We start from the raw sequence: 54,975 nt of genomic DNA, 5'->3' as shown, positions 1-54,975 counted from the left end.
TCGTCGCGCAGGCTCTCGGCGCCGGCGTCACGCGCCGTCGGTTGCGGCATCCGTCCCTTGCGGCGCCGTTCTACGGTGTCCGTTCCCGTGAAGAGGCTCACGACGTCAGGGCGCTCGCCCTCGGCTATCTGCCCAAGCTGCGGGCCGGGGAGCATTTCTCGCACGCGACGGCGCTCGTCCTCGCGGGAGGGTGGGCTCCCGATCGACTCCGGTCCACCCTCGATGTGACCGCGATCCCACCGATCGTTCGGGCTCGCGGGGCGGGAGTGCGCGGGCACCGTTCCCAGGCGGCCCGCCTCCGGCTGATGGACGGGATGCCGGTGGTCGAGCCGGCGATCGCGTGGTGCCAGGCGGCATCCCTTCTCAGCGATCGTGAGCTCGTCGTCGCGGCGGATGCGCTGCTCCGTCGCCACCACCCTGTGCTCACCGTCGATGCGCTGGAGGCCGCGGTCGCCGAGCGGGACGGGTCGCGCGGCGTGCGGCGATTGCGACGTGCGCTCGAGCTCACAGAGCCGCAAACCGATTCCGTCGCGGAGACGCTCCTTCGTCTGGACGCGCGGGAGGCCGGGCTTCCGCCCTTCGAGGTGAATGCCGAGATCCGGGATGCGCACGGTCGGTTCCTCGCCTACGGCGATCTGGTCCACGCGCCGACGAAGGTACTGCTCGAATACGACGGGCAGCAGCATCGCCTCGACGACCGTCAGTACGCGCGCGACGTGGATCGGTTGGACGACCTCGCCGCGGCGGGGTGGCGGGTCATCCGGGTGAACCGTTCGCATCGCGGCGCCGCCCGCCGGTGGGCACTCGAGCGCACCCGCGCCGCCCTCCTCGAGCGGGGATGGCGCCCCGAGGCGTCGCAGATGGTCGCTGCGCGCCGGCGAAAGTGACCATCTGCGACGTCTCGGCGACGGGGCGCGCGGATGCCGGGGGTCAGGCGGGGTCGATGCGGAGGGTTCCGGGGCCCTCGCCGACGGTCAGGTCGTCGACCAATCGCAGCGAGCGGGCGAGGGCGTCGACGGCGGGGATGACGGTGCCGAACCGCTCGCGGTCGGAGATGACCGCGGTGAGTGTCACGAGGTGGGTGCCGGTGTCCCACGTGTACGACGCGAACGGGGTCTGACGCGGGTTCGGCGGCAGCGGCATCTCGAGCTTCTCGCCGACACCCAGGGGCGAGCCGGTGAACGTGACGGTGTCGTCGTACTCGATCGGCATGCTCGCCCGCATCGTGCGCAGCTGGGGCGTGAGCTCCTGCACCTGGGCCATCGCGACGAGCAGCTCGGGATCGTCCCTCCACACCCACGCGAGCAGCCGCCCGTCGGCGCGGCGCATGAGGGCGGGGATCGCCTGGCTCATCGCCCACGCCGCCACCTTGCTACCGGGCTGCTCGCGGCCGAACGCGGCGTTCGCCTGGGCGAGCAGCATCCCGATCGCCTTCTTGCGGGCGCGTCGTCCACGGAACCCGAAGGATCCCGTGATCGGGACCCATCGCGCGGGGTCCGCCTGGGCAGAGATTCGCGTCATGCCGACAAGCGTAGGTTGCTATCATCCGCCTATGCTGCGCGTCCCCCACGCTCGCAGCGCCGTCGCAGTGATCGTTGCGATCGCGCTCGCCCTCACCCTTCCCGCCTCGCCCGCGTTCGCCGCCTCCGTCCCTCCCAAGGCGGGCCTCGTGAACTACGTCGGCGCCTCGACGACCTCGCTGACGGTCGACTGGGCCGACATCCCGGGAGCGACGAGCTACTACGTCTACGCCGGCACGAGCCACGCGCAGGTCACGCGGCCCGAGCACCCCGTCAACCAGAAGACCACGACCTCCAAGGCGACGGTCACGGGGTTGAAGCCCGGGGTCGCGTACTTCATCCAGGTGCGCGGGGTGTCGTCGGCGGGCATGGGTCCGCGCTCGTCGCCGGTCGCGCACGAGACGATCACGGCGCAGGCGACCCTGCCGGCGTCGTGGCCGAGCTATCACGCGGTGAGCTGGAACGTCTGCTCCAACGTCTGCTCGGGCATCGCCTCGCGCAAGACCGTCATCGACAAGCGCATCGCCGAGCTCGCCCCCGACATCGTCGCCCTGCAGGAGGCGTCGAAGTACACCGCCGCCCCCTCGGGCTACCGGTTGGCCTACAACGGGCAGAACGACATCCTGATCCGCACCGGCCGGTTCGCCCCCGTCGCCGCGAAGTCCGGGGGCGCGACCTCCGGCGCGACGCTCTTCCCCTCGACCTACGCGTCGGCCGGCAAGGGGATGTCGTGGGCCGCCGTGCGGCACAGTTCCGGCGCCTATCTGCTCGTCGTCAACACGCACCTCGTGGTCGGCACCTCGGCATCCGTCGTCCGTCAGCGCGAGTACGAGGCCGGCAAGCTCGCCGACGCGATCTCGGCGACCCTGACCAGGCTGAACAAGACGCATCGGTCGCTCACCGACTGGACGAAGGCGCCGGTGATCGTCCTGGGCGACTTCAACACGCACAAGTCCCGCACCGGCGACAAGACCATGGCGGTGCTCGAGCAGCGCGGCTGGCACGACGCGTACGACCAGGCGCGTGTGCTCAGCCTGCAGCACTACAACACCGCGAACCCGACCATGTCGCTCACCCCGTTCGTCAGCGTCACGTGGGGCGACCACGTCGACAAGGTGCTCGTGCGGCCGTCGCGGTCGGTCGTGTTCCGGTGGGCGAACGCGGGCAAGACGGCGGGCGGAAAGTGGATCGGACCGCTCGGGTCGGACCACCACCCGCTCTCGGTGCGCCTCGGTCTGCGCTGATCCGGGGGCGGGGCGCGCCGGGCTCCCAGCGGAGGAGTTCCCGGCCCCCGGCTAGAATCGAGGCTCGGCGCCCCCGCATCCCTGCGCCCCACCGGTGGGACCCACCACTCCCGCCATCGACGCACAGATTGGCCCGTACCCCGTGACCATGACGCCCCCGGACCATCCCGCTTCTGAACGCGGACCCCTCACCATCGTGATCGCGGCCGACACGTTCGCGCCCGACGTGAACGGCGGCGCGCGCTTCACCGAACGCCTCGCCGCCGGGCTCGCCGAGCGCGGCCACCACGTGCACGTCGCGACGCCGAGCGTCGGGCACCGCAACCACGGCGTGTTCACCGAGGAGATCGAGGGGCAGAAGCTCACCGTCCACCGCCTGCCCGGCTGGCGGTACCGGCCCCACGACTGGCTGCGTTTCGTGCTGCCGTGGATGGGCAAGCACTACGCGCGGCAGATCCTCGACACGGTGGACGTCGACGTCGTGCACAGTCAGTCGCACATCGTCATCGGCCGTGCGTTGACACGCATCGCGAACCAGCGCGGCATCCCGGTCGTGGCGACGAACCACATCATGGCCGACAACATCCTCGACTTCACGCTGCTGCCGAAGTTCCTCTACGACATCTTCCTCAAGCTCGCGTGGGCCGATGCGGAGCGCACCTTCAAGATGTCGCGCGCCGTGACGACCCCCACCCGCAGGGCGGCGGAGTTCCTCGAGAGCACGATCGACATCCAGGGCGTCGTCCCGATCAGCTGCGGCATCCGCCAGAGCAACTACACACCGGACCTCGCGCCGCGCGAGAAGCGTCGGCGCGTCCTGTTCGTCGGACGCCTCACGACCGAGAAGCACGTCGAGGTCACTCTCGAGGCGATCGCGAAGCTGCCCGACCTCGACATCGAGTTCGAGATCGTCGGGGGCGGCGACCAGCGCAAGAACCTCGGACAGGTGACGCAGCGCCTCGGGCTCGAGGACCGCGTCACGTTCCGCGGACGGGTGTCGGAGGACGAGCTGCGCGCGGCGTACACCCGTGCCGACGTCTTCGTCATCGCCTCGGTCGCCGAGCTGCAGTCCATCGCCACGATGGAAGCCATGGCCTCGGGCCTGCCCGTCATCGCCGCGAACGCCGTCGCGCTGCCGCACCTCGTCCACGACGGCGAGAACGGCTACCTCTTCGAGCCCGGGAACGTCGACGAGCTCGCCGAGAAGATCCGCACCGTGCTCACCGCCGACCAGGCCGAATACTCGCGCATGCAGCACGCGTCGCTCGACGGCGTCGTCATCCACGACATCGAGCGCACCCTCGACACGTTCGAGAAGCTCTACCGCGGCGAACCGCTCGACGTCTGACATGCGTCTGTTCTTCGACGCGCGCTACATCCGCACGGACTTCCACGACGGCATCAGTCGCTACTCGGCCGAGCTCGCGCAGGCGGTGGCGGATGCCGCATCCGCCCACCGCACCGAGGTCACCTTCCTCATCCACGACGAACGGCAGCGGGCATTCCTGCCGAAGGGCGCGATCACGCTCACGATCCACTCGCCGACGTCGGCCAAGGAGCCGTTCGCGTCGCTGCTGCTGAACCGGCACCGACCCGACGTGCTGTTCTCGCCGATGCAGACGATCGGGTCGGCGGGGCGGCGGTTCCGCCTGATCCTCACGCTGCACGACACGATCTACTACCGGCACCGCACGCCCCCGCGGGCGCTGCCCTGGTACGTGCGGCTGGGGTGGCGGCTGTTCCACCTGTCGTACTGGCCGCAGCGCTGGACCCTCAACGCGGCCGACCTCGTCGCGACGGTGAGCGCGACGAGTGCCCGCCAGTTCGCCCGCGTGCGGCTGACGAAGCGGCCGGTCGTCGTGATCCCGAACGCCCCGCAGCGCCTCGCCGCGCTCCTGCCCGAGGGCACGGCGGTCGGCGCGGGTCCGGTGCGGAACCTCGTCTACATGGGCTCGTTCATGCCGTACAAGAACGTCGACACGCTGGTGACGGCGATGCGGCAGCTGCCCGAGCACACGCTGCACCTGCTCTCGCGCATCACTGCGGAGCGTCGCGCCGAACTGACCGCCCTCGCCGGCGGAGCCTCGGTCGTGTTCCACGACGGGGTGACGGATGCCGCCTACGCGGCGCTCCTCGCGGACGACGCCGCCCTCGTCACGACGAGCCTCGACGAGGGGTACGGGCTGCCGGTGGCCGAGGCGTTGGAGCTCGGCGTGCCCGCCGTCGTGACCGACATGGAGATCTTCCGCGAGGTCGCCGGCGACGGCGCGCTGTACGTCGACCCGCTCGACCCCGAAGCCGTCGTGAGCGCCGTGCGCTCGCTCGACGAGCCCGGGGTGCGCGAGCGGCTCGTCGCCGCGGGCACCGCCCACATCGGCGCGTTCGACTGGAAGCGGTCGGCGGAGATCCTGCTGTCGGCGGCGCGGGACCTCGTCAGGCGCTGATCAGACGGGGCCGCCGGGGTCAGTACAGCGCGGACGCGATGCTGGATGACGCGAAGCTGAGCACGGTGCCGACGAGCTGCGCCGCGGCGAGACCGATCGCGATCCCGCCCAGGAGGCGGTCCGCGCCATCCCGTCGCGCAGCGAGGATGCCGAGGACGAGCGCGACGACCGCGATGAGGCAGGTGAACAGTGCGAACGCGGCGTTGACGACTCCGGCGAGCGTGTAGTTCGACGACGTGTAGAGCTGGATGGAGATCGCGGGCCACAGTCCGCCGAGCAGGATCGGCACGGCGCCGACGATGACGGCGGCGACGGCCAGGCCGCGACCGCGAGCGGGCGGTCGCGGGCTGTAGGAGGGCGGGTACGGCGGGGGGACGGCGGTGCTCATGGGGGTTCCTCTCGCGAGGCCCCGAGTCTAGGGGAGGCGGGGAGCGCGCGGGCAGGTCGGCTGCCGGCGGTAGCCGTCGGTGGCGACGAGGTGGATCGTGCCGATGACGGCGACGACGACGAGGGACAACAGGATGAGGAGGAGTGCGGCGGTCATGGCAGGAACGCTATGCTTAGCGGCATCCTGCCACGAGTGGCCGTGAAGACACTGCCCGCAGGAATCCTGCCAACGCGTGACCGGAGGTCGCCCATGATCCGTACCGTCGCCTGCATCGTCCAGTCCGGGTTCGCTCCGTTCGAGTTCGGACTCGCGTGCGAGGCCTTCGGGCTCGACCGCCGCGACGACGGCATCCCGAACTTCGACTTCCGGATCGTCACGCCAGATCCCGGCGCCGTGCCGAGCAACCTGGCGTTCTCGATCAACGTCGGTGAGGACCTGGCCTTCGCCGATGAGGCGGACGTCGTGGTCGTGACACCCATCCCGCGCGAGGCGTGGGCGAGCGTCGACGCGCGCGTGCTGGAGGTCATCCGGCGTGCAGTTGACCGCGGCGCGTGGGTGCTGACGGTGTGCAGCGGGTCGTTCGCGGTCGCGGCCGCCGGCGTGCTCTCGGGGCGGCGCGCCACGACGCACTGGCGGTACGCCGACACGATGGCGAGCATGTACCCCGACATCGAGGTCGATCCGAACGTGCTCTACGTGCAGTCGGACCGCATCATCACGAGCGCGGGGACGGCGGCCGGGCTCGACGCGTGCCTGCACCTGCTGCGGATCGAGCTCGGCGCCGAGGCGGCGAACACGATCGCGCGGCGGATGGTCGTGCCGCCGCAGCGCGACGGCGGGCAGGCGCAGTTCATCGCGACGCCCCTGCCGGTGTCGACGTCGCTGTCGCTCACGCCGGTGACGGACTGGATGCTGGAGAACCTGCACCGGGACCTGTCGGTCGATCAGCTGGCGGCCAAGGCGCACATGTCGCCGCGGACGTTCGCGCGCCGCTTCAAGGCCGACTACGGCACGACGCCGGCGGCGTGGCTGGGGCGCCAGCGGATCCTGCACGCTCAGCGGCTGCTCGAGCAGACCGACCTGGGGCTCGACGCGATCGCCTACGAGTGCGGGTTCGGCTCGGCGGCGGTGCTGCGGCAGAACTTCTCGCGGGTGCTCGGCACGACGCCGACGGCGTACCGCGCGCGGTTCGCCTGCGCGGACGATCTCGTCGGAGCCGGTGAGATGGCGTCGTGATAAACTTGAGTCACTTAGGCTCAAGTTTGGACCGACCCTTCAGGAGCAGATGATGAACGCACAAGCCGCCCCCGGGCAGGACGATCAGGGCAGCGCCCTCGAACAGTTCGGCGTCAACCTCACCGACCGCGCCCGGCAGGGCAAACTCGACCCCGTCATCGGTCGCGACGGCGAGATCCGACGGGTCAGCCAGGTGCTCACGCGCCGCACGAAGAACAACCCCGTGCTCATCGGTGAGCCCGGCGTCGGCAAGACCGCCGTCGTCGAGGGGCTCGCGCAGCGCATCGTCGCGGGCGACGTCGCCGAGTCGCTGAAGGGCAAGGAGCTCATCGCGCTCGACATCTCGGCACTGGTCGCCGGCGCGATGTACCGCGGCCAGTTCGAGGAGCGGCTGAAGAGCGTTTTGAAGGAGATCACCGAGTCCGAGGGCCGGGTCATCACCTTCATCGACGAGCTGCACACGCTGATGGGTGCCGGCGGAGGCGAGGGGTCGGTCGCGGCATCCAACATGCTCAAGCCCATGCTCGCCCGCGGCGAGCTGCGCCTGATCGGGGCGACGACGCTCGACGAGTACCGCGAGTTCATCGAGAAGGATGCCGCGTTGGAGCGCCGCTTCCAGCAGGTGTACGTCGGCGAGCCGAGCGTCGAGGACACGATCGCGATCCTCCGCGGGCTCAAGGAGCGGTACGAGGCGCACCACAAGGTCGCGATCTCGGACGGTGCGCTGGTGGCCGCCGCGGCGCTGTCGAACCGGTACATCCCGGCGCGGCAGCTGCCCGACAAGGCGATCGACCTCATCGACGAGGCCGCGTCGCGCCTGCGCATGGAGATCGACTCGGCGCCGCTGGAGATCGACGAGCTGCGCCGGCACGCCGACCGGCTGAAGCTCGAGGAGCTTGCGCTGAAGAAGGAGAAGGACGACGCCTCGAAGGAGCGCCTCGCAGCGCTCCGCGACCAGCTCGTGAAGGTGCAGCAGGAGCTCGACGACCTGCAGGCGCGCTGGGAGCGCGAGCGGGCGTCGTTGAACGCCGTCGGCGACTACAAGACGCGGCTCGACGCGCTGCGGGTCGAGGCGGAGCGGGCGCAGCGCGAGGGCGACCTCGAGCGGGCGTCGCGGCTGCTCTACGCCGAGATCCCCGCGCTCGAGCGCAAGCTCACCGAGGCGGAGTTGGCCGAGGGTGCCGTCGGTGACGGAGCCGAGCGGATGGTGGGCGACCGGGTGACCGAAGAGGACATCGCGGAGGTCATCGCGGCGTGGACCGGCATCCCGGTCGGAAAACTGCTGCAGAGCGAGAGCGCTCGACTGGTGCACCTGGAGTCCGAGCTCGGCAAGCGGCTGATCGGGCAGAAGGCGGCCGTGAAGACGGTGTCGGATGCCGTGCGTCGCTCCCGCGCCGGGATCAGCGACCCGAACCGGCCGACCGGCTCGTTCCTGTTCCTCGGGCCGACGGGTGTGGGCAAGACCGAGCTCGCGAAGGCGCTGGCGGAGTTCCTGTTCGACGACGAGCGGGCGATGGTGCGCATCGACATGAGCGAGTACGGCGAGAAGCACGCCGTCGCGCGGCTCGTCGGTGCCCCACCCGGGTACGTCGGGTACGAGCAGGGCGGTCAACTCACCGAGGCGGTGCGGCGCCGGCCGTACTCCGTGGTGCTGCTCGACGAGGTCGAGAAAGCGCACCCCGAGGTGTTCGACGTGCTGCTGCAGGTGCTCGACGACGGACGGTTGACCGACGGCCAGGGGCGGACGGTGGACTTCACCAACACGATCCTCGTGCTGACGAGCAACATCGGGTCGCCGGTGCTCATCGATCCGACGCTGACGGACGAGACGAAGCGCGAGCAGGTGATGACGATGGTGCGGCAGGTGTTCCGCCCCGAGTTCCTGAACCGACTCGACGACGTCGTGATGTTCTCGCCGCTGAGCGAGTCCGATCTCGCGCAGATCGTCGAGCTCGCCGTGGATGCGTTGCAGCGCCGCCTGCGCGATCGTCGACTGACGCTCGCGGTGACGCCGGACGCGCGCGCCTGGCTCGCCGAACGCGGGTACGACCCGCTGTTCGGTGCGCGGCCGCTGCGGCGGCTGATCCAGTCGGAGATCCAGGACCGGCTTGCGATGGCGCTGCTGTCGGGCGGTGTGCACGACGGTGACGTGGTGCGCGTGGACGTCGCGGTCGACGGGTCGCAGCTGGTGCTCACGAGCAGCGGTCCAGCGTCGGCCGAACCAGGCGAGGATGACGTGATCGAGGCGGAGCTGCTCGACGGATGACCTCGCTCGGTGCCGGTGTGACGCTGCGGGAGCCGGCGGTGACGGATGCCGCGGCCCTCGCCGACGCGTACTGCCGGAACCGCGAGCGCCTCGCGCCGTGGGAGCCGGTGCGGGCGGAGTCGTTCTTCACGGAGGCGGGTCAACGGGCCGAGCTCGAGGCGGTGCTGCGGGACCGCGATGCCGGGGTCGCTGCGCCGTTCGTGCTGGTGGCGGGGGAGCGCATCGTCGGTCGGGTGAACCTGTCGAGCATCGTCCGCGGCGCGTTCCAGAGCGCCAACCTCGGGTACTGGATCGACGGCGAGTTCGCCGGGCGGGGCGTCATGACCGCGGCGGTGGATGCCGTGGTGCGAGCCGCGGCCGAGGAGTGGGGCCTGCATCGGGTGCAGGCCGGCACGTTGCTGCACAACGCGGCGTCGCGGGCGGTGCTGCGGCGGTGCGGCTTCACCGAGATCGGCGTCGCCCCGGGGTACCTGAAGATCGCGGGGCGCTGGCAGGACCATATGCTGTTCCAGCGGATCCTCGAGGGCTGAGGCGGTGAAGGGCTGAGGCGGTGGCGGGCTGAGGGCTCAGAGCGGCGGGTAACGGGTGAGGGCGCTCCGACGCGCACCCCGTGCGCGGTGCGTCGTCTGCGCTCGACGCACTTCAGGCGGGGGCGAGCTGTCAGGCGTGCGTCCGACCCTTCTGGGGGGATGCGTGCAGCGCGGCGCGCAGGGCGCCCTCTTGTTTCAGAAGGGTGCGGATTCCGCTGGTGCGGTCGGCGGTGGTGGTGGTGCGGCAGGGGTGAAGGCGACGGCCGGGGTGGGTGCGTCTTCGCGGTAGGTCCTGCCGAGGGGTGAGGTCCATTCGAGGACTCCACCCTTCAGTTGTCGGACTCTCCACGCGGTGAATTGCTTCATCGAGTGATGCCTCTGGCACAGATGAGCCAGGTTTGAGAGCTCGGTTCGTCCGCCGAGGGCGTGATCGTGCGTGTGATCGACTTCGCAGCGGATGGCGGCGACGCGGCATCCGGGGAACCGGCAGTGCTGATCGCGGGCTTGCAGGAACCTGCGCATCCCGGAGGGGACACGGTACGAGTCCGTCAACACGGTGACCCCGGTGGTCGGGTCGTGGAACAGGCGCTCCCAGATATGGGTGCTGCTGGCGAGCGTGCGCGCCGTGGTGGGGTCGATGGGGGAGCGCCCGGCGAGGTCGCTCGGTCCGTCGTCCTCGCCGGTGAGCGTCGCTGCGGGGACGAGGATCTGCACGCGGGCGCGGATCGCGCCCAGCGGGCCTGCGCTGGTGTCGCGGGTGTCGTCGAGGGCTGGGGTCCCCGCAAGAAGCAGGTCGGCGTACACGTCCGCGCGGACCTGATCGGTGGAGCGGTTGTCCGTGGCGACGATAGCGGCAGCGTCCTCGCTGTCGGCGCTGCTGTGGCCATTGCCGACGTCCGCGCGCGTCGCGGCAGCTTCCCCGAACGCGGCACCCGCTCCGCCATGCGCGGCGGCGCGCTCGTCGCGGGTGTCGATGATCGCCCGCGCTTGCTGCGTCAGCCGGTCGTGGATGCCCTCCGCAACCACCGTCGGCAACGTCGCGATCACGTCGCTCATCCCGTCCCGCCCCGGCACGACCCGCACGCACCGCCCGGCAGCGGCCTCCTCGTGTCGTTCCGCGAACGAGCGTGGGTGCATCCGGTGCGCGAGGATCTCGAGCTCGCCTCGCACCCGGTTCGGGGTATCGCGTTCGCACCGGGTGATCGCGACCTGTTCGAACTCGGTCCACATCTCCGGCGGCAGGCTCGTCCCGGTCTCGAGAATCGCGATCGCGTGGCCTCGAACGATGCGGCCTTGCTCCCACGCTTCGACCGTCGCGGGGAACCCTTCGATCAGGGTCCGTGCTTCGCCGATCCGGCGTTGCACGGTCCGGTCGGTGACGCGCATGACTCCGCCGACCTCGGCCGCGATCGACCGTAACGCCATGTCGTGCACCTGCACGCGGGCGTTGCGCTGCGCGCTCTGCGCTTCGGCCAGACGGCCCGCCGCAGCGAGCATACGCAGCTCGTCGATCTGCGCTGCGGCGATCCGTCGAGCCGCGGAGTCGACGCCAGCGACGACCCCCGCCAGAGCAGCGAGATAGTCCTCGCCACCGGGGGTTTCCGCCGCATCCGTCATACCTGCACTCTGCCACTGGCCACCGACATCCACTCCGGTAAAACGGCCCCAGAACACACGTTGTGCGCACCCCGGGAATGAGAGTCCTCTCATCCTCGCGGCGGCGCGTCCTCCGTGACCGAAGTCAATGCGCCGTGCCCCGCAGCTCGTGCGGTTGGTTGTGGCATCCCCCCGACCGAGGGGGACGATCATCCTCCGAGCTCGCGTCTCGCGCTCCGCTGCCGGAGGTCCGCCGCACAGACTCGGCGTGAAAGGATCGAGCATGCGAACCGCGCGGGCCCTGTGGGGGGCCACCCACCCCGGGCCGTCGCTCGTGGTGACCGCGCTCTCGCTGGCCCTCGGCCTCGCCGCCGGGCTCGAGCCGCGGCGCCTCGTCGTCCTCGTCGTCGCGGTGTTCGCGGGACAGGTGTCGGTCGGCCTGTCGAACGATGCGATCGACCTGTTCCGCGACGCCACGGTGGGCCGCTCCGACAAGCCGCTCGTCCGCGGCGACACCCGCGTGCGCACCGCGTGGATCGCGGCGTTCGCCTCGCTGGGCGTCGCGATCGTGCTCTCCGCCGTCCTCGGCTGGGGGATGCTGCTCGCCCACGTCGTCGCGCTCGTCTCGGCGTGGAGCTACAACGCCGGGCTCAAGGCGACCCCCGCGTCGCTCGCGCCGTTCCTCGTGAGCTTCGGCATCTTCCCGTCGCTCGCCACGCTTTCGGCACCCGACCCGCAGCCCGCCGCGCTCTGGGCGACCTTCGCGGGAGCAGTGCTCGGCGCCGCCGTGCACCTGACGAACGTCCTCCCCGACCTGGACGATGACAGCCGCACCGGGGTGCGCGGACTGCCGCATCGGCTCGGAGCCGCGGCATCCGTCGTCCTCGCCGTCGCCGGCATCGTCCTCGCCGCGGTCGCGGTGCTCGTGGGCAGCCTCGCCGAGGGCGCACCGGCGGCCGCGATGATCCCGTTCGCCGTCGTCGTCGCGATCATCGCGGGTGCGGTGCTGCTCCCGATGCGGCGCCGCGGCCCCGACCGCACCGGATTCCGGCTCGTGATGGCCGCCGCGCTGGTCCTCGCCGCGCAACTCGCGGTGGGCTCGAGCCTGTCCTGACCCCGGGGCGGGCGGTTCCGGGGACGCGACGTGTCGCCAGGAGGTCGATCGGGCGACGGGATGCGTCCCTGGAGCAGTGGATGCGGACGGGTCGCGGCCCCGTCCTGCGCTTCCGGGGACCCAAGATGTCGCGAAGCGGCCGCGCAGGCGGCAGGTCGCGTCCCTCGAACCGCGAGCGCCGACGAGCCGTCCCGGCCCGACGCTCCGGGGACGCGAGATGTCGCGCGGGGGCTGCTCACCCGACGACTCGCGTCCCTGGAACCGCGGCCGACCCCTCAGCGGCTCGCGCGATCGAGGCCCATCGCGTAGGCGTGCGGGACGAGCCCGCCGGTCGCGGCGAGCACCGAACCCAGCACGCGCGAGCGCAGCGCGTGCACCGCGCCCGAGACGGGTCGGCCGAGTGCCATGTTGACTGCGGCGAGGCGGCCGGCGACCCGTGCGGAGCGCACGCGGTCACGCTCCCACTCCGCGAGGTCGGCCTCGGGCGCCGACCCCGACCGGATCCAGGCGGCGAGCAGGGGAGCGAGGGTCGCGGCATCCAGCAGTCCGAGGTTCATGCCCTGGCCGCCGATCGGACTGACCTCGTGCGCCGCGTCGCCGATCACGAACACGCGGTCCCGACGCATCGCGGGCGCGAGCACCCGCCGCACCCCGAACTCCGTCGCCTCGGTCACCGCCTCGGCAGCCTCCGCCTCGCCCCGCTCGCGCATAGCCCGACGCAACCGATCCGCCCGCGACGCGGCACTCCCACCGGCGTCCCACGCGACGAAGCGACGCCGTCCGCCGGGCAGCGGGAACGACTCGAGCACGCCGCCGGGGGCCAGGTGCACCACGGCGGTCTCGGCGTCGGCGCGGGGCGGCACGGCGGCATCCGTCATCAGATACCGATCGGCGTATGCAGTCCGCCGCAGCGCCTCCGGACGGTAGACGAGGTCGCGCGCACCGACCCCGCCCGCGACCACCACGATCGGCGCGGCCCGGTCTCCGCGGTCGGTCTCGACCCGCATTCGGGCGCCGTCGGGCGCGACCCTCGTCACCGTCGTGCCCCGCTCGGGCTCGGGTCCGTCGCCCCGCAGCGCGCGTTCGGTCTCGACCTGGGGCAGGGTCGCGACGTACGGATGCCGCACATCCACGCGCCCGAAGTCGACCACCCCGATCGCCCGTCCGTCGCTGCGCGCCTCGCCCCGGCGCACCCGCACGGCGCTGCTCAACAGGCGCTCGGTCGCCCCACCGGCCTCCAGCGCCGCGAGGACGGGAGCGTGCACCCCGATGGCGCGCGAACCACCGCCCGCCGCCTCGCGCCGCTCGACGATCGCGACCCCGACACCGAACCGCGTCAGCTCGGCCGCCAGCAGCGTGCCGACGGGACCCGCCCCGACGACGAGGACCTCAGCCATCGCCGTCCGCCACCGCGAGCAGCCGGAACGGCGCCGGCGACGCGACGCGCCACGGCGCCCCGAGCGCCGCGGCGAGCTCGTCCGCGCGATAGCTCCGCCGGATCGAGCGCAGTCCGTCGGTCCGCAGGAACGTCCCCCGCTCCAGCGCCGTGATGCCTATGCCGTAGAGCGCATACGCCAGTGCGCCGCGCTCGATGTCGGCGTGCAGCACCGCCCCGGTCGCGAGCGCGCGCGTGTCGGCGGCGAAGCCGGCGAGCTCCGCATCGCTCAGGTGGTGCAGCACGTGGTTCGACAGCACCAGGTCGAACCGCTCGCCGGCCGCGCGGAGACCCGCGGCATCCGTCGCGGCGAACGACACCCGCGCGCTCCCGCGCTGCCGCGCCACCTCGAGCGCCCGCGGGTCGGGGTCGATCCCGAGCCACCGCACGTCGAGCCCGTCGCGCTCGGCCCACGTCGCGAGGCGTGCGAGCACGTCGCCGCCGCCGCTACCCACGTCGAGTACCCGCGCCGGACGACCCAGCCGCTGCAGCCGGGGACGGATGCCGCGCCGCCAGACCCGACCCCACCCGCCGATCGCGCGGTTCACGAGGTCGAACCTCCGGAGCGTCTCGGCCAGCATCGCCGGGTCGCAGTCCGGATCGTCCATCAACTCGCGAAGCGCGCCGTCGCGCACGGCGAGGTTCACGCGGCCCCCGTCCGGAACGTCAGCCGCGCCGCCTCGAGGGTGAGCCCGGGCCCGAAGGCGAGCGTCGCCACGCGGTCGCCGTCGTCGAGACCGGCGGCCAGGAGCGCGCCGAGGATGAAGAGGATCGTCGCGCTCGACATGTTGCCGTAGTCGCGCAGGACGTCGCGCGACACCGTCAGGGCGTCGGCGGGCAACTCGAGCCCGGACTCGACGCGGTCGAGCACGCTGCGCCCGCCGGGGTGCACCGCCCACGTGTCGACGCCGTCGTCGCCGAGGAACGTCTCGACCGCGCCGCGGATCTCGCGCCCGATGATGCGCGGCACCTCGGCCGACAGCACCATCTCGAAGCCGGTGTCGCCGATCGTCCAGGCCATGTCCTTCTCGCCCTCGTCGGTGAGCACCGTCGCGAAGCGGTCGAGCTCGAACGACGCCCCCGTCGCTCGCGACGGGTCTGCGCTCACGACCGCCGCCGCCGCGCCGTCGGCGAACACGGACGCCGCGACGATCTCGTCGTGGTCGGCCGGCGTCCGCACGTGCAACGAGCACAGCTCGGCGCAGACGACGAGGACCACGGCGGTCGGGTCGGCCGCGCACGTCTGGTCGGCCGTCCGCAGCGCCGGCACCGCCGCCGCGCACCCCATGAACCCGAGGTGCGCGCGGGCGACCGTGGTCGGCAGCTCCAGGTCGCGCACGAGGTGGTAGTCGGGACCGGGTGCGAACATGCCCGTGCACGAGACCGTGACGACGTGGGTCACCTCGGCCGCGGTGACGGATGCCGCGGCGAGGGCCTTCCGCGCCGCCTCGGCGAACAACGGGGGTGCGAGCCGGATGTACGCGTCGTTGCGGGCGCCGGTGGAGGGGGCGAGCAACGAACCGGCGTCGGTGACCGTCGGCATCCGCTCGTCACCGGCGGGTGCGGAGGCCGCGGCAGCTGCGGCCAGGTCGTCGAGCACGGTGTGCCGGGTCTCGATCGCCGAGGCGTCGAACGCGGCGCCGATGAGCCGCCGCGTGAGCCGGTCGGCACCCGGCTGCCCCGCGAACAGATCGCGCACCTGATCCTGTCGGAGACGGGCCTCGGGCACGGCGGTGCCGATGGACAGGATGCGGGTGGTCATGCCTCACCGTAACCGGCGCGCGATCGGTCGAGGCTGCGGGTTGACCATGACCCGGTCGTGTGTGAACCGGCGAAGGATCACCTGCTGCCGACCCACACCTCCACGCCCGCTCCCGTGAGGGTGAAGTTCAGGGCGGTGCCGAGCGGGTAGGCGGCGCGCGCCGCGTCGGGACTCTGCTCGCTGACGACCGCCGTCACCGCGACGGGGAACGGCGCCGAGCCGCACACCGACAGGCTGTCGTCGGCGGCCTCGGCGGGGCTCACGACACTGAGGCACTCGACGTCGGGACGGTCGACGTTGCCGGCCGTGAACGCGAACACCGAGTAACCGCGGAAGTCGCTGTACCGCCGCACGGCCGACGAGTCCTCGGGCGCACTGCCGCCGTCGATGACGGCGAGGGTCGCGACGCGCTCCGCGCCGGGGTAGCGCGGGGTGTCCTCGGTGACCGCCCGCGTGATCGCGACCGTCGCCGTCACGAGCACGGCCGCCGCGACCGCCGCGCCGGCCGCGACGAGCCACCGCGGCGCACGCCGGCGGGGTCGATCCTGGGGCGGCGCCTCCGCGGCGGCGGGCTCGGAAGCGGCGGAAGCGGCGGGCTCGGCGGGCGCGACCTCGTCCCCAGCCCGCGTGTCATCGCCCGCGGGCGCGTCGCGCCGCGCGGCGCGGGTCTCGAGCTCCCGCAGGCGCGCCAGGGCGGCGGCATCCCCTGCGATGTCGGGGGTGCGCCCGTAGGCGCGCTCGCGCAGTCGGGCGAGCTCGGCGGCCTCGTCGTCGTCCATCGGGATCACTCAACCAACACATCGACGGGATGCGGGCCGAATCGGCCTTCGCCGCGCCGGATCAGTCGTCGACGAGCAGCGAGTCGGCGACCGGACGCCGCTCCCGCGGGGCGTTCTCGCGCGCCTGCAGTTCCTCGGATGCCGCGTCGAGGTCGCCCACCGGTCCGACGGCCATGACGGTCAGGGCACGCTGCGTGTCGGTGAGGCCGAACGATTCGGCGATCCGGTCGGCGTGGAAGCCGCCCATCTGGTGCGTCCCGAGATCGTTCGCGTGCGCCTGCACGGTGAAGTGCGCCGCGGCCTGGCCGACGTCGTACGCGGCCCAGCGCAGGGCCTTGCCGTCCTGCTCGGTCGTCGCGACGAACACGACGAGCGCAGCCGCGTCGGCCGCCCACGAGCGGTTGAACCCCATCAGGCTGTCGACGACGGCGGCGTGGGATGCCGACCCCCGCCGCGCGACGATGAACCGCCACGGCTGCGTGTTCGACGCCGACGGCGACCAGCGCGCCGCCTCGAGGGCGGACCGCAGGGCCTGCTCGTCGATCGGGGCGGACGCGTCGAAGATGCGGGTGCTCCAGCGCTCGCTGAGCACGTCGAGGAGGGGGGCGTCGGTCGTGGCGGTGCGGTTCGGCATCCGTCCATTCCATCACCGCCTCCCTGGGTGCGGGGTCGATGCGTCAGGACGTCGGCCAGTCGGCCGGGCCCGCCGTGCCCGCGGCGTACTCGTCCATCGGCACGCGGCCGTCCCGCCACGCATCGATGACCGGCTGCACGATGTGCCAGCAGTCGACGGCGGCGTCCCCGCGCACCGAGAGCATCGCGTCGCCGTCGAGGATGCCCGAGAGCACCTCGGCGTACGCCTTCAGCGACCCCTCGCCCAGGTGGGCCTCGAGGGTCGCCCGCTCGAGCTGGAGCGGGTCGGCCTCGCCGTTGACGTTCAGTCCGAGCGAGATCGAGTCGGGTCCGAGCGAGAAGCTGAGGACGGTGGGGCCGGGGTCGCCTGTGAAGCCGCGCGGCAGGTGCCGCACCGGGTGGAAGCGCACCTCGACCTTCGCCTCGGCGTGGCCCAGGGCCTTGCCCGAGCGCAGCGTGATCGGCACGCCCTGCCAGCGGGCGTTGCGCACCTCGACGGTCATCTCGGCGAGAGTCTCGGTGCCGCGCGCCGGGTCGACGCCCGGCTCGTCGACGTACGACGGGAACTCGCGTCCGTCCACGGTGCCCGCCGTGTATCGCGCCCGTCGCGACGAGGCGACGGGGTCGTCGCCCCAGACGGCCGTCGCGCGGAGTGCTGCGCCCGTCGCGTCGCGGAGGTCGCGTTCGTCGAGGGAGGCCGGGGGCTCCATCGTCACGAACGCCATCACCTGCAGCAGGTGGCTCTGGATCATGTCGGTCAGCGCGCCGGCCTTGTCGTAGTAGCCCGCACGGCCTTCGAGACCCAGCGGCTCGTCGAACTGCACGAGGATCGACGCGATGTGGTCGGCCGACCACGCCGGTTCGATGAGCCGGTTCGCGAAGCGCACCCCGAGCAGGTTGAGGACCGTCGAGCGGCCGAGGAAGTGGTCGACGCGGAAGACCTGGCTCTCGGGGACGAGGTCGGCGAGGGTCTCGTTGAGGCGTTCGGCGCTGGCGGCATCCGACCCGAAGGGCTTCTCGAGCGCGAGGATCGTGCCGTCCGGGATCGTGACCGACCGCAGGGCCTCGCACGCCTTCGCGGCGACGGCGGGAGGCACGGCGAAGTAGAGCGCGGGGCGGCCCTCGGTGGCATCCAGCAGCGTCTGCAGCTGACCCGGGTCGGTGATGTCGGCCTGCGTGTAGGTCGTGTCGGAGAGCCGGTCGAAGGCGGACTCCGCATCGGTCGTCGCGAACGCCTTCCGGACCGTCTCGCGCCAGGCGTCGTCGGTCCACTCGTCGACGCCGGCGCCCGCGAGGCGCACGCTGCGGTCGGGCTCGCGCGCGAGCAGCTGCCCGAGCGCGGGCAGGAGCAGTCGCGAGGTGAGGTCGCCGGAGGCGCCGAGGATGAGCAGGGTCGTGTCGGCCGTCATGCGCGTCACCCTAGCCCCCCGGTGCGCGCGAACCGGAGTCGGGTGCCGGCTCTTGCCCCGACCGTGCGCGAGGGCGACAATGACGACGATGCCTGCCCCGATCGAGTCCTACGCCCTGCTCAGCAACTGTCGGACGGCGGCCCTGGTGTCGGATGCCGGCAGCATCGACTGGCTCTGCCTCCCCCGCTACGACGCGGCGTCGATCTTCGGTGCGCTGCTCGGCGACGAGGAGCACGGCCGGTGGAGCCTGCGGCCCGCCGATCCCGAGGCCACCGCCGCGCGGCGCTACGACGGCGACACGTTCGTGCTCGTCACGCGCTGGACGACGGCCACCGGCGTCGCCGACGTCATCGAGTTCCTGCCGATCGACGAGGACGTCGTCGTGCGGCGGGTGGTCGGCGTCGAGGGGACGGTCGCCTTCGAGAGCGAGTTGCGCCTGCGGTTCGACTACGCGCGGGCGCTGCCATGGGTGCGGCAGATCGGCGACGACGACGCGGCGGCCGTGCTGCTCGCGATCGCGGGGCCCGACGCCGTCGTGGTCCGCGGTCCGCGGCTGCGCCCCGACGGAACGACCCACCGCGGATCGTTCACGGCCCGGTCGGGGACGACGGTCGACTCGATTCTCGCGTGGGACCGGTCGTACCACCCGCATCCGGTCGCGTGCGACGTCGACACCGCGCTCGACGCGACCCGCCGGTGGTGGACCGAGTGGGCGTCCCGCGTCGAAGGGCATGGACGCTGGGCCGACCACGTGATGCGGTCGATGCTCGTGCTGCGCGCCCTCACCCACCCCGACACGGGCGGCATCGTCGCGGCGGCGACGACGTCCCTCCCCGAGGACCCGGGCGGGTCGCGCAACTGGGACTACCGCTTCGTGTGGCTGCGCGACGCCGCGCTCACGCTCGAGGCCTACCTCGCCCACGGCTACACGGCCGCGGCCGAGCGTTGGCGCGGATGGTTGCTGCGGGCGGTCGCCGGCGACCCGGCCGACGTGCAGATCATGTACGGCCTCGGCGGCGAGCGCGACTTGCCCGAGCGCGAGCTGACGAGCCTGCCGGGGTACCGGGGCTCGGCGCCGGTGCGGATCGGCAACGGCGCGGTCGACCAGTACCAGGGCGACGTGATCGGCGAGGTGCTCGTCGCCCTCGAGGCGGCGCGCCTGGCGGGAGTCGCCGAGACGCCGTCGTCGTGGTCGCTGCAGCGTGCGCTGCTGGCGCAGGTCGTCGAGTGGGTCGACCGTCCCGACCACGGCATCTGGGAGATGCGCGGCGACCTGCACCACTTCACCCACTCGCGCGCCATGGTGTGGGCCGCGCTCGACCGCGGCGTCCGCGCGGTGCGCGAGCACGGACTCGAGGGCGACGCCGACGTCTGGGAGCGACTGCGCGACCGCGTGCGCGCCGAGATCGATGCGACCGGAGTGGATGCCGCGGGCGGCCACTTCACGCAGCACGACACCACCGACGAGGTCGACGCCTCGCTGCTGCTCCTGCCGCTCGTCGGGTTCTGCGCGGCCGACGACCCGCGGATGCTCGCCACCGTCGCCCGCATCGAGCGCGACCTCCTGCGGGACGGCTTCGTCATGCGGTACCGGACCGCCGCCGGCACCGACGGACTGCCCGGCGACGAGCATCCCTTCCTCGCATGCTCGTTCTGGCTCGTCGAGCAGTACGCGGCGACCGGCCGCATCGACGACGCGACGCGCCTCATGGACCGCCTGTGCGCCGTCGCCAACGACGTCGGCCTGCTCTCGGAGGAGTACGACCCCGCCACCGGACACCACATCGGCAACACCCCGCAGGCGCTCTCGCATCTCGCCCTCGTCGGCGCGGCCGACGCGCTCGCCGGCCACGTCGGCCGCGCGGCGCACCGGACGTAGCCGCTCCGTCAAGGGACTGCGGGGGAGTGGATGCCGGGGGTAGCGTCGTAGACGGGACCGCTGACCCGGGCGGAGGAGGAGACGATGACGGACGTACCCGAGCCGCTCGTCGGCGACACTCTGGCGGATCGTTACCGGCTGATCGCGCAGGTCGGTCAGGGCGGCATGGCGCGGGTCTTCCGCGCGGACGACACCGCGCTCGGGCGGACGGTCGCCGTCAAGGTGCTGCGCCCCGGCGTCGAGGGGGTCGCCGGAGCGCCTGAGCGCGCCCGGAGCGAGGTGACCCTCCTCGCCTCGCTCAACCACCCGTCGCTCGTGACCCTCTTCGACGCGCACCTGACCGGATCGCCCGAATACCTCGTGATGGAGTTCGTCGACGGGCCGACCCTCAGCTCCCGGATCGCCGAGGGGCCGCTGCCCCCAGCCGAGGTCGCCGCGCTCGCCGCGGAGCTCGGCGAAGCCCTCCACGTCGTGCACGCGTCGGGGGTCGTGCACCGCGACATGAAGCCGTCGAACGTGCTGCTCGCCCCGCCGCACCTGCCGGGCGGGCGGCCCCGCGCGAAGCTCGCCGACTTCGGCATCGCCCTGCTCCTCGACAGCGCCCGGCTGACGACGCCCGGCACGATCATCGGGACGGCCGCCTATCTCGCCCCCGAGCAGGTGCAGGGCGGCGATCCGGCTCCGCCCGCCGACGTGTACGCGCTCGGCCTGGTGCTGCTCGAAGCCCTCACCGGCGAGCGCGCGTACCCGCACACCGACGGGGTCGGCGCCGCCCTGGCCCGCCTCACCACGCCGCCGACGATCCCCGACGCGCTCGGCCCCGCCTGGACGTCGCTGCTGTCGCGCATGACCGCCACCCGCCCTGAGGAGCGTCCGACCGCGCTCGCGGTCGTCGAGGCCGCCGAGCGGCTGCGCACCGCGCCGGTCGACGGTGCGCCCCCGCTGCCGCCGGTGCGCGCGGCGGTGGCCGCCGGCATCCCGATCGCGGCGACGACCCCCGCCGACGCGCCGGCGACGCAGGCGGAGCCTCGCGACGACGACGCCCCGACCGTGCTCGAGCCGGCGGCCACCCGCACGGCGGGCGATGCCCCGACGCGCCGCTACCCGACGGCGGCGACGGTGGCCTTCGGGTCGGCGCCGGCTCCGGCATCCAGCGAGGCGGACTCGCGTCGCCGGTCCCGCCGTCCGCTCGTCATCGGGCTCGCCGTCGCGGTCGTCGCCCTGCTCGCCGGGGCCAGCATCTGGGCGGCGTCGCTCTTCGGCGGACAGCCGTCCGGAACGACCGACCCCGCGCAGACCGAGCCGACGCCCGCCCGGACGGCGGAGGTGACGCCGACCGCCACCCCGACGCCCACGGTCTCGACGGTCGACGACTCGGGCACCGATGACGCCCCTGCCGACGACAAGGGCGGCGGCAAACCCGACAAGCAGGACAAGCCCGACAAACCCGGCAAGGACAAACCCGGCAAGGACAAGCCCGGCAAGGGCGGCCCCGGACGCGGCTGAACCGCCCCGCCGCGGGTGCGGACGGAGCGGTTCAGCGGATGCCGCGGCTCAGCGCGACAGGGCCTCGCGCAGCTTGACGCGCGCCCCCATGCGCAGGAGCGAGTTCTCGTAGATCTTCGCGCCGAGGAGGATCGCCCCGATGCACGCGGCGAGCATGACGGCCAGCGCGAGCAGGGGCTCCCACCACTGCGCCTCGCCGACGAAGATGCGCACCGGCATCCCCACCGGGGCCGAGAACGGCACGTACGACATGATCGTCAGCACGACGGGGTTGTCGTTGAAGAAGATGACGAGGAAGTACGGCGCCATCACGATGTAGGTGAGCGGCGTGATCGTCGGTCCGATGTCCTCCTGCCGCGAGACCATCGCGCCCGCCGCGGCGAACAGCGCGGCCAGCAGGACGAACCCGAAGAGGAAGAACACCGCGAACCACGCGATCGGACCGCCGAGCCCCGCGATGAGGAAGTCCTGACCGGTCACCGTCAGGCCGATGATCGCCACCGCGGCGATACCGACGATCTGCCCCATCGCGAGCACCGTGTTGCCGAGCACCTTGCCGGCCAGGAGCGCGCGGGTCGGGATCGCCGAGATGAGCAGCTCGACCACGCGGGTCTGCTTCTCCTCGACGACGCTCGTCGCGATCGTCGTGCCGAAGGTGAGCGCCGCGGCGAAGAAGACGCCGCCGAACGCGATCGCGATGATGTAGCGCAGGAAGCCGTCGGTGCTCGCGGGTTCGAGGATCTCGACCTCGGGCGCGATGCTCAGCTGCTGCAGCAGGCTGTTGGAGACCTGCTCGTCGAACACCACGGTGTAGCCGAGGGGCTCGGCGCCGCCCGGGATGACGGCGGCGTCGACCTCGCCGTCGCGGACGAGTTCGCGTGCCTCGTCGGCGGTCGCGGCATCCGTCACGTCGAAGGCGTCGGGGTCGGTGAGGGCCGAGGCGGTCTCGGAGGTGACCGCGATCGGCGTGCGGTTGTCGCTCTGCGCCGTGAAGCCGGCCCAGAGGACCGCGGCCAGCACGATCAGGAACATGACGACGGTCGAGATGATGAACGACTTGGAGCGCAGCTTGGAGCCGATCTCGCGCTCGGTGACGAGCCAGACGCTCTGGCCGAAGGACGGTGACGTGTTCACTGGATGACCTCCGTGAAGATCTGGGCGAGGGTGGGGCGGCGGGGGGCGAAGCTGGTGACGGCGCCGGCGGCGACGGCGCGCTGCAGGACGCGCTGCGCCGTCTCGTCCGAGTCGGCCTCGAACACCGCGTACCCGCCGTCGAAGTCGACGACCTCGACGCCCGGCTCATCGCGCAGCCAGCCGGCGTCGGTGGCCGAGACGAGTTCGAAGCGCCGCGAGGCGTGCTGGGCGCGCAGGCCGTCGCGGGTGCCGGCCGCGCGGATCGTGCCGCCGGCGATGATGACGAGGTCGTCGCACAGGCGCTCGACGACGTCGAGCTGGTGCGACGAGAAGAGCACCGAGACGCCCTGCGCGGCGCGGGTCTGCAGCACCTCGGCCACGACGTCGACCGCGAGCGGGTCGAGGCCCGAGAACGGCTCGTCGAGGATGAGCACCTCGGGGTCGTGCACGAGCGCCGCGGCGATCTGGGCGCGCTGCTGGTTGCCGAGCGAGAGCGTCTCGACGTTGTCGTCCAGGCGCTCCCCGAGTCCCAGCTCCTGCAGGAGCGCCGTCGCGCGGGTCGTGGCATCCGCCTTCGAGAACCCGTGCAGACGGGCGAGGTAGACGATGTGCTCGAGCACCTTCATCTTCGGGTACAGGCCGCGCTCTTCGGGCATGTACCCGAAGCGGCGGCGGTCGGCGGTCGTGACGGGCGCGCCGTTCAGCGTGACCTCGCCGCTGTCGCGGCCCAGCACGCCGAGCATGATGCGCATCGTGGTGGTCTTGCCGGCGCCGTTGCCGCCGACGAACCCGGTCAGGCGGCCGGGGGCGACGTCGAACGCGACGTCGTCGAGCACCCGCCGCGAGCCGTAGCTCTTGGTGATCCCGCGTAGCTGCAGCATCCGTTCCTCCTGTGGTCCTGGGCCACCGGCGGTGGCACGTGTCCCACGTTAGGAAGATCGGATGCCGGGGGCCTCCCCCCGGCGGGTGATCCGGGATCCCCGCCGCGAGGGGGGAGCGTGACGTCTTATTGCATTCACGGGAATAGGGATGCCGGGGGTCCCGTTGGACTCCACGGTGCCGAACGGCATCCGTTTCGACTCTTTTGGAGGACCTATGACGAACCGCACCATCGGCTACATCGTCGGCAGCATCTCGTCGACGTCGATCAACCGCCGCCTCGCCAAGGCGCTCGAGCGCCTCGCACCCGAGGGCACCACGTTGGTCGAGATCCCGATCAAGGACCTGCCGTTCTACTCGGTCGACCAGGACGCGGACTTCCCGCAGGTCGCCGTCGACTTCAAGCAGGCGATCGCGGACGTCGATGGCGTCATCATCGTGACCCCCGAGTACAGCCGCTCGATCCCGGGCGTGCTGAAGAACGCGCTCGACTGGGCCGCCCGCCCCTACGGCCAGAACGCGTTCAACCTCAAGCCCACCGCCGTCATCGGCACCTCGGGCAGCGGCATCGGCACCGCCGCCGCGCAGCAGCACCTGAAGGCGATCCTCAGCCACTTCAACGCCCCCACGCTCGGCCAGCCCGAAGGCTACGTGCAGAGCACGCCCGGCCTGTTCGGCGAGGACGGCGAGGTCACCAGCGACGAGACCGCCGGCTTCCTGACCGGCTACCTCGAGGCGTTCGGCGACCTGATCGACCGCTACGCCAAGGTCCCCGCGGGCGTCTGACCCGCGTCACGGCTGGAACGGCCCCGCCCCGACTCGGGCGGGGCCGTTCCGCGTACGGGGCGGCTCAGCCCAGGCCGTGCCGGTAGGCCCAGACCACGGCGGCGACGCGGTCGCGGGCGCCAAGCTTCTGCAGCACGTTCGACACGTGCGTCTTGACCGTCGCCTCGCCGATGTAGAGCTCCTGGGCGATCTCGCCGTTGCTCATCGCACGCGCGAGCAGGCGCAACACCTCGGCCTCGCGCTCGGTGAGCTCCACCGGCAGGGTGGGCGCGGCATCCGTCGTCCGGGGGAGGGATGCCGCCGGTGCCGACTCCGCCTGCGCGAACCGCTCGATCACCCGACGCGTGACCGACGGCGCGAGCAGCGCATCACCCGAGTGCGCGACACGCACGGCGTTCGTGAGCTCCTCGGGGCCGGCGTTCTTGAGCAGGAACCCGCTCGCCCCCGCCGACAGCGCCTGGAAGAGGTAGTCGTCGCGGTCGAAGGTCGTCACGATGACGACGGATGCCGCGACCTCGGCATCCGCCACGATCCGCCGCGTCGCCTCGAGGCCGTCCATGTCGGGCATCTGCACGTCCATGCAGATCACGTCGGGGCGCAGCTCGCGCGCGGCCGCGACGGCGGCGCGGCCGTCGCCCGCCTCGCCGACGACCTCGATGTCGCCCGCGGCCTCGAGGATCATGCGGAACCCGGTGCGCATGACGGAGTGGTCGTCGACGAGCAGCACGCGGATCATGCCGGCACCGCCTGCGTCAGGGGCATGCGCGCCCGCACGAGGAAGCCGCCCCGGTCGCGGGCGCGCGCCTCGAGCGTTCCTCCGGAAGAAACGGCGCGTTCGCGCATCCCGACCAGGCCGAGGCCCGCTCGTCCGGAGATCGGCGCGCGTCCGGTGTTCGAGACCTCGAGTTCGACGGCGTCGTCGGCGTAGCGCAGGCGCACGTCGGCCGTCGCGCCGGGGCCGCCGTGACGGCGGGCGTTCGTCAGCGCCTCCTGCGCGATCCGGTACAGGTTCACCTGCACGAGGTCGGAGGTCGGCACCGCGTCGCCGACGACGGACAGCGTCGTCGGCAGGCCGTTCTCGTTCGCGTGGGCGACGAGCGCCGGCAGCGCGTCGAGGCGCAGCGTCGACCCGCCGAGCGCGTCGGTGTCGGATGCGTCGGTGTCGGGCGTCCGCAGCGTCTCGAGCAGCTGGCGCAGTTCGGTCAGCGCCTCACGCGCAGAGGACTCGATGCCGGTGAGCGCGGTGCGCGCGGCATCCGGGTTCTGCTCGAACACCGTCCGCGCGGCACCCGCCTGCACCCCCATCGCCGAGACGTGGTGGGCGACGACGTCGTGCAGCTCGCGCGCGATGCGCACGCGGTCGAGGGCGACGGCCTGTGCCGCCGTCCGTTCGCGCTCGCGTTCGAGCTCGGCGGTGCGCTGCTCGAGCGCCGCGCGCTCCATCGCACCCGTGTAGGCGCGCTCGCCGAACAGGTAGGCGCCGCCGAAGAAGGCCACGTTGACGAGGAACTGGATCAGCGCGAAAGCCGCGAAGGGCGAGAACGGCCCCTGCTGCGAGAGTCCGTCGTCGGATGCCGCCGACTGGAACATCGTGATGAGCAGCCACACGAACATCGCGACGATCAGCAGGATGCGCACGAGCGCCGCGCGGCGCCGGTCGGCGACCCAGGCGCCCACCGTGTACATCGCGATGAACAGCGAGACGTTGCCGACGTACACCTCGGGGATGCCCGCCGACATGCCCACGAAGAAGGCCGCGGACACGACGACCAGCACCGTGCCGGGGAACCGACGTCGCAGGGCGAGGGGAACCGTGACCGCCGCGGCGTAGAGCAGCCCCCAGTGCAGAGCCGGGCCGTTGCCGCCGTAGATGTTCGAGACCGTGCCGAGGGCGGTGCTGATCAGGCCGGCGACCAGCATCCCGGCGGCGAGCCAGGCGTCGTGACGCCGTTCGGCGGGGGTGACGGCGCGGCGGAGCGTCGAGTCGGACATGCCTTCCACGCTAGAGGGGCGGATGCGGCGCGGCATCCGTCCTGCGGGGGAGAGCCTTCGGCGTCAGAAGATCATCGGACGATCGTCGTCGTCCTCGCCGTCGAGGTCGAGGTCGACGACCACCGGGACGTGGTCGCTGGGGATCTCGCCCTTGCGCTCGTCGCGGTGGATGGATGCCCCGACGACACCGTCGGCGAAGGCCGCCGAACCGAGGATGAAGTCGATGCGCAGGCCCTCGTTGCGGGGGAAGCGCAGCTGCTTGTAGTCCCAGTAGGTGTAGCCGGTCGGGACGAGCGGGCGGACCGTGTCGGTGAGGCCGGCGTCGAGCAGGGACTGGAAGGCGGCGCGCTCCTCGGGCGAGACGTGCGTCGTCACGCCCTCGACGACCATCGGGTCGCCGTTGTCGGCGTCGGTCGGGGCGATGTTGAAGTCGCCGACGAGGGCCAGCGGCAGGTCGGGGTGGGCAGCGAGCGTCGACTGCGTGTAGGCGCGGAGCGCCTCGAGCCAGTGCAGTTTGTACGCGAAGTGCGGGTCGTCGAGACCGCGGCCGTTGGGGACGTAGAGGCTCCACACCTTGACCCCGTCGATCGTCGCGCCGAGCGCGCGGGCCTCCTGCGGGGCATCCGGACCCTCGTGGCCCTTCAGGAACCCCGGCATGTCGGGGAAGGCGTACTCGACCTCGGTGATCGGCTCACGACTCGCGATCGCGACGCCGTTCCACTGGTTCAGGCCGTGCGCCTCGACGTGGTAGCCCGCCTCTTCGAACGCCTCGTAGGGGAACTGCTCGGGCTTGCACTTGATCTCCTGCATCGCGAGCACGTCGATGTTCTCGCGCACGGCGAACTCGACGGTGCGCACGACGCGCGCGCGGATGGAGTTGACGTTCCAGGTGGCAAGCCGCATGGTTCCCAGCCTAGATCGGGCGTCCGACGCCGCCGGTCGTAGACTCGGAGCCGTGACCGTCGCCTCCACGCCCGCACTCGAAGCCGACCGCCAGAGCCTCATCTCGCTCATCCAGGAGGAGGCCGTGTTCCACGGCGACTTCACCCTGTCGAGCGGCAAGAAGGCGACCTACTACGTCGACATGAGAAAGCTCACGCTCGACCACCGCGCGGCGCCCGCCATCGGGCGCATCATGCTCGACCTCATCCGCGACGTCGACGGCATCGTCGCGGTGGGCGGGCTCACCCTCGGCGCCGACCCCATCGCGAACGCCGTCATGCACGAGTCCGCGCGCACCGACGCGCCGCTCGACGCGTTCGTCGTCCGCAAGGAGCCCAAGGACCACGGCCGCGGTCGTCAGGTCGAAGGAGCGGATGTCGCGGGCAAGCGCGTCGTCGTCGTCGAGGACACCTCGACCACCGGTCAGTCGGCGCTCAAGGCCGTCGAGGCGCTGCGCCGCGAGGGCGCCGAGCCCGTCGCGGTGGCCGTGATCGTCGACCGCAAGACGGGTGCGCAGGCCGCGGTCGAGGCGGCGGGTCTCACCTGGCTCGCCGCGATCGACCTCGACGACCTGGGCCTGCAGCCGCAGTAATCCCGCCGGCGCGAGCCCTACTTGGGTTCGAGGTCGTCCCACGGCTTGCGGCCGCGGCGGTCGTCGCCGCGCCGTCGGAACCCGCGGACGACGATGAGCACGAGCGAGGTCAGCAGCGACAGCCCGACGACGCTGTACAGCAGGTTCTGCTCGAGCTCGTTCATGCGTCCACTCTCGCACGGACCGCGCCGGCCGGGTCCGACCCGAATCACCACCGAGGTGCCGAATCACCAGCGAAACGCGCGCAATCGAGTGGTGACTCGGCACGCGGCTGGTGATTCGGCACGCCGTGGGGACGCCGAGCGCAAGAGGATGCCGCGCACAGGTGCCGAGCGTAGGGTCGAGCATGTGGCGCGCGATGACTGGGACCCGGACGATCTCCCCGATCTGAGCGGTCGTCGTTACCTCGTCACCGGCTCGAACACGGGTGTCGGATTCTTCAGCTGTCTGCAGCTCGCCGCGGCCGGTGCCCACGTCGTCATGACGGCCCGAAACCCCTCGCGGCTGTCGCGCGCGCGGGCCGCGATCCTCGACCAGGTGCCGGATGCCGACCTCGAGACCCTCGCGCTCGACACGAGCAACCTGGGCTCGGTCCGCGCCGCCGCGGCGACCGTCCGCGGACGCGTCGGACTGCACGGCGCCCTCTTCAACGCGGGTATCGTCCACCCGCCGGAGGAGCGCGAGGTGACCCGCGACGGGCACGAGCTCGTCATCGCCACGAACGCCCTCGGCCACTACGCGCTCGCCGGTGCCGTGCTGCCCGCGCTCGCCGCCGCCCGCGGCCGCATGGTCTGGCTCGGCTCGATCGCGACCAAGCTCTTCCCGTGGGACCCGATCGACCCCGAACTCGTCGACGACTACACGCCGTGGCGGGCGTACGTGCAGTCGAAGGTCGCCACCGCGGCGCTCGGTTTCGAAGCGGACCGGAGGCTGCGTGCGGCATCCGTCCCCGTCCAGAGCCTCGTCGCGCATCCCGGCTACTCGCTCGGCGGGCGGACGCGACGGATCCCCGGCGTCAGTGCGCCGTCGCGGCGCAAGCGCCTGCTCGGCGGTCTGCAGGCCGCCGTCGCGCAGTCGAAGGAGCGGGGGGCGTGGGCGCCGGTGCGCGCGCTCGTCGACCCCGACGCCGAGGGCGGCCAGTACTGGGGTCCCGCGCGGACGTACACCGGGGCGCCGGTGCTCGAGCGCGCGCCGCGGATCGCGATCGACCCCGACGTCGGCGCCCGCATGTGGCACTACGCCGAGCACGCGACACGCACCGAATGGCCGTACCTGAAGGGCCGGCGGCTGCGCCTGCGCTGAGCTTCCGCGGCCGGGTGCGGTGACGGATGCACGACCGCGGGGGCGGGAGTGGGCCCGGACCCGCGCGCGGTGCGACAGCAGCACCGGCGGTCGTGCAGACGTGCGGTGCTCCCGGCGAGCGCGCGCTGACTCAGGCGGTCAGCCAGACCGCCTGTGCGGCGGCCGGCGGCAACTCGATCGTCGGACCGCCGTCGATCTGCACGGCGCCCCGCCCCGTCGCCGTCAGGGTGTGGCCGACGTCGATGCCGATCTCTTCGAGCGAGCGCAGCAGCGCGGGGTCGCGGTCCGAGACGCGCAGCACGCGGCCGGTGTGCCCGATGGTCGCCTCGGCGAGCAGCACGAACGGCTCGCGCTCGACACTGCCGTCGGCCCCCGGGATCGCGTCGCCGTGCGGGTCGAACCGCGGGTGGCCGAGCCGCGCGTCGATGCCCGCCAGCAGGCGGTCGCTGATCGTGTGCTCGAGCACCTCGGCCTCGTCGTGCACCTCGTCCCATGCGTAGCCGAACTCGCGCACGAGCCACGTCTCGATGAGGCGGTGGCGGCGGATCACCGCGGTCGCGCGGCGGGTCCCGGCATCCGTCAGCGAGATCGGTCCGTACGGGCGGTGCGCCACGAGGCCCTGCGCGGCGAGCTTCTTGACCATCTCGGTGACCGACGACGGCGCGAGTCCGAGTTCGGCGGCGAGCACCGACGGGGTGACGGGATCGGTCTGCCACTCGGTGTGGTGGTAGATCGTCTTCAGGTAATCGTCGACCGTGGAGACGGAGGCGGGCACGGACCCCAGATTATCCGCCGAAGAGGGTCAGCCAGAGCAGCAGGGCGTTGAGCGTCACGAGGAACACCGAGGCCAGGATGCCCGCGGCCGTCGTCCACACCCGGTTGCGGTAGCCGCCGAGCACGTCGCGCTTCGCGGTGAGCGCGACGAGGGGGATGAGCGCGAACGGGATGCCGAAGCTCAGGATCACCTGGCTGAGGATGAGCGCGAACGTCGGGTCGACACCGAGGGCGAGGATCGCGAGCGCGGGGACGAGCGTCACGAGGCGGCGGGCGAGGAGCGGGATGCGGACGCGCAGGAGCCCGTGCATGATCTCCGCCCCGGCGTAGGCGCCGACCGCGCTGCTGGCCAGTCCGCTCGCGAGCAGGCCGACGGCGAACAGCGTCGCGACGACCGGTCCTATGCCGTCCTGGAGCGCCGCGTAGGCGCCCTCGAGGCTGTCGGTGCCGGGGACCCCGGCGAGGTTCGCCGCCGCCAGCAGCAGGATGCAGAGGTTCACGGTGCCGGCGATCGCGAGCGCGATCGTCACGTCCCACCGGGTGGCGCGGAGGATGCGGCGGGTGTCGATCGCGGCGTCGGCGGCCGCGGCATCCGTCCTCTTACGGTCGTCGGCGGGACGGAAGCGGTCGCGGGCGAGCGAGCTGTGCGCGTAGATCGCGTGCGGCATGATCGTCGCCCCGAGGATGGATGCCGCCAGCAGCACCGAGTCGGTGCCGTCGAACCGGGGGAGGAGGCCCCGGGCGACGCGGGCGGACTCGGGCGGTCCGATGAAGACGCCGTAGGTGAAGCCGAGGGCGATGATCGCCATGAGCCCGATGATGACGAACTCGAAGCTGCGCGCCCCGCGACGGGACTGGATCAGCAGGAGCGCGATCGAGACCGCGCCGGTGATGAGCCCGCCCCACAGCAGGGGGACGCCGAACAGCAGCCACAGCGCGACGGCGCCGCCGATGATCTCGGCGACGTCGGTGGCCATCGCGACGAGTTCGGCCTGCAGCCAGTAGGCGCGGCGCGCCGTGTTGCTGCGGATGCGCCTGCCGAGGACCTCGGGCAGGCTCTGCCCGGTGACGATGCCGAGCTTCGCCGACAGGTACTGGATGAGCCACGCCATGACGTTGCCGAGCACGACGACCCAGACGAGCAGGTAGCCGTAGCGGGCGCCCGCGGTCATGTTGCTCGCGACGTTGCCCGGATCGAGGTAGGCCACCCCGGCGACCAGTGCAGGTCCCAGCAGCCAGGCCGCGCGACGGCCGGTGCGCGCGGACGCGGGGCTCGGGGCGAGGTCGGTTTTCGGCACGCCGAAAAATCTAGCAGCACTTTTCGGTGCGCCGAAAGACCGTGGTGGCGGGGCGCGGCATGCGCGCGGCTAGCCTGGATCGGTGCCCGATCCGACCGATGCCCCCGACGCGGAGCCGCAGCTGCCGGTGGGCGTGGGCCCCTGGCCGGGTGGGCCGGACAGCTGGCCCGACGACCCGCGGTACGACCGCGACCTGCTCGCGGGCGGCGACCGCCGCAACGTGATCGACCGCTACCGCTACTGGACCATGGCGGCGATCGTGGCGGACCTCGACGAGAAGCGGCATCCGTTCCACGTCGCGATCGAGAACTGGCAGCACGACATGAACATCGGCTCGATCGTGCGCAGCGCCAACGCGTTCGGAGCGGCCGAGGTGCACATCATCGGCAAGCGGCGCTGGAACCGTCGCGGGGCCATGGTGACCGACCGGTACCAGCACGTCCGCCATCACGAAGACGTCGCGGCCTTCGCCGCCTGGGCGGATGCCGCCGGGCTCCCGATCCTCGCGATCGACAACGTCGACGGCTCGGTGCCGGTCGACCGCTCGGACCTGCCCGAGCGGTGCGTCCTCCTGTTCGGCCAGGAGGGGCCGGGGCTGTCGCCCGAGGCGCTCGCCGCGGCATCCGGAGTCGTCGAGATCACCCAGTACGGGTCGACCCGGTCGATCAACGCCTCGGCCGCCGCGGCGGTCGTCATGTACGAGTGGTGCCGCCGGTACGCCTGATACTCGGCCGGGTCAGTCCTCGATCGTGAGGCCGACGGTGTAGGTGGCGTCGGTTCGGCCGACGACCAGCAGGGCGAACCCGGGTCGTGCATCGGCGGGGACGGTGACCTCCGTGTCGAGGCGGCCGTCCTCGATCGGCGCGGTGCCGAGCACACGGGATGCGCCGTCCTGGCGCAGCTCGACGGTCACCTCCCGCCAGGGTGCCTCGCCCGAGGGGTCGTTCGGAGTGTCGTTGCAGACGGTCCATCCGGCGCCGGTGACGGCGACGGTCTCGCCGGGCGCCGCCGTCTCGGGTGACACCGTCAGCGTCGGCGCCTCGCACGCCCCTTGCGCCGTGCCCCCTGCCAGGATGCTGCCGCCGCTGCAGCCGGAGAGGGCGACGGCCACGACGGTCGCCGCGAGCACCGACCCCCGCCGGCGCATCAGCCGAACATCCCGAACTCCGCGGACCCGTGCCCACCGGTGGCCTGCGCGTCGGCCGCCGCGTCGCCGCCGAACAGCACGCGCGAGATGCCGCGGGTGTCCTCGAGCATCGCGTCGAGCGCCACGGCGAGGTCGTCGTCGGTCACGTCGCGGTCGTCGCTGACGGCGCGCAGCACCGCCCGGCGGATGACCTCCTTGACGAAGGATGCCGTGACCCCCTCGGCGCGCTCGGCGGCCGTCGCGAGCGCCTCGGCCGACAGCGGCAGGCCGCCGCCGTAGACCTGGAACAGCTGCTGCCGTGCGGGCAGGTCGGGCAGCGGGATCTCGAGTGCGAGGTCCACGCGGCCGGGGCGGGCGGCCAGCGCCGGCTCGAGGATCTCGGCCCGGTTCGTGGTGAGGACGAATGCGACATCGGCGTCGCCGTCGAGGCCGTCGAGCGCGTCGAGCACCTCGAACAGCAGTGGCTGCAGACCGAAGTCGCCGCGGTCGGCGGCGACGAGGTCGACGTCCTCGAGCACGACGAGCGCGGGGCTCATCGCCCGGGCGAGCGCCGCCGCCTCGCCGATCAGTCCGAGCGCCGCGCCCTGCAGCAGCACGACCGTCGTGCCCGGCGTCTCGTGGATGAGGTGGCGGATCGTCAGCGTCTTGCCCGTGCCGGGAGGGCCGTACAGCAGCACGCCGCGCTTGAGGTGCTGCCCGCGCGCACGGAGGTCGCCCGCCCTGCCGCCGATGTCGACGACGTGCGCACGGATGCGGTCGAGCAGCCCGTCGGGCAGGATCACCTGATCGGCGGCCACGGCCGGCCGCTCGAGGAACGTCATCTTGCCGATGCCGTGGTGCCCGAACTCGCCGCGCGCGAAGCTCACGACGTTGCCGCGGACGACACTGAGCTCGGCCATCAGTCGGCGCACCTCCGCGAGCAGGCCCGACGCGACCTCGGGCGACGCCGCCACGACGTCGAGCGTCGCAGTCTCGCGACCCGTCTGCGGGTCGGCTGCGCGCTGCAGGGCGGCCACCGGCATCCCGTCGACACGGAAGAGGCGGAGCGCCGTCGACTTGGTCTGCCGGCTCGTGTCGGGGCCGGTCGGGACCGACACGTACTCGACCGGTCCCGGCTGGATGCGGGCGTAGGGCGAGGCGAGCAGGCCGGCGAACTCCTCGTGGCGCAGGTGCCGCCCGCCGCGCAGGCCGAGCACCTCCGCGTCGTCGCCGGCGAGGGCGTCGAGGGCGAGGTCGAGGTCGACGAGCCGGTGCGGCGGAACCCACTCCGACACCATCGGGAGCCCGGTCGGGTCGGCGCCGAGGTGGTCGGCTACCCGCTCGCCGAGCGGGGTCAGCGGGGCGTCCTCGGCCTCCGGCATCCGGTTCAACCGCTGCACCAGGCGGTGCAGGTCCTTCAGGAAGTCGTCGTCGCGCGGGTCCATGCCCGCACTCTAGGGGACGGCGGTGACGTCACACCGCGACGGTCAGCCATTCGGCCCGCCGCACCCGCCAGCCCAGCGTCACGAGGCGCGCGAGCATGTAGACGCCGAAGAAGCAGACCGCGAGCCACGCGAGCCCGCCCGATCCGGCCGGGTGCACGGCGATCAGGATCACCAGCACCGGCAGGTACGGCACGAGATTCAGACCGCCGGCGATCGCGAGGTACTTCGCATCGCCGGCTCCCATGAGCACGCCGTCGAGCACGAAGACCACGCCGCAGATCGGCTGCGCGAGTGCGAGGACCAGGAGCGCCGGCTGGATGAGGGCGGCGAGCTCCGGATCGCCGGTGAACGCGAGACCGATGACCCCCGACAGGCCCGCGATCAGTGCGCCGACGATGACCCCGAACCAGGCGCCCCACGCGACCGTGCGGCCGAGCACGCGGCGCACGAACGGTTCGTCCTGTGCGCCGAGCCCGCGGCCGATCAGCGCCTGCGCCGCGATCGCGAGCGCGTCGAGGGCGAAGGCCGCCGTCGAGAAGATCGTGAACGCGACCTGCCATCCGGCCAGCTCGTCGGTGCCGAGACCCGTCGCGACGCCGACGGTCGCGAGCAGCGCCACGCGCAGCGACACCGTCCGCAGGAACAGCCACCCGCCCGACCGCGCCGACCCCCGCACGCCCTCGCGCTGGGGCAGGACGGATGCCGAGTGCCGCCGCGCGAGGCGTCCGATGACCACGGCGTACGCGGCGACCATGCCCCACTGCGCGGCGACCGTGCCGGCGGCCGACCCCGCGATGCCCCACCCGAACCCGTAGATGAACAGCCAGTTCAGGAGCGCGTTTGCGCCGAACCCGAGGCCCGCGATCCACAGCGGGGTGACCGTGTCCTGCATGCCGCGGAGCAGCCCCGTCGCGGCGAAGACGATGAGCATGGCGGGCAGGCCCCACATCGACAGGGCGAGGTAGGTCACCGCCTGCTCGGCGACGTCGCGCGTCGGACCGAAGAGGTCGACGAGCCACGGCGTCGCGAGCGAGCCGGCGAGGGCGAGCAGCGCCCCGAGCCCGAGGGCGAGCCACAGCCCGTCGATCCCGACGCTGACGGCGCTGCGACTGTCGCCCGCGCCGAAGCGTCTCGCGACGGCGGGCGTCGTCGAGTAGGCGAGGAAGATCATCAGTCCGACGATCGTCTGCAGCACGGCGCTCGCGATCCCGAGCCCCGCGAGCGGCACGACACCGAGGTGACCGATCAGGGCGGCATCCACGATGAGGAACATCGGCTCGGCCACGAGCGCCCCCAGCGCGGGGACGGCCAGGCGCAGGATCTCGCGGTTCAGGGTCTGCGCGGCCATGATTTTCAGCCTAGGGGTGGGCGGCGACGCGGCCCGCCCTCAGCCGGTGCGCGGCTCGTACCGGCGCGGCAGGTGCGTGCGGGCGACGAGGTCGCGGAGCGCCTCGAGCGAGCCGGACACGAGGCCCGCCGCGCGCGCCTGCACGAGGATGTTGCCGAGCGCGGTCGCCTCGACGGGGCCGGCGAGCACCGGCACGCCCGCGCGATCGGCGGTCCGCTGGCACAGCAGCTCGTTCAGCGCGCCGCCGCCGACGACGTGGATGACGCGCACGGCGACTCCGCCGACGCGGCCCGCCTCGTGCGCCACGTCGGCGAACGCCTGCGCGAGCGACTCGACGATGCTGCGGGCGATCTCGGCGCGACTCCGCGGCGCGGCCACGCCGTGCTCGTCGCACCACGCGGCGATGCGCGCGGGCATGTCGCCCGGCGGGAGGAAGCGGGGGTCGTCGACGTCGAAGACGGCGACGGGCTGCCGCACCGCCGCAGCGGCCTCCAGCAGGTCGCCGAGCTCGACGGCCTCGCCCTCGCGCTGCCAACCGCGCACGGTCTCGCTGAGGATCCAGAGCCCCATGACGTTGCGCAGCAGACGGATGCGGCCGTCCACACCGCCCTCGTTCGTGAACCTCGCCTCGCGGGCCGTCTCCGTCAGCACGGGGCGCTCGACCTCGACACCGACGAGTCCCCACGTGCCGCAGGAGATGTAGGCAGCGTCCCGCGACGCCAGGGGCACGGCGACGACGGCGGATGCCGTGTCGTGCGACCCGACGGCCGTCACCGTGGCCTGCGCGCCGAGGGCGTCGGCGACCTCCGCCGACAGGTCGCCGATCGCCTCACCGGGCGACACCAGCGGTGCGAGCAGGCGCGGCGACAGGCCGAGCGCGGCGATCAGGTCGGCATCCCACTCGCCCCGTGTCGGCGCGGAGCAGCCCCGTCGTCGACGCGTTCGTGCGCTCGGTGCGCGCCTGCCCGGTGAGCCAGAACCCGATCAGGTCGGGGATGAGGAGCGCGTGATCGGCGAGGGCGAGCAGGTCGCGGTCCTCGGCGGCGAGCTGGTACAGCGTGTTGAACGGCAGGAACTGCAGCCCGTTGCGGGCGAACAGCACCTCGTGCGGGTGCGTCCGGTGCACCGCCTCGACGCCGCGCGCGGTGCGCTCGTCGCGATAGTGGAAGGGTTCGCCCAGCAGGCGCGACCTCGCGACGAGGCCGTAGTCGACGGCCCACGAGTCCACGCCGATGCTCGCGACGTTCGCGTCGCCGCGCAGGGCCTCGCGCAGTCCGGCGAGGACCGATCCGTAGAGGCCGAGCAGGTTCCAGTGCAGGCCGTCGGGCAGGCGTACCGGCTCGTTCGCGAAGCGCGCGACGGTGGTCGTCTCGAGGGTGTCCGCCCCGACCCGGCCGACGATCACCCGTCCGCTCGTGGCGCCCAGGTCGACGGCCGCGACCGTCCCCGGTGCGCCGCTCACGAGGACAGCGCCGCGAGCCGTGCGGCGAAGCGAGCGAGGGTGAGGGATGCGGCATCCCCCTCGTCCGGACGGTTCAAGTGCCCGTGGTCGGTGCCCGGCTCGATGACGTGCTCGACCTCGCGGCCGGCGGCGGCCAGGGTGCGCGCGAAGTGCTCGCTCGAGACGCGCAGTTCGTCCACGTCGCCCGCGACGATGAGCGTCGGCGGGAACTCGGCGAGCTCGTCGGCCGTCGCGAGGCCCGGGATCGCGGCCAGCGGAGCGCCCACGACCGATCCGCCGAGGTAGTTCTCGTACATGCCGAGCACGGCGTCGCGGCCGAACCGGTCCGCCTCGGGCTGCGCGTCGAGTGCGGCGCGGAGCGCCTCGTCGGGGTCGGGCTGCTCGGCGAGCAGCGTCGGATAGGCCAGCAGCACGAGCGCCGGCAGCGCGCGGTCGTTCGCGATGAGGCGCAGCACGGCGCCGGCCGCGATGTTGGCTCCGGCGCTCGCCCCGCCGATCGCGAGGCGCGCCGGATCCACCCCGAGCGTTGCGGCCTCGGTGTGCAGCCAGTCCCACACCGCGAGCGTGTCGTCGGATGCGGCGGGGAACCCGGCGCGCTCGCGCCCGGGCTCGACCGTGGGCGGCTCCCATCCGTCCGGCAGCGGCGCGAGGCGGTAGTCGACCGAGAGGACCGTGGTCCCGGCATCCGCCAACGTCCGTGCGACGTGATCGGCCTCGGGCATGTCGATGTCGCCGGCGGCGAACCCGCCGCCGTGCAGCCAGACGAGTCCGGGCGTGGGGCGCTCGATCACACGCGCGGGATAGACGCGGACGAGTCCGCCGGCGGCGCCGTAAGGGGTAGGGGTGTCGCTCATCGGTCGATCATGCACCCCAGCCGGCCTGCGTGCCGCCGACGCGCTCGGCGGCGATCCTCTGCAGGTGACCGGATGCCGCGTACGCGGCCATCGGGTCGGCGGGAAGTCCGCGCGAAGCTCGCCACTCGGCCAGCGTCGGACGCACGTCCGTGTAGAAGGCGTCCATGAGGATGCCGTTGGCTCCGAGGACGTCGTTGGCCTGCTGCGCGGCGTCGAGCGCGGCGCGGTCGACGAGGAGGGCGCGGGCCGTCATCTCCTGGACGTTGAGCACCGAGCGGATCTGGCCGGGGATCTTGTCCTCGATGTTGTGGCACTGGTCGAGCATGAAGGCGACGTCGGGGTTGTTCAGCCCCCCGCCGCGCACGACCTCGACGAGGATGCGGAACAGCTGGAACGGGTCGGCGGCGCCCACGATGAGGTCGTCGTCGGCGTAGAAGCGCGAGTTGAAGTCGAACGAGCCGAGCTTTCCGAGGCGCAGCAGCTGCATGACGATGAACTCGATGTTCGTGCCGGGGGCGTGGTGGCCGGTGTCGAGGCAGACCATGGCGCGGTCGCCGAGCGCGGCCACCTGCGCGTACGAAGTGCCCCAGTCCGGGACGTCGGTGTGGTAGAACGACGGCTCGAAGAACTTGTACTCGAGCACGAGGCGCTGGTCGTCGCCGAGGCGCGCGTAGATCTGCTGCAGCGAGTCCTGCAGGCGGTCCTGACGGCCGCGCATGTCGTTCTGGCCCGGGTAGTTCGAGCCCTCGGCGAGCCAGATCTTGAGGTCGCGCGACCCCGTCTCGTGCATGATGTCGATGCACTCGAGATGGTGGTCGATCGCCTTGCGGCGGATGGCCTCGTCGTGGTGGGTGAGGGCGCCGAACTTGTAGTCCTCGTCCTGGAACGTGTTCGAGTTGATCGTGCCCAGCTGCACGCCGAGATCCTCAGCGTGGCGGCGGAGGGCCGCGTAGTCGTCGACCTTGTCCCACGGGATGTGCAGCGCGACACTCGGGGCGAGCGCGGTGTAGCGGTTGACCTCGGCGGCATCCGCGATCTTCTCGAACGGGTCGCGCGGGGTGCCGACCGTCGCGAACACGCGGAACCGCGTGCCGGAGTTGCCGAACGCCCAGCTGGGCAGCTCGATGCCCTGGCCTTCGAGCTGGGTGAGGATCTCGGGGGAGAGCGTGGTCATGACGGATCGCTTTCTGAAGGGGCGTCGACGGCGGCCGTCAACTGGTCGTGCAGGTTGAAGACCTCGACGAGCGGGGTCGCCGCCTGATCGGGGCGGCCCTCGAGGCCGACGAAGAAGCGGCTCATCTCGGGCTCCCACCGGGCGGCGACGGGCGAGGCGGCGAGGTAGGCCTGGGCGGCCGTGTCGTCGTCGACCTCGTAGTAGCCGAACAGGCGACCGCCGTCGCCGAGGAAGAGCGAGTAGTTGCGACGACCCGCGGCGGCGATCTCGGCGAGCATCTCGGGCCACACCGGGGTGTGGCGGGCGACGTACTCATCGATCAGGGCGGGGTCGATCTGCAGCTGGAAGGCGACGCGGGGCATGTCACTCCTTCGTGAACGCGGGTCGTTGATCGGGGAAGCGTTCTATGAAACGATTCAAGAATCAGAACAGTAACGTGGGTCCGAAGCATCCGTCAAGGCAGGTCACGTGGCAGTCAGTGTGAAGGACGTCGCTCGCACCGCGGGCGTCTCGGTGGGGACCGTCTCGAACGTCCTCAACCGTCCGGCGAAGGTCGCCCCGGCGACCGTCGAACGCGTGCACGCCGCGATCTCGGAGCTCGGCTTCGTCCGCAACGACGCCGCCCGGCAGCTGCGCGCCGGCCGTAGCCGCACGATCGGGCTGGTCGTGCTGGACTCGGCCAACCCGTTCTTCGCCGAGGTCGCCCGCGGCGCCGAGGAACGCGCCGCCGAGCACGGGGTGATCGTCCTCTTCGGCAGCAGCGGACAGGATGCCGCCTGCGAGAATACGTACCTGGACCTGTTCCGCGAGCAGCGCGTCAACGGCGTGCTGCTGACCCCGATCGCGCTCGACGAGACGCGCGCCGCGATGCTCGAGACCGCCGGGGTGCCCGTCGTGCTCCTCGACGCCGAAGCCGACGGCGACCTGCCCTCGGTGGCCGTCGACGACGTCGAAGGCGGATACCTGGCCGTGCAGCACCTGTTGCGGCAGGGGCGCCGCCGCATCCTGTTCGCCGGGGGCCCGGCATCCGTCCGCCAGGTGGCGGACCGCCTCGACGGTGCCCGACGCGCGCTCGCCGAGGTGCCGGACGCCACGCTCGAGGTCGCTCCGACCGACGAGCTCACGGTGCTCGCGGGGCGGCTCGTCGGCGAGGAGCTCGCCCACCGCGCCGGGGTCGACCGGCCCGACGGCGTGTTCTGCGCCAACGACCTGGTGGCCGTCGGGGTCCTGCAGGGGGCCGGCATCCTCGGATCGCTGCGCGTGCCCGAGGACCTCGCCCTCATCGGCTACGACGACATCGACTTCGCCCAGTCGACGGTCGTGCCGCTCAGCTCGATCCGCCAGCCCGCGCGCGAGATCGGCGCCGCCGCCGTCGACGCGCTGTTCGCCGCCCTCGAGGACCCGGATGCCCCGCCCCAGCGCATCCGCTTCCGCCCCGAGCTCGTCGTCCGGGCCTCCACCGGGGGCTGACGCGCGGCGGGGCACTGTCGCCGTCGGCGGGCCTGCGGCGGGCCTGCGGCGGGTTGGGCGGCGGGGCTGAGCTTCGGCGCGCGGCACTGTCCGCGGAGATCGACGCTGTCCGCGGCGTGTCGGGCGGAATCCGAGCGGGTTTCCCCGCGAATCTCCGCGGTTCGTGCCGCAGGGCTGTGGGCGGGATGCCGAGAGGGGCGAGGCGCCGGAACGCTCGCGCCTGCGTGATCCGGACGTCGGTGAGGCGTCGCGCCGCACCAATCGCGGGGTTTTGGCGCAGCCGGCGGCGTGCGGCGCTGCCTCGGCCGCGTTTCGCTCGGATATCCGCGGTTCGTGCCGCGCGGCTGAGGGGGGGATGCCGGCATCCATTGACACGATTCAACACCGCACCTAGGCTCGGGGTACAGGTCGATGCCGCGCGAGCTTTCCCTATGCCGTTCAGGCGAATCGCGGTCGTCAGCCGGCGAGGAGTCGGCCGAGCGCGATCCCGAGAAGCCCCGCTGCGACGGCGAGCACCAGCATCCCGACCGCGTTCATCGCCCCGAGCGCGTACCGGCGCTCCTGCACGAGGCGCACCGTCTCGAAGCTCGCCGTACTGAACGTCGTGAACCCGCCGCACAGGCCCGTGCCGATCACGAGTCGCCACACGTCGTCGACGACGCCGGCCAGCGCGAGCTCGGTCACGAAGCCGAGCACGAGCGAGCCGGCCACGTTGATCAGGAGCGTGCCGACGGGGAGCGCCGTGCGAACACGCGCCTTCACGGCGCCGTCGACCACGAGGCGCAGAGCCGCGCCGACACCGCCGGCGAGAGACACTGCGAGGAACAGGAGTGGCGTCATCGGGTCACGGCCCTGCGGTGCCGGGCCGCGCCGAGCGCGATGCCGGCGACGGTCGCGAGCGCGCCGACGACGACGGTGCCGAGCGCGTACAGGATGCCGGCAGTCGGGTCGCCACCGGTCAGCAGCAGGCCGCTGTCGACGGCGAGCGCACTGTACGTCGTGAATCCGCCCGCGAATCCCGTGCCGAGGAGCAGGCGCAGCGCGCGGCGGCGACCGAGGTCGGGCCCGCGTCGCGCGAGGGTCTCGAGGAGTGCGCCGAGGAAGAGTGCGCCGACGATGTTGATCGCGAGGATCGCGACGGGGATGCCGCCGACCGAGGGCATCGCGAGCGACAGGCCCTCGCGGGCCGCCGTGCCGACGGTCCCGCCGACGAGCACGAGCAGGATCGACGACCACGCGAGGTGCACCGGCCGCGCGGCATCGGCGATGTCGCCGTCGATCGGGAGTTCGCCGTGCGGATCGGGCGCGGGGCCGGGCGTGATCATCGCGTCCACGATAGTCCCGGCATCCGTCTCACCGTCTCTCAGCGGTCGATGACGGGCCGCTCCGAGCAGGCCGACGGCCGCCCGTAGACTTCGCACCATGACCGACCGCACCCCGCGTCGACCCGGGCCCTCGGGCGCGGTGACCCTCGACGACGTCGCGCGCGAGGCGGGCGTCTCGCTCGCGACGGCGTCGCGCGCCCTCAACGGCTCGACGCGCAAGGTTGCGGACTCCTATCGCGAGCGCGTCGAGGCCGCCGCGGCGCGGCTGGGCTACACCGCGAACCTCTCCGCGCAGGCGACCGCGCGGGGGACGTCGGCGATCCTCGCGCTGGTCGTCGCCGACATCGCCGACCCCTACTTCGGGCTCATCGCCTCGGGCGTCGCGCGCGGTGCCGACGAGGCCGGGCTCGTGGTGACGGTCGCGATCACCGAGCGCGACCCCGAGCGCGAGGTGCGGCTCGTGCGGGCGCTCCGCGGGCAGCGGCCCCGCGGGCTCATCCTCGCCGCGTCCCGGACCTCGGCGGGCCCGGCGCCCGAGCTCACCCGCGAACTGGACCTGCTCGGCGCGATGGGCGGCCAGGTCGTCGCCCTCGGTCCGGGGGCCGGCGGCGTGCGTTCGCTCATCCTCGACAACCGCGCGGGCGCCGAGGCCCTCGGGCGGGCGCTCGTCGACCGCGGCTACCGCCGGGCCGTCGTCCTGGCCGCCGAAGAGGGCACGGCCACGAGCGATTCGCGCCTCGACGGCTTCCGCGCCGGCTTCACGTCGGCCGGGGGCGAGGAACCCCGCGTCTACCGCGGCGGCTTCACGCGCGAAGCGGGTGACGAGGCGATGACCCGGGCGCTCGCGGACGGCGTCGAGACCGGCACGGTCGTGTTCGGCATCAGCGACGTCGTGGCGATCGGCGCCCTCACGGCGATCCGCGCGGCGGGACGCACGGCGGGCGCCGACATCGCCCTCGCAGGGTTCGACGACATCCCGACCGGACGCGACGTGACCCCCGCCCTCACCACGGTGCACGTGCCCCTCGAAGAGGTCGGCTACCAGGCGTTCCGCGCCGCGACCGACGCCGCGTGGGAGCCGCATCCCGACGACCTGCGACTCGACGTGCTGCTGCGCGAGAGCACCCCGCCGCGCGCATGAGCGTCGTCGTCGCCCTCGACAGTCTCAAGGGCTCGCTGCCCGCCGCCGCGGCATCCGCCGCCCTCGCGGACGGGTGGCGCGAGGTCGACCCCGCGGCCGAGATCGTGCTGCGCCCCATGGCCGACGGGGGAGAGGGGACCCTCGACGCCTTCGCCGCCGCCGTGCCCGGAGCGCAGCGCCGCCCGGTGCGCGTGCGCGGCCCGCGCGGCACGCTCGTCGACGCGGCGTGGCTGCTGCTGCCGGACGGCACGGGTGTCGTCGAGCTCGCCTCGACGAGCGGCATCGAACTCCTCGGCGAGGACCGCCTGCCGTGGGACGCGGACACGACCGGGTTCGGGCAGGCGATCGCCGCCGCCCTCGACGCGGGCGTCGAGCGGCTCGTCCTCGGCATCGGCTCGTCCGCCTCGACCGACGGGGGGAGCGGGATGCTGCGCGCTCTCGGCGCGCGCATGGTCGACGCCGACGGGCGCGACGTCCCCGCCGGCGCGCGCGGGCTCGCTGCCGTGTCGGCGATCGACTTCTCGCGCCTGCGAACCCCGCCGGCGGGAGGTGTGACCGTGCTCAGCGACGTGACGAACCCGCTGACCGGGCCCGCAGGCGCCGCGGCCGTGTTCGGACCGCAGAAGGGGCTGACCGCCGCCGACGTCGAGGTCGTCGACGGCGTGCTCGAGCGGTACGCAGCCTGCATCGCCCGGCGCGTGCCGGCCGCCGACCCGCTCCTGCCGGGAGCGGGGGCCGCGGGCGGCACCGGGTTCGCGCTCGCCGCATGGGGTGCCGACCTCGTGCCCGGCGCGCAGCGCATCGCCGACCTCGTGGACCTGGCCGGTGCGGTGGCCGCGGCATCCCTCGTCGTCACGGGGGAGGGCGCGTTCGACGGGCAGTCCGCCGCCGGCAAGGTGCCCGCGTTCGTGCAGGGGCTCGCGGCAGCGCACGGGGTGCCCGTCGCGGTCGTCGCCGGGCGGATCACCGCCGACGCCGACACCACCGGTTTCGCGCACACGATCTCGCTCACCGACCTCGCCGGTGGCGCGGCAGCGTCGATGGCCGATCCGGCGCGCTGGCTGGCCGAAGCCGGGCGCCGCCTCGCGACACGGAGCGCCTGAGCGGGGCACACGCATGGCAGCCGAGGCGGAGCAGGGACGGCGGGAGTAGTCCCGCGAGGACTGGATCGCTTACGCCGACCGGCTGCTGGATGCCGCGCGCCGGCACGCGACGTCGGGACTCTCAGCCCGCTCATAGCAGTCGCTCAGGTCGCTCACAACCCCTGCGGGGGGCCTCATCCGCCGTCCCTACAGTCGGCGGCGACGCTCCGTGCGCAATCCGTTCTGGGCGTCGCACCGAATGATCTGCAGCACCACATGTCTGCAGGGCCGCGGCATCCGTCGCACCAACGGAGGGACACTCGAATGACCAGCTCACCCAACCGCCTCGTCGCCGTCATCTTCGGCGCCGTCTACATCCTCGTCGGCCTGCTCGGCTTCGCCGTCACCGGTGGGGTCGACTTCCTCGCCACCGACGGCGAGCTGCTGCTCGGCATCTTCATGGTCAACCCGCTGCACAACGTCGCGCACCTCCTGATCGGTGCGGCGCTGCTCATCGGCGGCCTGTCGAACGTCCGCGCCGCCAAGGGCGTGAACATCGTCGTCGGTGCCGCCTACCTGCTGCTCGGCGTCGTCGGCTTCTTCCTCGTGGGCACCGCCGCGAACATCCTGGCGCTGAACACGGCCGACCACTTCCTGCACCTCGCCAGCGCGCTCGTGCTGCTCGGCGTCGGCATCGCCGCCGACAAGCAGGTCTCCCCTCGCGCGGCCGTCTGATGTCGCCGTCCGGCCTGGTCCGCTCGTGGCCCGCGCTCGCCGCGTGGGGCGCAGGGCTCTTGCAGCTCGGACTGGGAGCGGGCGCGATCGTGAAGGGCGCCGATGCCGCTGACCGCGGCATCGGCGTCCTGCTCGCCGCCGTCGGGGCGGCGACCATCGCCTGGGGCGTCGCGGCGCTGATGCGGGGGCGCGTGGTTGCGCCGCCCGCGGGCGTCGGAGTCTCGCTCGCCGGTCTCGTCGCCGTGACCGCGCTGCTCGTGATCGGTCCCCCGCAGACCAGCATCTATCCCGTCGTCGTCTCCACAACGCTGGGTCTTTCCGTCGGCGTGGTCTCGGCGATCGCGATGCGTCGCGCCGGTCGGCGGCCGTCGCACCCCGCTGCTCGCACCGCCGCCCGCACGAGCGTCGGCGGCCTGATCGTCGGTGCTTTCCTGCTGGCAGGACTCGTGACCCCCGCCCTCGCCGCGACGCCCATTGGCAGCGATGCGCCCGGCGCCGAGGTCAACGAGGTCTTCCTCCACGGACACGGCGGGCACTGAGCCTCGCGTTCGCGGATGCAAGAGATCCGCCGCGACACGCCGGTGCCTGAGCGGATGCCGCGGCGTGTCGCGCAGCATCCATTGCATCGCGTGACACCTGTCACGCAACCGTCCCCCACGACACGCGAAACGCCCCGGCGCACAGCGGCACCGGGGCGTTCGTCGCGTGCGGGTTACAGCCCGCGGGCGAGGCGGTAGTACGCCTGGTTCCAGCGGAGCTCCTTCTGGAAGCCGCGCACCGTCGTGTCCTCGTCGATGACGAGCAGCTCGGTGCCGGCGATTTCGGCGAAGTCCCGGAAGACCTCGATGCCCACGGCCGTCGTCATGACGGTGTGGTGCGCGGCACCGGCCGCGAGCCAGCACGAGGCCGAGGTCGCGAAGTCGGGCGACGGCTTCCAGACGGCGCGGCCCACCGGCAGCTTGGGCAGGTCGGGCGCGTCGACGTTCTCGACGACGTTCGCGACGAGGCGGAACCGGTCGCGCATGTCGCTCATCGCCACGACGAGGGCGGGTCCGGCGTCCGCCGTGAACACCAGGCGCACGGGGTCGGCCTTGCCGCCGATGCCCAGCTCGTGCACTTCGAGGCGCGGCTTCGAGGTCGTCAGCGACGGCGACACCTCGAGCATGTGCGCGCCGAGGATGCGCTCGTTGCCGGGCACCAGGTCGTAGGTGTAGTCCTCCATGAGGCTCGCCCCGCCGGGCAGGCCCGAGCCCATGACGTTCGCGACGCGCACGAGGATCGCGGTCTTCCAGTCGCCCTCGGCGCCGAAGCCGTAGCCCTCGGCCATGAGGCGCTGCACGGCGAGACCGGGCAGCTGCGTCAGCGCGCCGAGGTCCTCGAACGACGTCGTGAACGCGCCGAAGCCCCCCACCTCGAGGAACGAGCGCAGCCCGATCTCGATCGCGGCGCCGTCGCGCAGCGACTGGTGCCGCTCCGCGCCCGGCAGCAGCTCGTCGGCCACGTCGTACGAGGCGACGTACTCCTCGACGAGGGCGTCGATCTGCGCCTCGGATGCCTGGGCCACCGCATCCGCCAACTCGTTCACACCCCACGTGTTGACCTGCACGCCGAACTGCAGCTCGGCCTCGGTCTTGTCGCCTTCGGTGACGGCGACGTAGCGCATGTTGTCGCCGAAGCGGGCGAGCTTGAGGGTCTTGACGGCCTGCCAGCCGGCGGCGGCGCGCTGCCAGTCCTCGATCTGCTGCACGACGACGTGGTTCGAGACGTGGCCGACGACGGTCTTGCGCGGCACGCCGAGGCGCGTCTGGATGTACCCGAACTCGCGGTCGCCGTGGGCGGCCTGGTTGAGGTTCATGAAGTCGAAGTCGATGTCGTTCCAGGGCAGCTCGACGTTCGCCTGCGTGTGCAGGTGCAGCAGCGGCTTGCGCAGCGCGTCGAGCCCCGAGATCCACATCTTCGCGGGGCTAAAGGTGTGCATCCATGCGATGACGCCGATGACCGAGTCGTCGGCGTTCGCGTCGAGGGCGAGGCGCTTGATCGAGTCCGAGTCCTTCAGGACGGGCTTCCACTCGACCTTGACCGGAAGGCCGGCGAGGCCCGCGGCGACGGCCTGCGACTGTTCGGCGACCTGGCGCAGCGTCTCCTCGCCGTAGAGGTTCTGGCTGCCGGTGACGAACCAGACGGTGTACTGCTCGAGGCTGGTGGAGAGGGTCATGCTGTTCCTTCGTTCGATGAGCGGATGCCGCGCAGCGGCAGCGCGGGGATGGCCGCGGCCTCGGCGGCGAGTCCGGCGCGGTATCGGGTGAGGTAATCGGCGAACCCGGCGACGTCGGCCGGGTCGGGCTCGGCGGTGACGGATGCCGCCCCCGCGAACACGTGGTCGGTGAGGTACGTCGACAGGTCGGAGCCGGTCTTCGCGGCGGCGTACGCGGCGAGCACGGCCATGCCCCACGCGCCGCCCTCGGCCGCCGTGTCGCCGACCGTGACGGGCGCGTCGAGCGCCCCGGCGAGGAACCGCTGCGCGACGCCGGCCGTCCGGAAGACGCCGCCGTGCGCGAACATCGCGTCGAGCGCGACACCCTCCTCGGCGAGCGTCTGCATGCCGATCGCGAGCGTCGCGAACACGCCGTAGACCTGCGCGCGCATGACGTTGGCGAGCGAGAACTCCGCGTCGGGCGTGCGCACGACCAGCGGGCGGCCCTCGTCGAGTCCGGCGATCGGCTCGCCGCTCAGGTGGTTGTACGCGAGGACCCCACCCGCATCCGGGGCGCCGGTCAGCGCTTCGCGCAGGAGCGTCTCGTAGACGGCATCCGTCGTCAGCGACTGACCGGATGCCACGGCGAACCGCGCGAACAGCGACGCGAACGACGCCAGCTCGCTCGCGCCGTTGTTGCAGTGCACCATCGCGACCGGGTCGCCCGCGGGTGTCGTGACGAGGTCGATCTCGGTGTGGACGCGCGCGAGCGGGCGCTCGAGGACCACCATCGCGAAGATGCTCGTCCCGGCGCTGACGTTACCCGTGCGCGGCGAGACCGCGTTGGTCGCGACCATGCCGGTGCCGGCGTCGCCCTCGGCGGGCGCGGCGACCGCGCCGGGCCGGAGCGTGCCGGTCGGGTCGAGCAGGGCGGCGCCGGCGGCGGTGAGGGTCCCGGCATCCGCTCCCGCGGGGAGCACCTCGGGCAGCAGGTCCGTGAGGCTGCGGCCGGCGAGGAACGCGGCGGCGTGCGCGTCGTACGCGGCGACGCGGTCGCGGTCGTACTGCCCGTCGGTGCCGATCGGGAACATGCCCGACGCGTCGCCGATACCCAGCGCGAAGCGGCCGGTGAGCTTCTCGTGCACCCAGCCGGCGAGGGTGTTGATCTTCGCGAGCGAGGCGAGGTGCGCCTCGTCGTCGAGGACGGCCTGATGCAGGTGGGCGATCGACCAGCGCAGCGGGATGTTGACGCCCAGGAGGTCGGTGAGCTCCGCCGCGGCGGCGCCGGTGGAGGTGTTTCGCCACGTGCGGAACGGGACGAGCAGGGTGCCGTCCTCGTCGAAGGCGAGGTAGCCGTGCATCATCGCCGAGACGCCGATGCCGGCGAGGTCGGTCAGCTCGGCGCCCTGGCGGCGGACGTCGGCGACCATGTCGGCGTAGGCGGCCTGCAGGCCCGACCAGATCGCGTCCTCGGCGTAGGTCCAGACGCCGTCCTCGAGCGCGTTCTCCCACTCGTGGCTGCCGACGGCGAGCACGGTGGTCGGGTCGCTCGCATCGACGAGGCACGCCTTGATGCGGGTCGAGCCGAGCTCGATGCCCAAGGCCGCGCCACCGGAGGAGATGACGGATGCGGCGCTCATCGGCGGTCGTCCGAGCTCTGGCCGTACACGTTCTGGTAGCGGTTGTAGAGGGCGTCGATCTTGTCCTGCGGGATCGGGATCAGCTCGCCGCCCTGCCGGGCGAAGTGCACGGTGCGGGCGGCGTCCTCGCACATGACGGCGGCCTTCACGGCATCCTTCGCGCTGACGCCGATCGTGAACGGTCCGTGGTTCTGCATCAGGACGGCGCGCGAGCGGTGGCCCTTCAGTGTCTCGACGATGCCGCGGCCGATCGAGTCGTCGCCGATGATCGCGAACGGTCCGACCGGGATCGGGCCGCCGAACTCGTCGGCCATGCCGGTGATGACGCAGGGGATCTCCTCGCCGCGCGCGGCCCAGGCCACGGCGTAGGGGGAGTGCGTGTGCACGACGCCGCCGACCTCGGGCATGTTGCGGTAGACGTAGGCGTGCGCGGCGGTGTCGCTCGAGGGCGAGCGGTCGCTGCCGGGGCTGCCGGGCACGACGTTGCCGTCGAGGTCGCAGAGGATCATGTTCTCGGGCGCGAGGTCGTCGTACGAGACGCCGGACGGCTTGATGACGAACAGGTCCGCGCCGGGGACGCGCCCCGAGACGTTGCCCCCGGTCCAGATGACGAGGCCGTAGCGGATGAGTTCGGCGTGGAGGGCGGCGACGTCCGCGCGGACGGCGGCGATCGCCTCATCGAGATCGGTCATGCGCTTGATGTTATCGGTAACATTCCGAATCCGCCACGCTCGGATGACGGGTTCTCCCCGCCGGTCCGGCACCAACCGCGGAGAAAACTCACGCAGCCGCATCGGATCGCCCCCGGCGGGCCGATGGCGACCGAATCTCCGCGGTTGTTGCGGGCCGAGCCCCGACCCCGAGCCCCAGCCCGACCCCGAGCCCCGCCCCCGCCGGCCTCAGCCGCGCGGCGCGGCGGTCGACGCGCGCGCGACGAGCACCGGTTCGGCGACCTCCGCCGTGGCCGGCAGGCCCAGCGCCTCGGCGACCACGCGCCGTGCCTCGCCGGCCGTGTCGACGTGCACCGTGGTGAGCGCGGGTGTGTAGAAGGCGGCATCCGCGTTGTCGTCGAACCCGGTGACCGAGACGTCCTGCGGCACGCGCAGCCCTTCGGCGACGAGGCCCGCGATGAGCCCGAGCGCCATCTGGTCGTTCGCCGCCGCGACCGCGGTCGGCCCGTCCTCGCGGCGCACCGCCTCGGCCACCTCGCGCGCCGCGGCCGTGCCCGTCGCCGCGCTCCAGTCCCCGCGCCACATCGCCGCGGGACGGATGCCGGCGGTCGCCAGCGCCGCCTCGGCACCCTCGTCGCGGGCCGTCGCCTCGAGCCAGTCCGCCGGTCCCGCCAGTAGCGCGATGCGGCGGTGGCCGAGCGCGACGAGGTGCTCGATCGCGAGCGCCGCGCCGGCGCGCTGCCGCTCGGCGCCCGCACCGGTGTGCAGCGCGGCGAGCGGGGTCCCGCCCGCCACCTCGCGCAGCGCGGGCAGCGTCGCGGTGTGCGCGGCGACGACGATCAGCGCGTCGACCCCTTGCGACAGCAGGCGTTGGGCGGCATCGGTGACGGATGCCGGGTCCGCGGCATCCGCGTAGGCCGTCGCCAACCAGCGGTCCGCCTCGCGGGCCGCCGCGTCGAGCGCGGCGATGCCGGCGCCGGGGCCCCACAGGGTCGCGTCCGAGGCGACGACGCCGACGGTGCGGGTCGTCGAGGTGCCGAGCGCTCGGGCGGCGTTATTGACGCGATAGCCGAGCTCGGCCATCGCGGCCTCGACGCGGGCCCGGGTCTCGGGGCGCAGGTTCGGGCTGTCGTTGATGACGCGCGACACGGTCTGCGTCGACACCCCCGCCCGCGCGGCGACGTCGCGCACGCCGGCGCGTGTCGTCCCGGCCCGTCCCATGGCGCTCACTGTAGCGGGCGCCATCTCACGTCGATGCGCTCGCTGTCGAGCACTCGGGCGCATCCGGCCCACGCGGTTAACGTGGAGGATCGACGCCGACGCACGGAGGAGGGACCGGATGCGGCTGCTGCAGCGCCTCGCGCTCGGACGCTTCTACGCGCGCCTGCCCGAGTGGGTGCGCCTGGTCGTCGCGGCCTCGGCGGTCGTGCTCGGCGTGGTCATCGTCATCCGGCCGACGACGGCGCTCGGCGTCCTCGCCTGGCTGATCGGCGGCGGCATGGTCCTCACGGGGGTCATCGAGCTGACCGGCCGCGACACGGAGGGGGTGCGTCCTCGCTGGCGCACGCTGACGGGCGGCGCGTGGCTCGTCGGCGGGCTCGTCGTCCTGCTGACCCCGGGGCTGACCGTGCGCGTCGTGGCGACCCTCGTCGGCATCCTGCTGCTCGTCGCGGGCGCGCTCGGCGTCATCGCGGTCTTCGCGAAGGGGCGCACGATCGATGCGCGCATCGCGGATGCCGCTTTCTCGGTCTCGGGCGTCATCTTCGGCGTCCTCGCGCTGTTCTGGCCCGACATCACCCTGCTCGTGGTGGCGGTCGTCTTCGGCGCGCGCCTCATCATGAGCGGGGTCGCCGACCTGTGGACGCGGGTGCGCCGTCGCCGCGACACCGAGCGGGAGCGGCGCCACCAGCCGCAGCGCCTGCGCCGCTGGGGGCGCACGGTCACGGCCCTCGTCTCCGTCGCGCTCGCCGTCACGACCGCGCTCGTCACCGTGCCGCTCCGCGAAGGATCGACCGTCGTCGACGACTTCTACGCGGCCCCTCGCGACATGCCGGGGGAGCCGGGGCGCCTCATCCGTGCCGAGCCGTTCACGAACGGCATCCCGGTGTCGGCGACGGCCTGGCGCATCCTCTACACGACCACCGGCGTCGACGGCGAGGTCCGGGTCGCGAGCGGTGTCGTCGTCGTCCCGAAGGAGGGCGACGGGCAGTGGCCGATCATCGACTGGAACCACGGCACGACCGGCTACTCCGAGCACTGCGCACCGTCGCTGCAGCCGCGCGGGCTCTGGTCGGGCGCGCTCTACAACCTGCCGACGATCATCCGGCAAGGGTGGGCCGTCGTGGCGACGGACTACATCGGGCTGGGGACCGAGGGCCCGCATCCGTACCTCATCGGTCCTCCCAGCGCGACGGCGTCGCTCGACGCGGTGCGCGCCGCCCGCGAACTGCAGGATGCCGACCTCGGCGTCCGCACGGTCATCTGGGGGCACTCGCAGGGTGGCGGCGCCGCGCTGTGGGCGGGGGCGATGGCGCGCGAGTACGCGCCCGAGCTGTACGTGCAGGGGGTCGCGGCGCTCGCGCCGGCCAGTGACCCGCCCGCGCTCGTGCAGAACATCTCGAGCGTCACGGGCGGCAGCATCTTCGCCTCGTATGCTTTCGCGTCGTTCTCGTCGATCTACGACGACGTCTCGTACGACGACTACGTGCGTCCGGGCGCCGACACGGTGCTCCGACAGATGTCGGAGCGCTGCCTGTCCGACCCGTCGATCGTCGTCTCGGTCGCGGCGGCGCTCGGCATGAGCGGCGATCCTCGCCTGTTCTCGACACCCCCGGCATCCGGTCCGCTGGGCGTCCACCTGCGCGACAACGCGGCACCGCTCCGCCAGAACGCGCCCCTGCTGGTGGCCCACGGCGGGGCCGACAGCGTCATCCCCGTCGCGACGCAGACCGCGTACGTCGACCGGATGTGCCGGGCCGGTCAGGTCGTCGACTATCGCATCTACGACGGGTACGAGCATGCGGCCGTCGTCGAGCGCCCGTCGCCGCTGCTCGACGAGCTCATCGAGTGGACCGCGGCGAGGTTCGCGGGTGACCCTGTGCCCGAGGAGTGCTCGACCACGAGGGAATGAGCCCCGGATCGGAGAGCGCCCATAGGGTGGGACGCATGACCGAGAACACCCTTCCCTCCGGCATCCAGCTCGACGAACTGAGTGCCGACATCCGGCCGCAGGACGACCTGTTCCGCCACGTCAACGGCGCGTGGCTCGAGCGCACCGAGATCCCCGAGGACAAGGCGCGCTGGGGGTCGTTCCACCTCATCGCCGAGCAGGCCGAGAAGGACGTCCGCACGATCATCGAGGAGTCGACGGATGCCGAGCCCGGCACCGAGACCCGCAAGATCGGCGACCTCTACGCGAGCTTCATGGACACCACCGCGATCGAGGCGAAGGGCGCCGAGGCGATCGCGCCGCAGCTGATCTACGTCGACCAGGTCACCGGCATCCCGAGCCTGCTGCAGACCTCCGGAACGCTCGAACGCGAGGGCGTCGCCGGCGTGTTCAGCACCTACATCGAGCCGGACCCCGGCAACCCGCAGCGGTACATCCTCTTCCTCGTGCAGGGTGGCTTGTCGCTGCCCGACGAGAGCTACTACCGCCTCGACAACTTCGAGAAGACCCGTGCGGCCTTCCGCGCGTACGTCGCGACGGTCTTCGGTCTCGCCGGTGTCGCCGACGCGGAGGCGCAGGCGGACCGCGTGCTCGCCCTCGAGACCGAGATCGCCTCGCACCACTGGGACAACGTCCGCAGCCGTGACGCCGTCGCGACCTACAACCTGATGAGCTGGGATGCCGCGGTGCAGCTCACCGGCGTCGACCTCGCGCCCTGGCGCGACGCCGTCGCCCCCGGCAAGGCGGGCGTCATCGAAGAGGTCGACGTCAACCAGCCGAGCTTCTTCGAGGGACTCGGCACCCTGCTGGTCGAGGATCGGCTCGAGGACTGGAAGGCGTGGCTGCGTCTGCAGGTCATCCGCGCGTCGGCGCCGTTCCTGTCGCAGGCGTTCGTCGACGCGAACTTCGCGTTCTACGGCACCGAGATGACCGGTGTGCCCGTCAACCGCGAGCGCTGGAAGCGTGGCGTCTCGCTCGTCGAGGCGGCCCTCGGCGAGGCGGTCGGCAAGGTGTACGTCGAGCGTCACTTCCCGCCGCGCGCGAAGGAGGAGATGGACGTCCTCGTCGACAACCTCATCGAGGCGTACCGGCAGTCGATCTCGTCGCTGGAGTGGATGACGCCCGCCACGCGCGAGCGCGCGCTCGAGAAGCTCGAGGCGTTCACGCCCAAGGTCGGCTACCCGGTGAAGTGGAAGGACTACTCCGACCTCGAGATCGACGCATCCGACCTCCTCGGCAACGTCCGCCGCTCGAACGCGTGGCAGCACGACCAGCAGCTCGCAAAGCTCGGGGCGCCGATCGACCGCGACGAGTGGTTCATGACCCCGCAGACGGTCAACGCCTACTACAACCCGCTGATGAACGAGATCGTGTTCCCGGCGGCGATCCTGCAGCACCCGTTCTTCGACATGGAGCGCGACCCGGCCGCCAACTACGGCGGCATCGGCGCGGTCATCGGTCACGAGATCGGTCACGGCTTCGACGATCAGGGCAGCGCGTTCGACGGCACCGGTGCCCTGAACGACTGGTGGACCGACGAGGACCGCGCCGCGTTCACGGAGCGCACGAAGACCCTCATCGAGCAGTACAACGCGCTCGTGCCGCAGGGGCTGTCGTCCGATCACACGGTCAACGGCGCGCTGACGATCGGCGAGAACATCGGCGACCTCGGCGGCCTCGGCATCGCGATCAAGGCGTACCGGCTGCACCTGGAGAAGGCCGGTTCGACGGATGCCGACGGTCCCGTGATCGACGGGCTCACCGGCATCCAGCGCCTGCTGCTGAGCTGGGGGCAGATCTGGCAGCAGAAGGGGCGGGATGCCGAGACGATCCGTCTGCTGACGATCGACCCGCACTCGCCGAACGAGTTCCGCTGCAACCAGATCGTCCGCAACATCGACGAGTTTTACGCGGCGTTCGACGTGACCCCGTCGGACGAGCTCTGGCTCGACGAGGACAAGCGCGTCACGATCTGGTGACCGCGATGCGCGGCGCGCCGGTCGTCAGCATCGAGCTCGAGTTCGATGCGGCGACCGAGCGCGCCGTGCGCGCGGAGTGGCAGGCGCTCGCCGACGCCGGGCTGTCGAGTCTCGCCGCGCACACGTCGCCCTCGAACGCGCCGCACGTGACGCTGCTGGTGCGTCCGTCGGTGTCGCTGGCGTCGGTGCCGTTGCCGGCCGCCTTCCCCGTGACTCTCGGTGCGGTGGTGCTGTTCGGCGCGGGGGAGCGGCGGGTGCTCGCACGCTCGGTCGTGCCGTCGGCCGGGCTGCTGTCGCTGCACGCCGCCGTGCACGAGGCCGCCGGTCCCGGCGACGACGCTCCGCACACCGCCCCGGGCGAGTGGATGCCGCACGTCACCCTCGCGCACCGGCTCAAGGTCTCGGACCTCGAGCGCGCGCTGCCGCTGCTCGGTGAGCCGATCGTCGGTGTCGCTCGCGGACTCAGGCGGTGGGATGCGGCAACCGCCACCGTCACCGAGCTGGGGGTGTTCGCACGCTGATCTGGGACCGCGCCGAAAACTTGCCGCAGAGGTTTCGGCGCGATCCGGTTTGGATGGGGGTTTTCGGTGGATGCATCTTCGGCGTGTCGCGTTCGTCTGCGGTGCTTGAACCGTCCCCGTTCTGATGCCGTTTCCTTTCGAGTCTGGAAGGAAGATGTTGATCATGCCGAAGAGGATTCCGGAGGAGACGAAGCAGCGT

52 protein-coding genes and 1 pseudogene (1 of these 53 only partly in view) are annotated in these 54,975 nt (G+C 72.5%); 22 read left to right on the top strand and 31 right to left on the bottom strand.

Features of this window, described 5'->3' with window-relative positions; genetic code table 11:
- On the top strand, window positions 1-887 hold the 3' portion of the coding sequence (locus ACPEH0_RS10720; protein WP_366214501.1) for a hypothetical protein. Its footprint begins 40 nt before the window's first position; 887 of the gene's 927 nt are visible here — the last part of the coding sequence; the start codon falls outside the window, past its left edge; its stop codon occupies window positions 885-887.
- Window positions 888-930: 43 nt separating this feature from the next.
- On the opposite strand, the gene ACPEH0_RS10715 is transcribed toward ACPEH0_RS10720, so the two are convergent.
- Window positions 931-1,521, bottom strand: coding sequence for a hypothetical protein (locus tag ACPEH0_RS10715; protein WP_311861201.1), 591 nt, complete (start codon window positions 1,519-1,521; stop codon window positions 931-933).
- 31 nt (window positions 1,522-1,552) lie between these two features.
- On the opposite strand from ACPEH0_RS10715, the gene ACPEH0_RS10710 reads away from it, so the two are divergent.
- From ACPEH0_RS10710 to ACPEH0_RS10700, 3 genes are all read left to right on the top strand, one after another.
- Window positions 1,553-2,764, top strand: coding sequence for an endonuclease/exonuclease/phosphatase family protein (locus ACPEH0_RS10710; RefSeq protein ID WP_366214500.1), 1,212 nt, complete (start codon window positions 1,553-1,555; stop codon window positions 2,762-2,764).
- A 148-nt stretch (window positions 2,765-2,912) separates the two neighbouring features.
- The gene (locus tag ACPEH0_RS10705; RefSeq protein ID WP_366214499.1) at window positions 2,913-4,112 is read left to right on the top strand and encodes a glycosyltransferase; all 1,200 of its coding nucleotides are present in this window, start codon (window positions 2,913-2,915) and stop codon (window positions 4,110-4,112) included.
- A 1-nt stretch (window position 4,113) separates the two neighbouring features.
- Window positions 4,114-5,208, top strand: coding sequence for a glycosyltransferase (locus ACPEH0_RS10700; RefSeq protein WP_366214498.1), 1,095 nt, complete (start codon window positions 4,114-4,116; stop codon window positions 5,206-5,208).
- A 19-nt stretch (window positions 5,209-5,227) separates the two neighbouring features.
- Here the strand turns inward: ACPEH0_RS10700 and ACPEH0_RS10695 are convergent, their stop codons facing one another.
- Both ACPEH0_RS10695 and ACPEH0_RS10690 read right to left on the bottom strand, forming a co-directional pair.
- Window positions 5,228-5,596 carry a hypothetical protein gene (locus tag ACPEH0_RS10695; RefSeq protein WP_366214497.1) on the bottom strand — a complete coding sequence of 123 codons (369 nt, stop codon included), beginning with the start codon at window positions 5,594-5,596 and terminating at the stop codon, window positions 5,228-5,230.
- A gap of 27 nt (window positions 5,597-5,623) precedes the next feature.
- Window positions 5,624-5,752: a hypothetical protein gene (locus ACPEH0_RS10690; RefSeq protein WP_366214496.1), complete on the bottom strand. Its 129-nt coding sequence runs from the start codon at window positions 5,750-5,752 to the stop codon at window positions 5,624-5,626.
- A gap of 93 nt (window positions 5,753-5,845) precedes the next feature.
- Between ACPEH0_RS10690 and ACPEH0_RS10685 the strand changes: the two genes are divergently transcribed.
- The 3 genes from ACPEH0_RS10685 to ACPEH0_RS10675 are packed head-to-tail and all read left to right on the top strand — an operon-like array spanning window position 5,846 to window position 9,628.
- Complete coding sequence (locus ACPEH0_RS10685) at window positions 5,846-6,832, top strand: GlxA family transcriptional regulator (RefSeq protein ID WP_366214495.1); 987 nt, start codon at window positions 5,846-5,848, stop codon at window positions 6,830-6,832.
- 52 nt (window positions 6,833-6,884) lie between these two features.
- Complete coding sequence (locus ACPEH0_RS10680; protein ID WP_366214494.1) at window positions 6,885-9,098, top strand: ATP-dependent Clp protease ATP-binding subunit; 2,214 nt, start codon at window positions 6,885-6,887, stop codon at window positions 9,096-9,098.
- The gene (locus ACPEH0_RS10675; protein ID WP_366214493.1) at window positions 9,095-9,628 is read left to right on the top strand and encodes a GNAT family N-acetyltransferase; all 534 of its coding nucleotides are present in this window, start codon (window positions 9,095-9,097) and stop codon (window positions 9,626-9,628) included. Before ACPEH0_RS10680 ends, ACPEH0_RS10675 begins: the two co-directional genes overlap by 4 nt.
- A 195-nt stretch (window positions 9,629-9,823) precedes the next feature.
- On the opposite strand, the gene ACPEH0_RS10670 is transcribed toward ACPEH0_RS10675, so the two are convergent.
- The gene (locus ACPEH0_RS10670; protein WP_366214492.1) at window positions 9,824-11,245 is read right to left on the bottom strand and encodes an HNH endonuclease signature motif containing protein; all 1,422 of its coding nucleotides are present in this window, start codon (window positions 11,243-11,245) and stop codon (window positions 9,824-9,826) included.
- Between the two features lie 262 nt (window positions 11,246-11,507).
- Between ACPEH0_RS10670 and ACPEH0_RS10665 the strand changes: the two genes are divergently transcribed.
- Complete coding sequence (locus tag ACPEH0_RS10665; protein WP_366214491.1) at window positions 11,508-12,338, top strand: UbiA family prenyltransferase; 831 nt, start codon at window positions 11,508-11,510, stop codon at window positions 12,336-12,338.
- 275 nt (window positions 12,339-12,613) lie between these two features.
- Here ACPEH0_RS10665 and ACPEH0_RS10660 read toward each other — a convergent pair whose 3' ends face one another.
- The 6 genes from ACPEH0_RS10660 to ACPEH0_RS10635 form a co-directional block, all read right to left on the bottom strand.
- On the bottom strand, window positions 12,614-13,735 hold the full coding sequence (locus tag ACPEH0_RS10660; protein ID WP_366214490.1) for an FAD-dependent oxidoreductase: 1,122 nt from the start codon (window positions 13,733-13,735) through the stop codon (window positions 12,614-12,616).
- Window positions 13,728-14,420, bottom strand: coding sequence for a methyltransferase domain-containing protein (locus ACPEH0_RS10655; RefSeq protein WP_366214489.1), 693 nt, complete (start codon window positions 14,418-14,420; stop codon window positions 13,728-13,730). Before ACPEH0_RS10655 ends, ACPEH0_RS10660 begins: the two co-directional genes overlap by 8 nt.
- On the bottom strand, window positions 14,417-15,535 hold the full coding sequence (locus ACPEH0_RS10650; protein WP_366214488.1) for a type III polyketide synthase: 1,119 nt from the start codon (window positions 15,533-15,535) through the stop codon (window positions 14,417-14,419). The genes ACPEH0_RS10655 and ACPEH0_RS10650 overlap by 4 nt, the downstream gene beginning before the upstream one ends.
- Before the next feature lie 77 nt (window positions 15,536-15,612).
- Window positions 15,613-16,314: a hypothetical protein gene (locus ACPEH0_RS10645; RefSeq protein ID WP_366214487.1), complete on the bottom strand. Its 702-nt coding sequence runs from the start codon at window positions 16,312-16,314 to the stop codon at window positions 15,613-15,615.
- A gap of 61 nt (window positions 16,315-16,375) precedes the next feature.
- Window positions 16,376-16,948, bottom strand: a complete 573-nt coding sequence (locus ACPEH0_RS10640) for a nitroreductase family protein (protein ID WP_253036207.1) — start codon at window positions 16,946-16,948, stop codon at window positions 16,376-16,378.
- A 43-nt stretch (window positions 16,949-16,991) separates the two neighbouring features.
- Window positions 16,992-18,356 (bottom strand): glucose-6-phosphate dehydrogenase, encoded by a 1,365-nt coding sequence (locus tag ACPEH0_RS10635; protein WP_366214486.1) that lies wholly within the window; start codon window positions 18,354-18,356, stop codon window positions 16,992-16,994.
- A 79-nt stretch (window positions 18,357-18,435) separates the two neighbouring features.
- Here ACPEH0_RS10635 and ACPEH0_RS10630 point away from each other — a divergent pair, with 79 nt between their 5' ends.
- A complete protein-coding gene (locus ACPEH0_RS10630) occupies window positions 18,436-20,235 on the top strand; it encodes a glycoside hydrolase family 15 protein (RefSeq protein ID WP_366214485.1) in 1,800 nt (599 codons plus the stop codon).
- 84 nt (window positions 20,236-20,319) lie between these two features.
- Window positions 20,320-21,741, top strand: a complete 1,422-nt coding sequence (locus ACPEH0_RS10625; protein WP_366214484.1) for a protein kinase domain-containing protein — start codon at window positions 20,320-20,322, stop codon at window positions 21,739-21,741.
- A 48-nt stretch (window positions 21,742-21,789) separates the two neighbouring features.
- On the opposite strand, the gene ACPEH0_RS10620 is transcribed toward ACPEH0_RS10625, so the two are convergent.
- Together ACPEH0_RS10620 and ACPEH0_RS10615 are read right to left on the bottom strand one after the other, a co-directional pair.
- Entirely contained in the window at window positions 21,790-22,875 is a 1,086-nt protein-coding gene (locus ACPEH0_RS10620) for an ABC transporter permease (protein WP_359920412.1), read from the bottom strand.
- Window positions 22,872-23,756, bottom strand: coding sequence for an ABC transporter ATP-binding protein (locus ACPEH0_RS10615; RefSeq protein ID WP_366214483.1), 885 nt, complete (start codon window positions 23,754-23,756; stop codon window positions 22,872-22,874). Before ACPEH0_RS10615 ends, ACPEH0_RS10620 begins: the two co-directional genes overlap by 4 nt.
- Before the next feature lie 214 nt (window positions 23,757-23,970).
- On the opposite strand from ACPEH0_RS10615, the gene ACPEH0_RS10610 reads away from it, so the two are divergent.
- Window positions 23,971-24,540, top strand: a complete 570-nt coding sequence (locus ACPEH0_RS10610) for an NADPH-dependent FMN reductase (protein ID WP_366214482.1) — start codon at window positions 23,971-23,973, stop codon at window positions 24,538-24,540.
- 64 nt (window positions 24,541-24,604) lie between these two features.
- Here ACPEH0_RS10610 and ACPEH0_RS10605 read toward each other — a convergent pair whose 3' ends face one another.
- The 3 genes from ACPEH0_RS10605 to ACPEH0_RS10595 form a co-directional block, all read right to left on the bottom strand.
- The gene (locus tag ACPEH0_RS10605) at window positions 24,605-25,276 is read right to left on the bottom strand and encodes a response regulator transcription factor (RefSeq protein WP_366214481.1); all 672 of its coding nucleotides are present in this window, start codon (window positions 25,274-25,276) and stop codon (window positions 24,605-24,607) included.
- Window positions 25,273-26,532, bottom strand: a complete 1,260-nt coding sequence (locus ACPEH0_RS10600; RefSeq protein ID WP_311286266.1) for a sensor histidine kinase — start codon at window positions 26,530-26,532, stop codon at window positions 25,273-25,275. Before ACPEH0_RS10600 ends, ACPEH0_RS10605 begins: the two co-directional genes overlap by 4 nt.
- A 63-nt stretch (window positions 26,533-26,595) precedes the next feature.
- Window positions 26,596-27,435 carry an exodeoxyribonuclease III gene (locus tag ACPEH0_RS10595; protein ID WP_366214480.1) on the bottom strand — a complete coding sequence of 280 codons (840 nt, stop codon included), beginning with the start codon at window positions 27,433-27,435 and terminating at the stop codon, window positions 26,596-26,598.
- A 52-nt stretch (window positions 27,436-27,487) separates the two neighbouring features.
- Between ACPEH0_RS10595 and pyrE the strand changes: the two genes are divergently transcribed.
- Window positions 27,488-28,066, top strand: coding sequence for an orotate phosphoribosyltransferase (gene pyrE / locus ACPEH0_RS10590; protein WP_253035811.1), 579 nt, complete (start codon window positions 27,488-27,490; stop codon window positions 28,064-28,066).
- Between the two features lie 17 nt (window positions 28,067-28,083).
- Here pyrE and ACPEH0_RS10585 read toward each other — a convergent pair whose 3' ends face one another.
- Complete coding sequence (locus tag ACPEH0_RS10585) at window positions 28,084-28,230, bottom strand: hypothetical protein (protein ID WP_197471610.1); 147 nt, start codon at window positions 28,228-28,230, stop codon at window positions 28,084-28,086.
- A 184-nt stretch (window positions 28,231-28,414) separates the two neighbouring features.
- Between ACPEH0_RS10585 and ACPEH0_RS10580 the strand changes: the two genes are divergently transcribed.
- Entirely contained in the window at window positions 28,415-29,368 is a 954-nt protein-coding gene (locus tag ACPEH0_RS10580) for an SDR family NAD(P)-dependent oxidoreductase (RefSeq protein WP_064002595.1), read from the top strand.
- 130 nt (window positions 29,369-29,498) lie between these two features.
- On the opposite strand, the gene ACPEH0_RS10575 is transcribed toward ACPEH0_RS10580, so the two are convergent.
- Window positions 29,499-30,143, bottom strand: coding sequence for a metal-dependent transcriptional regulator (locus ACPEH0_RS10575; RefSeq protein ID WP_366214479.1), 645 nt, complete (start codon window positions 30,141-30,143; stop codon window positions 29,499-29,501).
- Between the two features lie 10 nt (window positions 30,144-30,153).
- Entirely contained in the window at window positions 30,154-31,440 is a 1,287-nt protein-coding gene (locus ACPEH0_RS10570) for an Nramp family divalent metal transporter (RefSeq protein ID WP_366214478.1), read from the bottom strand.
- An 82-nt stretch (window positions 31,441-31,522) separates the two neighbouring features.
- Here ACPEH0_RS10570 and ACPEH0_RS10565 point away from each other — a divergent pair, with 82 nt between their 5' ends.
- Window positions 31,523-32,164, top strand: a complete 642-nt coding sequence (locus ACPEH0_RS10565; RefSeq protein ID WP_366214477.1) for a TrmH family RNA methyltransferase — start codon at window positions 31,523-31,525, stop codon at window positions 32,162-32,164.
- Between the two features lie 12 nt (window positions 32,165-32,176).
- Here ACPEH0_RS10565 and ACPEH0_RS10560 read toward each other — a convergent pair whose 3' ends face one another.
- From ACPEH0_RS10560 to ACPEH0_RS10530, 7 genes and pseudogenes are all read right to left on the bottom strand, one after another.
- Window positions 32,177-32,587, bottom strand: a complete 411-nt coding sequence (locus tag ACPEH0_RS10560; RefSeq protein ID WP_366214476.1) for a hypothetical protein — start codon at window positions 32,585-32,587, stop codon at window positions 32,177-32,179.
- Window positions 32,587-34,011: an ATP-binding protein gene (locus ACPEH0_RS10555; RefSeq protein WP_366214475.1), complete on the bottom strand. Its 1,425-nt coding sequence runs from the start codon at window positions 34,009-34,011 to the stop codon at window positions 32,587-32,589. Before ACPEH0_RS10555 ends, ACPEH0_RS10560 begins: the two co-directional genes overlap by 1 nt.
- Window positions 34,012-34,039: 28 nt before the next feature.
- Entirely contained in the window at window positions 34,040-35,359 is a 1,320-nt protein-coding gene (locus tag ACPEH0_RS10550; RefSeq protein WP_366214474.1) for an MATE family efflux transporter, read from the bottom strand.
- Between the two features lie 39 nt (window positions 35,360-35,398).
- Window positions 35,399-36,821 (bottom strand): annotated as a pseudogene (locus tag ACPEH0_RS10545) (rhamnulokinase).
- On the bottom strand, window positions 36,818-37,675 hold the full coding sequence (locus ACPEH0_RS10540; RefSeq protein ID WP_366214473.1) for an alpha/beta hydrolase fold domain-containing protein: 858 nt from the start codon (window positions 37,673-37,675) through the stop codon (window positions 36,818-36,820). The pseudogene ACPEH0_RS10545 and the gene ACPEH0_RS10540 overlap by 4 nt, the downstream one beginning before the upstream one ends.
- 7 nt (window positions 37,676-37,682) lie before the next feature.
- Complete coding sequence (gene rhaI / locus ACPEH0_RS10535; RefSeq protein ID WP_366214472.1) at window positions 37,683-38,849, bottom strand: L-rhamnose isomerase; 1,167 nt, start codon at window positions 38,847-38,849, stop codon at window positions 37,683-37,685.
- On the bottom strand, window positions 38,846-39,211 hold the full coding sequence (locus ACPEH0_RS10530; protein ID WP_366214471.1) for an L-rhamnose mutarotase: 366 nt from the start codon (window positions 39,209-39,211) through the stop codon (window positions 38,846-38,848). Before ACPEH0_RS10530 ends, rhaI begins: the two co-directional genes overlap by 4 nt.
- 106 nt (window positions 39,212-39,317) lie before the next feature.
- On the opposite strand from ACPEH0_RS10530, the gene ACPEH0_RS10525 reads away from it, so the two are divergent.
- Window positions 39,318-40,319 (top strand): LacI family DNA-binding transcriptional regulator, encoded by a 1,002-nt coding sequence (locus ACPEH0_RS10525; RefSeq protein ID WP_366214470.1) that lies wholly within the window; start codon window positions 39,318-39,320, stop codon window positions 40,317-40,319.
- A 456-nt stretch (window positions 40,320-40,775) separates the two neighbouring features.
- Here ACPEH0_RS10525 and crcB read toward each other — a convergent pair whose 3' ends face one another.
- Complete coding sequence (gene crcB, locus ACPEH0_RS10520; protein WP_366214469.1) at window positions 40,776-41,159, bottom strand: fluoride efflux transporter CrcB; 384 nt, start codon at window positions 41,157-41,159, stop codon at window positions 40,776-40,778.
- Window positions 41,156-41,566, bottom strand: coding sequence for a fluoride efflux transporter FluC (locus tag ACPEH0_RS10515; protein ID WP_423719468.1), 411 nt, complete (start codon window positions 41,564-41,566; stop codon window positions 41,156-41,158). Before ACPEH0_RS10515 ends, crcB begins: the two co-directional genes overlap by 4 nt.
- A gap of 175 nt (window positions 41,567-41,741) precedes the next feature.
- On the opposite strand from ACPEH0_RS10515, the gene ACPEH0_RS10510 reads away from it, so the two are divergent.
- The 4 genes from ACPEH0_RS10510 to ACPEH0_RS10495 all read left to right on the top strand — a co-directional run bounded on the left by ACPEH0_RS10510 (window position 41,742) and on the right by ACPEH0_RS10495 (window position 45,141).
- Window positions 41,742-42,785 carry a LacI family DNA-binding transcriptional regulator gene (locus ACPEH0_RS10510; protein ID WP_366214467.1) on the top strand — a complete coding sequence of 348 codons (1,044 nt, stop codon included), beginning with the start codon at window positions 41,742-41,744 and terminating at the stop codon, window positions 42,783-42,785.
- The gene (locus ACPEH0_RS10505; protein WP_366214466.1) at window positions 42,782-43,888 is read left to right on the top strand and encodes a glycerate kinase; all 1,107 of its coding nucleotides are present in this window, start codon (window positions 42,782-42,784) and stop codon (window positions 43,886-43,888) included. The genes ACPEH0_RS10510 and ACPEH0_RS10505 overlap by 4 nt, the downstream gene beginning before the upstream one ends.
- 303 nt (window positions 43,889-44,191) lie before the next feature.
- On the top strand, window positions 44,192-44,602 hold the full coding sequence (locus ACPEH0_RS10500; protein ID WP_217532200.1) for a DUF4383 domain-containing protein: 411 nt from the start codon (window positions 44,192-44,194) through the stop codon (window positions 44,600-44,602).
- Window positions 44,602-45,141: a hypothetical protein gene (locus ACPEH0_RS10495; protein WP_217532202.1), complete on the top strand. Its 540-nt coding sequence runs from the start codon at window positions 44,602-44,604 to the stop codon at window positions 45,139-45,141. Before ACPEH0_RS10500 ends, ACPEH0_RS10495 begins: the two co-directional genes overlap by 1 nt.
- A gap of 173 nt (window positions 45,142-45,314) precedes the next feature.
- On the opposite strand, the gene araA is transcribed toward ACPEH0_RS10495, so the two are convergent.
- From araA to ACPEH0_RS10475, 4 genes are all read right to left on the bottom strand, one after another.
- On the bottom strand, window positions 45,315-46,817 hold the full coding sequence (araA, locus tag ACPEH0_RS10490; protein WP_366214465.1) for an L-arabinose isomerase: 1,503 nt from the start codon (window positions 46,815-46,817) through the stop codon (window positions 45,315-45,317).
- Window positions 46,814-48,436, bottom strand: coding sequence for an FGGY-family carbohydrate kinase (locus ACPEH0_RS10485; RefSeq protein ID WP_366214464.1), 1,623 nt, complete (start codon window positions 48,434-48,436; stop codon window positions 46,814-46,816). The genes araA and ACPEH0_RS10485 overlap by 4 nt, the downstream gene beginning before the upstream one ends.
- Window positions 48,433-49,128 (bottom strand): L-ribulose-5-phosphate 4-epimerase, encoded by a 696-nt coding sequence (locus ACPEH0_RS10480; protein WP_366214463.1) that lies wholly within the window; start codon window positions 49,126-49,128, stop codon window positions 48,433-48,435. The genes ACPEH0_RS10485 and ACPEH0_RS10480 overlap by 4 nt, the downstream gene beginning before the upstream one ends.
- 207 nt (window positions 49,129-49,335) lie before the next feature.
- Window positions 49,336-50,328 (bottom strand): LacI family DNA-binding transcriptional regulator, encoded by a 993-nt coding sequence (locus tag ACPEH0_RS10475; protein WP_366214462.1) that lies wholly within the window; start codon window positions 50,326-50,328, stop codon window positions 49,336-49,338.
- Between the two features lie 118 nt (window positions 50,329-50,446).
- Between ACPEH0_RS10475 and ACPEH0_RS10470 the strand changes: the two genes are divergently transcribed.
- The 3 genes from ACPEH0_RS10470 to ACPEH0_RS10460 are packed head-to-tail and all read left to right on the top strand — an operon-like array spanning window position 50,447 to window position 54,776.
- The gene (locus ACPEH0_RS10470; protein WP_366214461.1) at window positions 50,447-52,237 is read left to right on the top strand and encodes a lipase family protein; all 1,791 of its coding nucleotides are present in this window, start codon (window positions 50,447-50,449) and stop codon (window positions 52,235-52,237) included.
- A 35-nt stretch (window positions 52,238-52,272) separates the two neighbouring features.
- The gene (locus ACPEH0_RS10465) at window positions 52,273-54,255 is read left to right on the top strand and encodes a M13 family metallopeptidase (RefSeq protein WP_366214460.1); all 1,983 of its coding nucleotides are present in this window, start codon (window positions 52,273-52,275) and stop codon (window positions 54,253-54,255) included.
- A 5-nt stretch (window positions 54,256-54,260) separates the two neighbouring features.
- Complete coding sequence (locus ACPEH0_RS10460) at window positions 54,261-54,776, top strand: 2'-5' RNA ligase family protein (RefSeq protein ID WP_254632332.1); 516 nt, start codon at window positions 54,261-54,263, stop codon at window positions 54,774-54,776.
- Window positions 54,777-54,975 lie beyond the last annotated feature (199 nt).

Source organism: Microbacterium sp. NPDC079356, assembly GCF_049545465.1.
GTDB classification, from domain to species: Bacteria; Actinomycetota; Actinomycetes; order Actinomycetales; family Microbacteriaceae; genus Microbacterium; species Microbacterium gawkjiense.
Note: the sequence above shows the minus strand (reverse complement) of the source record. Positions and strands in the feature narration are given on the sequence as shown.

Excerpts from the sequence above, each read along its gene's own strand:
- ACPEH0_RS10715 (WP_311861201.1), bottom strand. The coding sequence starts at position 1,521 with ATGACGCGAATCTCTGCCCAGGCGGACCCCGCGCGATGGGTCCCGATC.
- ACPEH0_RS10710 (WP_366214500.1), top strand. The coding sequence starts at position 1,553 with ATGCTGCGCGTCCCCCACGCTCGCAGCGCCGTCGCAGTGATCGTTGCG.
- ACPEH0_RS10705 (WP_366214499.1), top strand. The coding sequence starts at position 2,913 with ATGACGCCCCCGGACCATCCCGCTTCTGAACGCGGACCCCTCACCATC.
- ACPEH0_RS10700 (WP_366214498.1), top strand. The coding sequence starts at position 4,114 with ATGCGTCTGTTCTTCGACGCGCGCTACATCCGCACGGACTTCCACGAC.
- ACPEH0_RS10695 (WP_366214497.1), bottom strand. The coding sequence starts at position 5,596 with ATGAGCACCGCCGTCCCCCCGCCGTACCCGCCCTCCTACAGCCCGCGA.
- ACPEH0_RS10690 (WP_366214496.1), bottom strand. The coding sequence starts at position 5,752 with ATGACCGCCGCACTCCTCCTCATCCTGTTGTCCCTCGTCGTCGTCGCC.
- ACPEH0_RS10685 (WP_366214495.1), top strand. The coding sequence starts at position 5,846 with ATGATCCGTACCGTCGCCTGCATCGTCCAGTCCGGGTTCGCTCCGTTC.
- ACPEH0_RS10680 (WP_366214494.1), top strand. The coding sequence starts at position 6,885 with ATGAACGCACAAGCCGCCCCCGGGCAGGACGATCAGGGCAGCGCCCTC.
- ACPEH0_RS10675 (WP_366214493.1), top strand. The coding sequence starts at position 9,095 with ATGACCTCGCTCGGTGCCGGTGTGACGCTGCGGGAGCCGGCGGTGACG.
- ACPEH0_RS10670 (WP_366214492.1), bottom strand. The coding sequence starts at position 11,245 with ATGACGGATGCGGCGGAAACCCCCGGTGGCGAGGACTATCTCGCTGCT.
- ACPEH0_RS10665 (WP_366214491.1), top strand. The coding sequence starts at position 11,508 with ATGCGAACCGCGCGGGCCCTGTGGGGGGCCACCCACCCCGGGCCGTCG.
- ACPEH0_RS10660 (WP_366214490.1), bottom strand. The coding sequence starts at position 13,735 with ATGGCTGAGGTCCTCGTCGTCGGGGCGGGTCCCGTCGGCACGCTGCTG.
- ACPEH0_RS10650 (WP_366214488.1), bottom strand. The coding sequence starts at position 15,535 with ATGACCACCCGCATCCTGTCCATCGGCACCGCCGTGCCCGAGGCCCGT.
- ACPEH0_RS10645 (WP_366214487.1), bottom strand. The coding sequence starts at position 16,314 with ATGGACGACGACGAGGCCGCCGAGCTCGCCCGACTGCGCGAGCGCGCC.
- ACPEH0_RS10640 (WP_253036207.1), bottom strand. The coding sequence starts at position 16,948 with ATGCCGAACCGCACCGCCACGACCGACGCCCCCCTCCTCGACGTGCTC.
- ACPEH0_RS10635 (WP_366214486.1), bottom strand. The coding sequence starts at position 18,356 with ATGACGGCCGACACGACCCTGCTCATCCTCGGCGCCTCCGGCGACCTC.
- ACPEH0_RS10630 (WP_366214485.1), top strand. The coding sequence starts at position 18,436 with ATGACGACGATGCCTGCCCCGATCGAGTCCTACGCCCTGCTCAGCAAC.
- ACPEH0_RS10625 (WP_366214484.1), top strand. The coding sequence starts at position 20,320 with ATGACGGACGTACCCGAGCCGCTCGTCGGCGACACTCTGGCGGATCGT.
- ACPEH0_RS10615 (WP_366214483.1), bottom strand. The coding sequence starts at position 23,756 with ATGCTGCAGCTACGCGGGATCACCAAGAGCTACGGCTCGCGGCGGGTG.
- ACPEH0_RS10610 (WP_366214482.1), top strand. The coding sequence starts at position 23,971 with ATGACGAACCGCACCATCGGCTACATCGTCGGCAGCATCTCGTCGACG.
- ACPEH0_RS10605 (WP_366214481.1), bottom strand. The coding sequence starts at position 25,276 with ATGATCCGCGTGCTGCTCGTCGACGACCACTCCGTCATGCGCACCGGG.
- ACPEH0_RS10600 (WP_311286266.1), bottom strand. The coding sequence starts at position 26,532 with ATGTCCGACTCGACGCTCCGCCGCGCCGTCACCCCCGCCGAACGGCGT.
- ACPEH0_RS10595 (WP_366214480.1), bottom strand. The coding sequence starts at position 27,435 with ATGCGGCTTGCCACCTGGAACGTCAACTCCATCCGCGCGCGCGTCGTG.
- ACPEH0_RS10585 (WP_197471610.1), bottom strand. The coding sequence starts at position 28,230 with ATGAACGAGCTCGAGCAGAACCTGCTGTACAGCGTCGTCGGGCTGTCG.
- ACPEH0_RS10560 (WP_366214476.1), bottom strand. The coding sequence starts at position 32,587 with ATGCGCCGGCGGGGGTCGGTGCTCGCGGCGACCGTCGTGGCCGTCGCC.
- ACPEH0_RS10555 (WP_366214475.1), bottom strand. The coding sequence starts at position 34,011 with ATGGACCCGCGCGACGACGACTTCCTGAAGGACCTGCACCGCCTGGTG.
- ACPEH0_RS10550 (WP_366214474.1), bottom strand. The coding sequence starts at position 35,359 with ATGGCCGCGCAGACCCTGAACCGCGAGATCCTGCGCCTGGCCGTCCCC.
- ACPEH0_RS10540 (WP_366214473.1), bottom strand. The coding sequence starts at position 37,675 with ATGAGCGACACCCCTACCCCTTACGGCGCCGCCGGCGGACTCGTCCGC.
- rhaI (WP_366214472.1), bottom strand. The coding sequence starts at position 38,849 with ATGACCACGCTCTCCCCCGAGATCCTCACCCAGCTCGAAGGCCAGGGC.
- ACPEH0_RS10530 (WP_366214471.1), bottom strand. The coding sequence starts at position 39,211 with ATGCCCCGCGTCGCCTTCCAGCTGCAGATCGACCCCGCCCTGATCGAT.
- crcB (WP_366214469.1), bottom strand. The coding sequence starts at position 41,159 with ATGACGCCACTCCTGTTCCTCGCAGTGTCTCTCGCCGGCGGTGTCGGC.
- ACPEH0_RS10510 (WP_366214467.1), top strand. The coding sequence starts at position 41,742 with ATGACCGACCGCACCCCGCGTCGACCCGGGCCCTCGGGCGCGGTGACC.
- ACPEH0_RS10505 (WP_366214466.1), top strand. The coding sequence starts at position 42,782 with ATGAGCGTCGTCGTCGCCCTCGACAGTCTCAAGGGCTCGCTGCCCGCC.
- ACPEH0_RS10500 (WP_217532200.1), top strand. The coding sequence starts at position 44,192 with ATGACCAGCTCACCCAACCGCCTCGTCGCCGTCATCTTCGGCGCCGTC.
- ACPEH0_RS10495 (WP_217532202.1), top strand. The coding sequence starts at position 44,602 with ATGTCGCCGTCCGGCCTGGTCCGCTCGTGGCCCGCGCTCGCCGCGTGG.
- araA (WP_366214465.1), bottom strand. The coding sequence starts at position 46,817 with ATGACCCTCTCCACCAGCCTCGAGCAGTACACCGTCTGGTTCGTCACC.
- ACPEH0_RS10485 (WP_366214464.1), bottom strand. The coding sequence starts at position 48,436 with ATGAGCGCCGCATCCGTCATCTCCTCCGGTGGCGCGGCCTTGGGCATC.
- ACPEH0_RS10480 (WP_366214463.1), bottom strand. The coding sequence starts at position 49,128 with ATGACCGATCTCGATGAGGCGATCGCCGCCGTCCGCGCGGACGTCGCC.
- ACPEH0_RS10475 (WP_366214462.1), bottom strand. The coding sequence starts at position 50,328 with ATGGGACGGGCCGGGACGACACGCGCCGGCGTGCGCGACGTCGCCGCG.
- ACPEH0_RS10470 (WP_366214461.1), top strand. The coding sequence starts at position 50,447 with ATGCGGCTGCTGCAGCGCCTCGCGCTCGGACGCTTCTACGCGCGCCTG.
- ACPEH0_RS10465 (WP_366214460.1), top strand. The coding sequence starts at position 52,273 with ATGACCGAGAACACCCTTCCCTCCGGCATCCAGCTCGACGAACTGAGT.
- ACPEH0_RS10460 (WP_254632332.1), top strand. The coding sequence starts at position 54,261 with ATGCGCGGCGCGCCGGTCGTCAGCATCGAGCTCGAGTTCGATGCGGCG.